This window comes from Streptococcus infantis (genome assembly GCF_964243025.1).
Classification (GTDB): domain Bacteria; phylum Bacillota; class Bacilli; order Lactobacillales; family Streptococcaceae; genus Streptococcus; species Streptococcus infantis_N.
Genome location: NZ_CAXTDJ010000004.1, coordinates 114143 through 171813 on the forward strand (window position 1 = coordinate 114143; position 57671 = coordinate 171813).

Below are 57671 nucleotides of genomic sequence, written 5' to 3' on the forward strand. Positions count from 1 at the left end.
TTGTCAATCTGACGGGCCTTGTCTGTACCACCAACATAGTTCACAACACGAATCTCAACATCTGAATGAGCTGCGATCTGACGAGCAGCTTGGTAAATCTGTGTTGCTAACTCACGACTTGGAGCTGTAATAACCGCCTGCACACTGTCACTCTCTTCATCCAACTGTTGGAAAATTGGAAGCAAGAAAGTATGAGTCTTACCTGAACCTGTTTTAGATTCACCAACCAAGTCACGACCTGCCAAGACAATGGGAATTAACTTTTCCTGAACCTCGGTAGGAGTCGTAAACTTCAACTCCTCCAATGCTTCTTCTATATATTTTTTAAATTTAAATTTTGTAAATGACATAATTTCCTCGATTCTATCTATCTACTCATTATACCATAATTTAGTCTATTACAGGGGATGGATTTCCGTCAAGAATAATACCATGAACATTTTAACAACCAAGCATACATAAGAAACACTCCTAGTTACGATGAACAAGGAGTGTTATAAGGTTACTTAAGCTTCCATTCGTCTCTCAGCCAATCACAAAAATAGTGGTAACGTTCCTTAAGAGCTTCATGATGCCCATAAGCATCAAATGTGCAATAAGTCGAAGGGACTTTCTCTGAAATCAGTTTATGTATTTCCTTTGCATAAACGGGAGCCTTAGACAGACGATTGGAATGATTGGCACCTTCTGTCTGACCATTTTGCAAATAAATCAGGCTTTGATTCTGTATCAAGTCATGTTCCCCACAATATTCTGTAAAATCAGGATACCAGAAGGAGCCACAGATAGAAAAGATACAGGTCGCAGGAAGATAACTACTATAAAGACTATAGACAGCAGCAAGACCACCCAGTGAATAGCCGCCATATGCAATTCGACTTTCATCAATCAAGTAGTCTTTCTTTAGAATTTTTAAAATTCCTTGAAATAGCTTTTGATGGTATTGGTCTACCTTCCCACCAAAATCTGGTGCCCCTTCTTTCAAAGCACTAGCTTGCCAAGGTGTAAAGTCGTCCAAACGATTTTCTGGAATCAAACCCACCAAAATCACTGATTGGGATAGGTCTGACAAATAGTCCAATTGTCCATCATTTAAAAGAATCATTGGGTAGGCTTGTTGAGGATCATAGTTTGAAGGAATACTGACCCTAACTCGAATCCCTTCCCAGTTAAACTCCTTATTTCTTGATAAAGTCATTGATTTTTTCAAGGGAATCAATCACTGCAGGACCGTAATCCATCAACTCATCGTAAGAGATAGTCATGATTTTTTGATTCTTGATTGCTGGGACATTCTCCAAAACAGCATTTGCCTTCATCAAATCCACTGCTTTTTCATCTAACTTTTGATTACGATCGCTAGTTACATAGATAATCAACTCTGGATCCATTGATACTAGATTTTCCAAGGTCAAGCCAGAAGTTCCTGTTGCGACATTGGTATAACCAAGTTGGTTAAGCAAACTTTCTTGAAGGGCTGACTTGTAGGCACCAAAGGTTTCGTCATTGTAGGCCACCATAATCAGAGCTTTTTTCTTTTCACCCTGTGTTTCTGGGTTGGCTTTTTTAACCGCATCGATTTTAGCTTGTAATTGCTCTGCATATTGGTTAGCCTTGTCTTGGACATTGAAAATGGTACCAAGATTCTTCACATCTTCTACGATATTTCCTAAATCTTGTTGGATAGTTGAAAGTGAAGCTTTTTGCGTATAAACAGGGATTTTGTTTTCATTCCAAGCACTGATAGTTCCCATTGACTTTTCAGAAAACATCATGTTACGTCCCATCAAGGCATCTGGTTCATAAGAAAGAACTGTTTCTTGTGAGACAGATTTTTTATCACCAATGTGAGGGATGGCTTCAATAGCGTCCTTGTATTTACCAGTTACAGCATTATCAGGATTGAGCATACCAGCAATTTTATCTTGCAAACCGAGTTCAAGTAGGATTTCAGTTGTTGAGAGGTTGTTGGTGATGACCTTTTCAGGTGCCTTTTCAAAGACTTGTTCGACTTCGTTTCCTTTAGCATCATAGGTTTTGATAGTTACAGGGTAGCTGGTTTCTGTATTAGCTTTTTGACTAGCTTCTGTTGTAGCCGGTGCCGTTGCTGTTTCTTTAGATGCGTTACCACAAGCTACCAAAGATAAGGTAGCTACTGTTACAAGTAAAATACTAAGTGTTTTTTTCATGTTTTTATTTTCCTTTTTTATTTTTATAAATAGTGAATCATGGCTTGCTGATCTTCTGTCCAAGTTACCTTACTTTGAACGCCATAGACAGCCTGCAATGACTCGGGTGTGATGGTCTCTTTTGGAGTACCTTGGTAAACAATCTCCCCTTCTTTCATTAGGTAGAGATAGTCTGAATAGCGACAAGCTAGCTGAATATCATGCAAGACAGCTAGCACATTTATCTGAAGATTTTTGACAATGGTCAATAAGTCTAGCTGATACTTGATATCCAAATGATTGGTCGGTTCATCTAAGAGCAAGAGGGTCGGCTCTTGGACCAAGGCGCGTGCTAACAGAACCCGCTGCTTCTCTCCTCCTGATAAAGAAGAGTAGAGTCGATTTCTCTTTTCGAGCATATCTACCTTGACCAAAGCATCCTCAACCAAAGCAAAGTCTTTGTCTTTTTCCTTTTGCAAGAAAGAGAGATGAGGAGTTCTGCCCAGCATGACAATCTCCTCAACCGTACAATCAAACTGAAGTTGATTAAACTGCGTGATAACTGCCATCTGCTTTGCCGTTTCTTTGACGCTCATTTGGTCTAGAGGCTTCCCATCTAAAGAAATCAAGCCCTGATCCGGCTTTTCCTGTCGATAAAAGAGTTTCAGCAAACTGGTCTTTCCACTTCCATTTGGTCCCAAAATAGTATGAAATTGGTTTCCCTCAAGTTTAAGTGAGACTCCTTTGAGAATCTTTTTTTCTCCGATTCCAAAGTGAATATCCTGGCACATTAAGTCCATATCAGACTCTCACCTCCCTTCGTCTACTTGCAACCATGTAGATAAAGAAAGGTGCACCTACTAGGGCTGTGAAAATTCCAATCGGTAGTTCAGCATTTTGAATCAAAACGCGAGCAAAGACATCTGCCCAGACGACAAAGAGGGCGCCTAGTAAGGTTGCAATTGGAAAAAGCCTTCTATAATTTGTACCAACCAAACTTCGGGCCAAATGTGGTGTAATCAAACCGACAAAACCGATGATTCCACAAGTCGAAACTAGGACTGCCGTCATCACAGCTACAATCGTCACATAGAGATACCAATAAAAACGCAAGGGAATTCCCAAAGTCAAAGCCGCCTCATCTCCCATCATCATGGCATTGAAAACACGGTATTGGGAAGAGAAAAATAAAAAGGCGATTCCCACGATTATAGTTGGTAAGGTTAAGTGAGCCCATGAGGTCCCCGCTAAAGAACCCATGGTCCAAAACTTGATAGTCATAACGCTATCAGCATTGGCCCCAATAGAGATAATAAAGTTTGAAAAAGCCAAAAATAAGGCATTCACTACCGTACCCGATAAGATTAAGCTAGAAGTTGTCATCCTACCCTGCATAGATGCAATGAGAAGAACTGCAACTGTTGCTAAAATCGCTCCGAGGAAAGATCCTAGACCAATCATAACTTTAAATCCAAGAATAATACTCAAAGTTGCTCCAAAGGTTGCCCCGGCTGAAATTCCTAATACATAGGGCTCTGCTATTGGATTGTTGACAGTTGACTGCATGACACTACCACACATGGAAAGGCCTGCACCCACAATCAAAGCAAGAAAAACCCGTGGCAATCTCATATTCCAAACAATAGCAAGCGTAGACTTTGAGATATCTCCTATATCAAAAGGAGCCCCTAACTGACTCAAAATTATCCTATAGGTATCACTCAAGCTAATCTGAACAGAACCCATAGAAACTGCCAGAAACAGAGAAATCCCCAAATTTCCTACCAGAATAGCTAGTAAAAAACAATATCTCAGGTTTTGATGACTTCCAGAAAATTTGGAAAGCATGAAACCCTCCCTTTATCAAAAATTAAAAATTTAGACAATTTTCATAATTAGTATACCACATTTCTAAATCAGGAACAAGACTAGAAAAAAGCACACAAAAAAGCCCTCTGAAGTCAGAGAGCTAATTTGAGCTCGGGCTAAAATCCTAGTGAAAAAGATGAAACTCCTTGTGTTCATCGAACACTGTGTCCTTTCCCTATTTTCATACGGATTTTTAACGCCCTTAGCTTCATGATTCTTGCTGGATAAAACGTTTATAGACTAGGCGACAAGCCGAAGATTGTACAAAAATGTTAGTGAAACAAAAAATCTCCCCGAAGGGAGATCATTCTGGTTTATTTTACCTTACAGTGCTAGGAACCGTAACCGAAGATTATACTTGAGTATATCGAGGTAAGGTGACAAAAATAAAAAAAAAGCTACTCAACTAGAGTGGCCTTATTTTCAAGTTATGTTCAATTGAACACGGCCTAAGCACTTGGCAAAAAGTAAAAAGCTCTCTGAAGTCAGAGAGCTTGATTCTTGCTGGATAAAACGTTTGTAGACTAGGCGGCAAGCCGAAGATTGTACTGATGGTACATCGAGGCGAAGCCAACGAAGTATAGAAACGTTTTAGACGCAAGATTAGCGACGAAGTCCAAGAGAGTTGATCAACTCACGGTAACGGTTAACGTCGTTTTTACGCAAGTATGCAAGCAAGTTACGACGGCGACCGATTTTCTTCATCAATCCACGGTAAGTAGCGTGGTCTTTTTTGTGTTGTTTGATGTGTTCGTTAAGGTGGTTGATTTCCCAAGTAAGGACAGCAACTTGAACCTCTACTGAACCTGTATCACCTTCGTGACGTGCATATTGTGCAATGATTTCATTTTTTTTCTCTTTTGAGATTGCCATGATGTTTCTCCTTTTTATTTGGCTTCATCCGAGTGACAGGTTGGCATGCCTGTAACCAAGAAGAAGTTATTTGTCTTTACGACATTTCTTATTCTACCAAGAACTAAGTTCTTTGTCAACTGATTTACTATTCTTACCGCAAAAGTGCTATAATAGTTATAGGAAGGATATCTAAGTTGACATCTTGAAAAGAGAGGTGATTACCATGCGTAAATTCTCGCAATATCTCCCCTACTATCTGGTCATATTTTTCTTTTATTGGCCACTTTATGAGTTGTTATTATGGACTATTTCTGTCAACTCTACCTTAAAGGAGCTCACCATCGGCAACGTTATTATCTTCTCTCCACTGGTGACTTTCATAGTATCACTATGCTACTCTTATCGTTTCAAGTTCTCAGTTTGGTGGTTAATTGGAGTTGGCTTGCTCTTTTGCTTTACTATCATTACTTTCGGAGAATTTATCCTTCTCTACTTCCTAGCCTATGAAATCTTTGCCCTTGCGGGTATGTCTTCTGGTCTTGGAATCAAGTATCTGCTACAAAAAAGAAAAAACAAAAAACTTTCACAAAATCCTTGAAAAATCTCGCAATCATGCTATAATAATGCATAGAGACAAATCGCTTAGAATCTTTCTTTTAGAGAGTGCGTGGTTGCTGAAAACGCATAGGAAGTCTAAACTGATACTACTCTACTGACTTTTATGCAAACATAAAACGGTGGCCACGTTAGAGCCAATCAGAGGTGTCCCTCTTTTTTGAGGAACATAAATGAAGGTGGAACCACGTTGCGACGTCCTTTTGAGGAGGTCGCTTTTTTGTTTGGAGGATAGTCAATCGCAAAAAGTGAAGATGGAGATTGATATGAAGAAAACATTGTTCTGGGTGATTGCCTGTATCTACTTTATAGTCTATGTATGGCTAATGAAAACTCTTAGTCTATGGGGTTCAACGTACATTGTTTTCTTTGCATTTATGGCATTTATCCCTCTTATACCATTTCTTGCTCCTTTTCTCGGTATCTTAATGTTTTTTAAGAAAAAGGAACTCGTGATAGCAGGATATCTTTTAAGTCTTACTGCTGGTATTTATCTATTCAATGCACTAAGAAGCTATCCGATAAGGATATACATGGGTAGTAAAATAATGACTGATGAGCAATATATGTCTTTAATCCTTTCCTTGGTAAGTTATTTACTTATTTCAACTGTTTGTTTTATTTATAGGATGAAAATGTTAAAGCATCATTCAGTTAGATAAACAAATATAATTGTTCTTTATAACTAACCCTTTGCTATTTCTTCAAGCCTCAATTTTAAAATACGATAAATTTTTAAGGAGAAAACCATGATTAAGATTACATTCCCAGATGGCGCTGTTCGTGAATTCGAATCTGGCGTTACAACTTTTGAAATTGCTCAATCCATCAGCAATTCTCTAGCTAAAAAAGCTCTTGCTGGTAAATTCAACGGCAAACTCATCGACACTACTCGTGCGATCACTGAAGATGGAAGCATTGAAATCGTGACACCTGATCACGAAGATGCATTGGATATCTTGCGTCACTCAGCGGCACACTTGTTTGCCCAAGCAGCTCGTCGTCTCTTCCCAGACATTCACTTGGGTGTTGGTCCAGCTATCGAAGATGGTTTCTACTACGATACTGATAATCAAGCTGGTCAAATCTCTAACGAAGATCTTCCTCGTATCGAAGAAGAAATGCAAAAAATCGTTAAAGAAAACTTCCCATCTATTCGTGAAGAAGTGACAAAAGATGAAGCCCGTGAAATCTTCAAAGACGACCCTTACAAGTTGGAATTGATCGAGGAACACTCAGAAGACGAGGGTGGTTTGACTATCTACCGTCAGGGTGAATATGTTGACCTCTGCCGTGGACCTCACGTCCCTTCAACAGGCCGCATCCAAATCTTCCACCTTCTCCATGTAGCTGGTGCATACTGGCGCGGAAATAGTGACAATGCGATGATGCAACGTATTTACGGTACAGCTTGGTTCGACAAGAAAGACTTGAAAAACTACCTTCAAATGCGTGAAGAAGCCAAAGAACGTGACCACCGTAAACTTGGTAAAGAGCTTGATCTCTTCATGATTTCTCAAGAAGTTGGTCAAGGTCTACCATTCTGGTTGCCAAATGGTGCGACAATCCGTCGTGAGTTAGAACGCTACATCGTCGATAAAGAGTTGGCTTCTGGCTATCAACACGTTTACACTCCACCACTTGCTTCTGTAGAGCTTTACAAGACTTCTGGTCACTGGGATCATTACCAAGAAGACATGTTCCCAACTATGGATATGGGAGATGGGGAAGAATTCGTCCTTCGCCCAATGAACTGTCCACACCACATCCAAGTCTTTAAACACCATGTTCACTCATACCGTGAATTGCCAATCCGTATCGCTGAAATCGGGATGATGCACCGCTATGAAAAATCTGGTGCCCTCACTGGTCTTCAACGTGTGCGTGAAATGTCTCTCAACGACGGTCACCTCTTTGTGACTCCAGAACAAATCCAAGAAGAATTCCAACGTGCTCTTCAGTTGATTATCGATGTTTATGAAGATTTCAACTTGAATGAATACCGTTTCCGCCTCTCTCTTCGTGACCCTCAAGATACTCACAAGTACTTTGATAACGATGAAATGTGGGAAAATGCCCAAACCATGCTTCGTGCTGCACTTGATGAAATGAGCGTTGACTACTTTGAAGCTGAAGGGGAAGCAGCCTTCTACGGACCAAAATTGGATATCCAGGTTAAGACTGCCCTTGGAAAAGAAGAAACTCTTTCTACGATCCAGCTTGACTTCTTGCTTCCAGAACGCTTCGACCTCAAATACATCGGAGCTGATGGTGAAGAACACCGTCCAGTTATGATTCACCGTGGTGTTATCTCAACCATGGAACGCTTTACAGCTATCTTGATTGAAAACTACAAAGGTGCCTTCCCAACATGGCTTGCACCACACCAAGTAACTCTCATCCCAGTATCTAACGAGAAACACGTTGACTACGCTTGGGAAGTGGCTAAGAAGCTCCGTGACCGTGGTGTCCGTGCTGATGTGGATGAACGTAATGAAAAAATGCAATTCAAGATCCGTGCATCACAAACTAGCAAGATCCCTTACCAATTGATCGTTGGTGACAAGGAAATGGAAGACGGAACTGTCAACGTTCGTCGCTATGGACAAAAAGAAACGAACACTGTGTCAGTAGAAGAGTTTGTAGCAGCTATCCTAGCTGATATCGCCAACAAATCTCGTGTTGAGAAATAAAACGATCACAGTCTGAGAAACATTTTTCAGTAAGAAAAAGCAACAACTGAAATAGTTGTTGCTTTTTTATATTTTGATTAAGCTGAGCTAGTAGTGATTGGTCAAACCACCACAAATGATATTCTCATCAACAATCCTTTCTATCCATTAACTTTTGGATATAGGATATCCTCCCAAGATTTGCTTCCATGAGTTAGATAAGTTGACTATCCTTAGTCCTTGTCTGCCTCAATTTCTTTTACGATGTCATCTTGTGAATCTTTTTCAGAGAGTTTTTGATCGATATACTTGTCAATGTTTTCGTAAAATTCCTTAATCGTCTCACTATCTAATTTTGCTGAATTATGGAATTGCTTGACTTTCAATTGAACAGATTGAATACCGTAAGAGGCTTGTTTTTGGTGGAGTGTTTCTAATTCTTCTTCTGAAATCGGATCTCCAACAACCGTCAAGACCAATTCATTGTTACTTGACTTGTAGACTTGATTAATAACCGTATAATTGGCGAACTCTTTTCCTACAAACTGTTTGATCCCTTCTTTGCGCGCTTGTTCTATTGTCAGAGTAACTGCCGAATAGCTAGCTGGAAGAATCAACAATACAATCAAAGAAATCAAGCCAATTCTCATTTTAATGCTCAGCTCTTTAAATGAAGTTAAAGGAGATTTTCTCATCAAAATTCTTGTTCCAACAATGTTGGCTAGCATGATAAAGACACAGTTGATCAAGAAAAGATAGAGAGCCCCCAATAAAAATCGTACATTCCCATTAGCTAAACCATAGCCAGCAGTACAGATAGGCGGCATCAAAGCTGTAGCAATGGCTACTCCTGGCACGATATTGTTTGCTTCTTTTTTCCTTGAACCGATCACACCAGCAATCCCACCAGCAATAGCAATGAGAACATCCCAAATGGTTGGAGAGGTTCGTGCGATCAACTCGCTACTTGCATAAGACAAGGGAGAAATCCAGAAATACAGAGTCGAGACAAGCAAACTGACCAACACTTGAGTCAATAAAACCTCTAGAGATTGCTTGATTAAACGCGTATCAAAAATAGCTAAACCGAATCCCAGTCCAACAATCGGTGTCATGAGAGGTGAAATTAACATGGCTCCAATAATAACAGCTGTTGAATTCATATTTAGACCGATAGAGGCAATAAAAATTGCACACATCAAAATCGCTGTATCTCTCAATCGAACATGAAGGTCATCGTATAATTTCTCACGGTATTCCCGTGTTGAATAATTGGCAGTCATTTGTCCTCTCCTCTTTCCTTATTTAAATCGGTATAATAATTAATAATAACAGCTGATAAACAGCCAAAAAATATGAGCCCATAAATCGTCAAGAAGACACTGGTAATCCTTCCAATCAAGGTCACAGCTAGGAGATCCCCGTAGCCGACAGTCGTCGAAGTCACAAAAGCATACCAAAGACCGTCTCCGTAATTTGTGATAGCAGGTTCAACTAGGAAAAGCACGCCTCCTGACCCAAAAACAAAGGTCACAAAACTCAGAGCAAACCGAGTAAAACCCGTAACCTGTATAATATGCCATAACATTTTTAAACGTCTCATTTGTTCTCCTTATTCATACTAGCTCCTGACCGAGCCGTTTTTTCCAATAATCAAAGTGAAGATAGGACATGATCTCCATCAGAGAAAGATAGACAAACTGATAGATCTGATTTAAGCTGATTATCAACTGATATTGTTTGAAAAATGACTGGAAGAAAGACCAGATATGACTGTCTTGAATCAGTCCCTTCTTAACATTATATCAAAAATTTTACAGTCTTTCTCTGAAGAAATCAATTAATTTAAAAGATAGAGAAAGGAAGAAATTTTTGTATCCTTATCCGAAGAAGAAAAACGATATCTCCTCTGAAAGTAGATACCGTTTTAATGTTTAAACATGATGAGTTTGTAGCAGCAATTCTAGCTGATATCGCCAACAAATCACGTGTTGAGAAATAAGAGATAAAACCTGGGACAAAATCCCAGCTACTAAAAAAGAGGCTGGGACAAAAGTCCTAGCCTCTCAATTGTCTTTGGATTGTCGAGCAAGACGCAGTGGTTGAGTGGGCTCTACTACGCTGATTTCATCAGATTTTACAGTCCTACTCAACTGTGCGGAGGTGGGACAACGAAATCGAATTCTAACGAATTAACGATTTCTGTCCCACTCTCTTTTTTGATGTTTCTGTTTTTACATTTGAACAATTCTACGATAGCTTCTTGAAGTAATCATAAAGATAAGTACGTAGATGAGGGCAAAGATACCACAAATAGAAAGTGTTACACTTAACATCATAGCTGTATCTACTACCCCAATGACCTTAAGAATCAAACTTAACATATGATAGGCAAAAGCCAAGTGTAGGAAAGCAAAGATTACAGGGAGGAAGAAAACAGTCAAGACCTGCTTGTTAATGGTTTGTTTGATTTGTTTTTGATCCAAGCCCACTTTTTGTAGGATGACAAAGCGTTCACGATCCTCATAACCTTCTGAGATTTGTTTATAGTAGATAACGAGTACAGTTCCAATCATAAAGATGATAGAGAGGAAAATACCAATAAAGAGAACTCCTCCAAAGAGAGCATTCATTTGGGCAATTGCGTCACTTGCAGTGCCTCCACCATAAACCATGCCGTCTTCATTTTTGAGATTATGACTAAAATTATTTACAAACTCCTCAAAATCATCAGATAGCTTTAACTGTTCCTCTAGACTAGCTGTTACATCCATACCACCGTAGAGCTGTGTGTATACAGCTGAATCCTGGTACTGTTCCAAAAAACTTTGAATATCAGCTACTACAAGATAGTTATAATCCGATACCAATAGTACATAGGGATTAGAAACATGATTGGCAATAAAATCCTGCTGGATTGCTTCCTTGATCGTATAGTTCTGATTGTTCAGACTAAATGCTTTCTGTCCTTTAAGTTGGTCGTTTCGAGCCCAAAGTCCTACTTCGTTACCAGTAAGGTTTAGCTTTTGTTCAGTCATTTTTTCATAATCTTTTTGATCAAAAACCAGGAAGACTGTCTTAGGCATGACATTGTTTTGCCCTTTTTCAAAGATGGTTAATTTGGTCCCCTCTTGACTCGAAAGACCGAAACTTGCATAATTGAGGACGTCCTTATTGCTGACGGTTAGGTTCTTTTCGCTAGCGTATTGAGTCAAAAGCTTGTCTAAATCTTCAACTTCTACATGTTGTCCCTTAACATCAAAATCGTGAGGATACATGAGTTTTTTCATATTCTCAGATCCGTTGTAGATACTAGTAGCTGCAGACATAGTGATTAAAACCATGGTTGAAAGGATGGCAATGGTTGCTAATCCGACCGCATTTTTCTTCATACGAAAGATAAGGTTAGAAACAGAGATGAGGTTATTGGGTTGGTAGTAATATCTCTTATTTTTCTTGAGCAACTGTAAGAAAACTGTAATACCAGCATTGAATAAGAGATAGGTCCCTACAATAACTAACATAACCGCAATAAAGAAAGTAGCGACAGCTTTGAAAGCATCTGTTACGCTTAGTGCTAGGTAGTAGCCACTTCCTAGAGCTATTAGCCCTACAAGTGTCTGAAGAACTAGGAAACGCCCCTTCTTCTCACCCTTCGCTTTTTCTCTAGAAAGCTGGAGAGCATCCATACGGATAATGCGTACAGCGTTCAGGAAAACGATGACTAAAAAGATAAAACCGAATACCAGAAGGATTGAAAGCACTACGGACCATTGGAAAGTTGCAACTAACTCTACCTTCATCTTTGCAAGTTTAAGTAGCAAAGCGAAAATCAAATTATCAAAGAGGGCACCAATTCCAATCCCAGCAGTGACTGTTACTAGCCCAAATATCAAGAGTTCCTTAAAAGTCATACCAATTAAATGGCGTTTTTCTAATCCCAACATGCCATATACACCCAGTTCTTTTGAGCGATTTTTCATGACAAAACTGTTGGCATAAAGAACAATAATGGCAGATGCAAGTGTCACAACGACAAGCCCTAGTTGTAGGGTAAATTGTATAGCAGACGCACCACGCAAATCCACAATTTTAGGATTAAAGGCTAGGGAATAAAAGAGATAGCTAATTGTGACTGCCAAAATGACAGACAGAGCAAAAGGATAATAGAGTTTGCGGTTTTTGATTAAGTTGGATATGGCCAACTTATTGGTTAATCGAAACATACTAGTTCACCTCACTTGCCATAACAGTCAAGGTGTCAGAGATTTCTTGGAACATCTGACGATCCGTCTTTTCACCACGGTAGATTTGATTATAGAGAATACCGTCCTTGATGAAAAGAACACGTTTTGCACGACTTGCTGCAGCTGTTGAGTGGGTCACCATGAGAATGGTTTGCCCTTGCTCGTTGATCTGATCAAAGATATCAAGGAGGGCTGCAGATGATTTAGAGTCTAGGGCACCTGTTGGCTCATCCGCAAGAAGAATTTCTGGTTCTGTGATGATAGCCCGTGCAACTGCTACCCTTTGTTTTTGCCCTCCAGAGATTTCATAAGGGTACTTCTCCTGCAATTGATTGATGCCAAGATTTTCGGCCGTCACGACCAATTTTTTCATCATTTCTGTAATAGGCTTTCTAGACAATACCAAAGGGAGTAAGATATTGTCTTTAACAGAAAGCGTATCTAACAAATTGAAGTCTTGGAATACAAAGCCTAACTTTTCACGACGGAAGCTTGATGCTTCAGAATTTTTAATGGTAGCTGTGTCAGTTCCGTTTAGGAAGACCTGCCCACGCGTTGGCTTGTCAAGCATAGCCAGAATATTGAGTAGAGTAGATTTACCAGATCCAGACTCACCCATGATAGCGACGTAGTCGCCTTTTTCAACGGTAAAGTGAATATCTTTCAGAGCTTCTACTTGGTTGCCTTGAAAGCGAGTTTTATAAATCTTTTGAACGTGTTTTACATCTAATAGTGTCATTTTTACTTCTCCTTTTTAATATCCCATTAATTGAAACTGAGCTTGCATCATTTCGATGCCGATTTGAACTCGCTCGATATCCTTCGGACTTGGCTTACTTGTTTGTTTCTTTTGTAAAATTGTTTTCATGGTTCCTCTCCTTTTTCTTTATGCTCTAAGTTTACTCCAAAAAAAGAGGACTTGCCATAACATAACCTTACAAAAGAGGACTTTAATCTTACATTTTTGTAAGATTAAACTATTTTATACTCAATGAAAATCAAAGAGCAAACTAGGAAGCTAGCCGCAGGCTGTACTTGAGTACGGCAAGGCGAAGCTGACGTGGTTTGAATTTGATTTTCGAAGAGTATTATCTGATTGGAGCCTTTTTTCTCACCATATCAAGGTCTAAAGAAGAGCTTGAAAGGTTTCTTCCAAGCTCTTCACAATTCTTTTCATTCAATCAGTAAATTCACTTCAGAGAACTTAATCCTCACAGTTGTTCCTTGCCCAAGTTCGGATTCTATTTGAATCTGATGTCCTAATTCTTGGCTGATTTTCTGGGTTAGATAGAGCCCAAGTCCAGATGACTGCTGGGTCATTCGACCATTATATCCTGAAAATCCACGTTCAAAGACTCGCAACCGATCACTGTTTTTGATACCAATCCCAGTATCTTTGATGCAAAGGTCTGAACCTTCCATGTAGATTTCAACCCCACCTTCATTTGTGTACTTGAGGCTATTTGATAGGATTTGTTCAATGACTACCAACAGCCATTTTTTATCCGTCACAATCCTTCTGTCCAAGTCATGCAAATTAATACTTAGATCTTTCTGGATAAAGAAAAAAGCATATTTGCGAATGACTTCCTTGACCAGATCTTCTATATTTTCTTTCTTCAACACCAAATCATCATGGAAGCTTTCTAAGCGTAGATATTGGAGAACGAGGTTGGTATAGGAATCAATCTTAAAAATTTCCTGCTCCATCTGTTGCTTCAGTTGGCGATCCGCCACCTCGCTCACTAGGAGTTTACTGGCTGCAATTGGTGTTTTTATCTGATGAACCCAGAGTGTATAGTAGTCCACCAAATCATTATAGCGGTTTTCTGCATCTGATTTCTTTTGATAGAGTTCAGATTCGCTTTTCTCTAATTTTTCAGTTAGAAGGACTTCCATTGGTGACTTAGCTTTTCTTTCGCCATAGAGCAATTCCTTACGATAACGTTGCAATTCTATCAAGAAATCAAATACCAAAAACAAAAATGTCAAAAATGTAGATAGAAAGAAGAAATAGTTAAAGTAGGGCCCTTGCTTATCAAACAAGATTTCAAAGAGAAAAAGCAAACCTGTAAGCGATAGAATAAAAGCAAAAAAACGGCTACGCGAACGGATATAAGCTAGAAAAAAACTTTTTATATCAAGCATATTTCAATCCATACCCTATCCCTTTCTTGGTTTCGATAAAACCAATCAAACCTTCTTCCTCCAGTTTCTTGCGCAAGCGAGCGACATTAACAGACAAGGTATTGTCGTCAATAAAAAAGTCACTGTTCCAGAGTTCCCGCATCAAATCATCACGCGCTACGATATTTCCAGCATGCTCAAATAAAACTCGTAAAATCTGAAATTCATTCTTTGTTAAACTGATAGTTTTTCCATTGACATGTACATCCATAGACTTGGTATTGAGGATAACTCCTGCATATTCTAGGAGACTCTCATCTCGTCCAAATTCATAGGAGCGGCGCAATAATCCTTGTACCTTAGCTAAAAGGACCTGCTGGTCAAAAGGCTTAGTCACAAAATCATCTGCCCCCATATTGATAGCCATCACGATATCCATAGCCTGGTCTCTCGAAGACAGAAACATAATGGGAACTTTAGAAATCTTACGGATTTCCTGACACCAATGATAACCATTAAAGAGAGGCAATCCAATATCCATCAGGACCAGATGAGGTTCAGACTGAACAAATAGCGTCAGAACTTCCATAAAGTCTTCTACCATAACTACTTCAAAACCCCATTCGGAGAGCATTTTCCCAACTTGCTGACGGATTACTGGATCATCTTCTACTAGTAAAATCTTATGCATCTGCTCCTCCTTTTTCTATATTATAGCAAAATTCTTCTGACTACTAGCGAAATTGATGCAAATCTGATATGATAAAAGTTAAGAAAGGAATTCTCATGGCCAATATTTTTGACTATCTAACTGATGTTCAATACGATTCTTTTTATGATGTTCCCTTAAATGAACTGGATGTACTTGCTTTGACAGAGCTGACTTATCTTCCTTTTGATAACTTATTAGACCAATCCGTCAATCGTTTAAGCGATGTCGCAACACGTGTCCCACGAGAAAGCACCATGTTGACCAATAAAGAACGTCTACAACTCTTAGACCAACTCTCCCAACACAAGCGTTTTAAAAATAGCAAGCTTTCTAACTTTGTTAATGATATTGATGTAGAACTCCAAAAACAATTCGCTGCTATGACTTATCGTCTGAATCTAGATACCTATCTCATTGTCTTTCGTGGCACAGACGACAGTATTATTGGCTGGAAGGAAGATTTCCATATGACCTATATGAAGGAAATCCCTGCCCAAAAACATGCTCTTGAATACTTGGAGGATTTCTTTACCCAACATCCAAAACAAAAAGTCATGGTTGCTGGACATTCTAAAGGTGGAAATCTAGCCGTCTATGCTGCAAGTCAAATCCAACCTGAATTGCAAGAAAAAATATCTGCAGTTTATACTTACGATGCCCCTGGCTTGCAGGCTCATCTGACTGAAACCACTGGTTATCAAGATGTTATTCCAAAAATTCGCCGCTATGTCCCACAGGGATCTGTCATTGGCATGATGCTAGAAGTCCCTGATACTCCTATTGTTGTGCGCAGTCTGGCCTTAGGTGGTATCGCTCAACACAATACTTTCAGCTGGCTAACTGAAGGACACCACTTTGTCCAACTAGAGGCCATCAGTAGCGAAAGTCTCCAAATCAAAGACACTCTTAAAGAATGGGTGGATAGTGTTCCCGATGAGGAATTAGAACTCTACTTTGATCTCTTCTTTGGAACCATCCTAGAGTCTGGAATTAGCTCCATTAATGAACTATCTTCAAAAAACGCGATCGAACATGTTCGACAACTTGTTTCCCAGGCACAAACTCTAGAGCCCGAGCAAGTTGAAATCTTAAAAAATCTGACACAACTCCTACTGGATGCCCGCTTCCAAGCCTGGAAAAATCATTTTTAATGAATTAAAAAGTCCCTTCTTTTATGGAGGGACTTTCTTATTGATCGATTCCTTATTTTGTGCTTCTGTGTTATACTAGAAATTGTAAATTCTTTGAAAGAGGAAATCCTATGAAAATCCATAAAACCGTAAATCCTGTTGCCTATGAAAATACTTATTATCTCGAAGGAGACCAACACCTGATCGTGGTTGATCCTGGTAGCAACTGGGAGGCTATTCGCAAGACTATCGAGAACATCAATAAACAAGTCTGTGCCATTCTTCTAACCCACACCCACTACGACCATATTATGAGTCTGGACTTGGTCAGAGATACTTTTGGAAATCCTCCGGTTTATGTGGCTGAGAGTGAAGCTTCTTGGCTCTATACTCCTGTCGACAACCTCTCAGGCCTTCCTCGTCATGACGATATGGCAGATGTCCTATGTAGACCAGCTGAACATACCTTTGTTCTTCATGAAGAATACCAAATCGAGGAATTCCGCTTTATTGCATTACCAACTCCAGGCCACTCTATTGGTGGCGTTTCACTCGTTTTCCCAGACGGACACTTGGTCTTAACGGGAGATGCCCTTTTCCGAGAAACCATTGGTCGAACAGACTTACCAACTGGTAGTATGGAACAACTCCTTCATAGTATCCAAACCCAGCTCTTTACCCTTCCTAACTACGATGTCTATCCTGGACATGGTCCGGCTACGACCATCGCTCACGAAAAAACCTTTAATCCATTTTTCTAAAACATAAAAAGAGGTTGGGACAAAAGATCCCGACCTCACTTTTTATTAGTAATCAAACTTTGACGCGGTAGCTGATTGAACTTTTTGTTCGTCTTTTAGACTCCAAAAATCTCCTAATCATCCTCGCGGGGCTGGGACTACGAAATCGAGACTTTGTCTATCGATTTCTGTCCCACCGCCTTTTTGATTACCAAATAATCACACGGTCTTCTGGTGCACGCCACATTCCGTCGCCTTCTTTGACATCATAGGTTGTAAAGAAGTCATCAAAGTTTGGCACTTGGACGTTAACACGGAGTTTAGCTGGGGCGTGCACATCAACGCTGGCCATGAGTTTCATCAACTCTGGGCGACCTTTCATACGCCAGATACGAGCAAAGTTATGGAAGAACTCTTCAGCTGAGAAATCTGGCTCTCTCTTAGCTGCTTCAAGGGCAGCAGCGATTCCTCCAAGGTCGGCAACGTTTTCGGATACAGTTAATTTCCCATTGATTTTTGCACCGTAAGATTCTTGGCCATCAAACTGGTCGATAACTTTCTGCGTTTTTTCTTTAAAGGCAGCATAGTCGTTCTCTGTCCACCAATCCTTGAGACTACCATTTTCATCAAAGGAAGCACCATTTGTGTCAAAAGCATGAGAAATCTCGTGGGCAATAACCGCACCAATACCACCGTAGTTGGCAGAAGACGACTGATGCAAGTCATAGAATGGAGCCTGTAAAATAGCAGCTGGGAAGACAATCAAGTTCTTTTGTGGATTGTAGTAGGCATTCACCATATGAGCAGGCATTCCCCACTCCTTATAGTCAACTGGCTGGTTCCACTTGCTCCAGCTGTGCTTGATTTCAACACGCGCAAAGGCTAGAGCATTCTCAAAGAGACTAGCAGATTCATCCACTACCTTGTCCTTGTAACGAGCTGGCAGTTCTTCTGGGTAACCAATATAAGGTTTGATAACGTTGAGTTTGACGATAGCTTTTTCTCGTGTTTCAGGTGTCAGCCAGTCATTCTTAGCCAAACGTTCCTTATAAACATCAATCATGGTTGCCACTTTTTTCTCTACATCCGCCTTGGCTTCTGGAGAGAATTTTTCGTGGGCGTACCAAAGACCGAGCGCTTGTTTGAATGGTCCTTGGGCTAAGTGGTAAGCAGCCTTGCGCTTGTCTTGGGCTTCTGGAACTCCTGAAAGGGCACGGCCATAAGCACCTGACAAAATGCGAATCTCATCTGTCAAATAGCTCGTTGAAAGGTTGACCACACTCAAGATCAAGCTTGCCTTGAGCAAAGGCCAAGCTTCTTCACTATAGAATTGCTCTGCCGCTTGCCAGAAACGTTCCTCATCTACGATAACCTTATCTGGAGTTTGACCAATCACTGCTTGGAAGAAGTCATCTAGAGGTAAGGCAGGCGCAAACTTTTTGAAATCTTCATAAGCATATGGATGATAGAGTTTGGCATATTCTGAACTTTCTTCGTTAGAAAGCACCACAGCTGCGATGCGACTGTCCAATTCCAATCGTTTCTCTAGCAAATCTTCGATTTCTTCATCTGAGAAGTTATAGGCTTTGAGGAGATTAGCAGTACTTTCTTTCCAAAGATTCAATAATTCCTCACGCTGTGGATGGTCTTCCGCATAGTAGGTCGTATCTGGCAAGATTGTTCCTGGAGCACTAGCCCAAAGAACATTGGTTCTAGCATCCATAAAGTCTGGTGATACACCAAATGGAAGGAAGTTTGGTTTACCAGCTAATTCAAACTCTGCTAGCTTTCTTGTAAAGTCCGCGAAGCTCTCCAAATCTTGGTATTCCTTAAGCATAGGAAGGACTGGCTTGATGCCATCAGCTTCTCGCTTGTCGAAATCTCTGACCATACGATGGTATTTGACAAAGTTTGCTAGGATGGGATCTTCAGGAACATCTTCTCCAGCCAACCACTTGTCAGTTGTTGTTAGCATCAAGTCTTCGATTTCTTCATCAAGGTCGATAAAACCACCTGTTCGCGATTTGTCAGCTGGAATGACCGCAGTCTTTTCCCACTCACCATTTATAGCATCATAAAAATCATCTTGATATCGTGTCATCTTGTTCTCGCTTTCATTTTTCACTTATTCTTAGCTTAGCAAAAATCCCTGGGGAATGCAATTAAAAATGCCGTCTCTTACTGATCGATTTCATCATTAATATTTTAAATTTTTACCAAAATTAACTTGACTTAAAAATAAAATTAAGGTATATTAAAATCCAGGAGGAATACAACTGTATGATACGTATCGAAAACCTCAGTGTCTCCTACAAAGAGACGTTGGCACTTAAGGATATTTCACTAGTGCTCCAAGGACCAACGATTACCGGAATTATTGGTCCAAACGGCGCCGGGAAATCAACATTATTAAAAGGTATGCTGGGCATTATCCCACATGAAGGACATGCTTTTATCGAAGATAAAGAAATGAAAAAATCTCTTAAGAAAGTTGCCTATGTCGAGCAAAAAATTCATATCGACTACAACTTCCCTATCAAGGTAAAAGAATGTGTCTCTCTGGGACTCTATCCATCCATTCCACTCTTTCACACTTTAAAAGCAAACCACTGGCAAAAGGTGGCTGAAGCACTAGAAATTGTTGGACTTTCTGACTACGCAGATCGTCAGATTAGTCAACTCTCTGGTGGCCAATTCCAGCGTGTCTTGATTGCCCGTTGTCTAGTTCAAGATGCTGATTATATTCTCTTAGACGAGCCCTTTGTGGGGATTGACTCTGTCAGTGAAGAGATCATCATGAACACGCTGAGAGAACTTAAAAAAGCTGGCAAGACTGTCCTTATCGTTCACCATGACCTCGGCAAGGTTGCCCATTATTTTGACCAGGTACTCCTTCTCAACAAGGAGCTAATTGCCTTTGGTCCAACAAAGGAGACCTTCACCCAAGCCAATCTCAAACAAGCTTATGGTGACCGACTCTTTTTCAATGGAGGTGACCTATGATTGCAGAATTTATAGATGGATTGCAGAACTTCCACTTTCTCCAAAATGCCTTGATTACAGCTGTTGTGATTGGTATTGTTGCTGGAGCGGTCGGATGCTTTATCATTCTCCGTGGTATGTCCCTTATGGGAGATGCTATCTCGCACGCTGTCTTACCTGGTGTAGCTCTTTCTTTTATTTTAGGAATTGACTTCTTTATTGGTGCTATCATCTTTGGACTGCTTGCCTCTGTCATCATCACCTACATCAAGGGGAACTCTATTATCAAGAGTGACACTGCCATTGGGATTACCTTTTCATCTTTATTGGCTCTGGGCATTATCTTGATTAGTGTGGCTAAAAGCTCGACTGACCTCTTCCATATTCTCTTTGGGAATATCTTAGCTGTGCAAGACATAGACATGTATATTACCATCGGTATGGGAGCTCTCATTCTATTGATTATCGGGATTTTCTTCAAGCAACTCTTGATTACATCCTTTGATGAACTCCTAGCCAAAGCTATGGGCATGCCAGTTAATTTCTACCACTATCTACTCATGATACTCTTGACTTTGGTGTCAGTGACTGCTATGCAAAGTGTCGGAACCATCCTTATCGTAGCCATGCTGATTACTCCAGCCGCGACAGCTTATCTTTACGCCAATAGTCTAAAGACCATGATTTTTCTTTCATCAGGCTTGGGAGCTCTAGCTTCTGTCTTGGGACTTTTTATCGGTTATAGCTTTAACCTGGCTGCAGGTTCAAGTATCGTGCTGACATCTGCAAGTTTCTTTCTCATCAGTTTCTTTATCGCACCAAAACAACGTTATCTGAAGCTGAAAAATAAAAAAATCAAACAATAATGAGGGAGCCCCTCTGGAGGAATATAATGAAAAAATTAGGTACATTGCTTGTTCTTTTTCTTGCTATCATTGGATTAGCTGCCTGTGCTAGCGGAAAAAAAGACACAGCATCTACAAACCAAAAACTAAAGGTTGTAGCAACTAACTCTATCATCGCTGATATTACTAAAAATATCGCAGGAGACAAGATTGATCTTCATAGTATCGTGCCTGTAGGACAAGATCCACACGAGTACGAGCCTCTTCCTGAAGACGTCAAGAAAACTTCGCAAGCCGACTTAATTTTCTACAATGGTATCAACCTTGAAACAGGTGGAAATGCCTGGTTTACAAAATTAGTTGAGAATGCTAAGAAAACTGAAAACAAAGACTACTTTGCAGTTAGTGAAGGCGTTGATGTCATCTACCTAGAAGGGGAAAATGAAAAAGGGAAAGAAGACCCACACGCTTGGCTCAATCTTGAAAATGGGATCATCTATGCTCAAAATATTGCTAAGCAACTCATCGCCAAAGACCCTAGCAACAAGGAATTCTACGAAAAGAATCTCAAAGAATACACTGAAAAACTAGACAAGCTTGACAAGGAAGCCAAAGAGAAATTTAACGCTATTGATGCGGACAAGAAACTCATCGTAACCAGCGAAGGATGCTTCAAATACTTCTCTAAAGCTTACGGTGTCCCAAGTGCTTACATCTGGGAAATCAATACTGAAGAAGAAGGAACACCTGACCAAATCAAGACTTTGGTTGAAAAACTTCGCCAAATGAAAGTTCCATCACTATTTGTTGAATCCAGTGTCGATGATCGTCCAATGAAGACTGTTTCACAAGACACAAACATCCCAATCTATGCTCAAATCTTTACGGACTCAATCGCTGAAGAAGGTAAAGAAGGCGACAGCTACTACAACATGATGAAATACAATCTTGACAAGATTTCTGAAGGTTTAGCTAAATAATCATTTTAAAAACGTCAGTCACCATGAATTGGCGTTTTTAAAATGATTCAAAATCCGGTCAAATTATTGGAAAACTCTGAACATTTAATGTAGAATGAAAGAAAAAAGATTGGAGTAGCTTATGACTACATTCCTTGGAAACCCTGTTACGTTTACAGGAAAACAACTACAAGTAGGAGACAAGGCACTTGATTTCTCTCTCACAACGACTGACCTCTCTAAAAAAACACTGTCTGATTTTGAATGCAAGAAAAAGATTTTGAGTGTCATTCCTTCTATCGACACTGGTATCTGCTCACTTCAGACTCGTCGCTTTAACCAAGAATTGGCTAGCTTAGACAACACTGTTGTCTTAACGGTGTCTATGGACCTCCCCTTCGCTCAAAAGCGCTGGTGTGGTGCTGAAGGAATTGAGAATGCCATCATGCTCTCAGACTACTTCGACCACTCCTTTGGACGCGATTATGCCCTCTTAATCAATGAATGGCATCTGCTTGCACGCGCAGTTTTTGTTCTCGATACCGATAATACCATCCGCTACGTCGAATACGTAGACAATATCAACAGCGAGCCAGACTTTGAAGCCGCTATTGCAGCTGCAAAAGAACTCAACTAAGTCAAGCTCTTGTAGCAAGAAGCTAGAGAAATCTAGCTTTTTTTGGTATACTAGATGGAGATAATAAACAAGGAAATGCGAATGACACCAAATAAAGAAGACTACTTAAAATGTATTTATGAGATTGGCATGGATGTTCCTAAGATTACAAATAAGGAAATTGCTGCTCGGATGCAGGTATCTCCTCCAGCTGTAACTGAAATGATTAAACGCATGCAGTCTGAAAATCTCATCTTAAAAGATAAGAAAAAAGGATACTTGCTAACCGATATTGGGCTAACACTTGTATCAGAACTTTATCGTAAACATCGTCTGATTGAGGTTTTTCTGGTCCACCATCTAGACTATACCAGTGACCAAATTCATGAGGAAGCTGAAGTATTAGAACATACCGTTTCAGACTTTTTTGTAGAGAGATTAGAAAGAATGCTAGGTTTCCCAAAGACCTGCCCTCATGGTGGTACCATTCCTGCTAAAGGAGAGCTTTTGGTTGAAATCAACAATCTACCACTATCAGAAACCAAAGAAGCTGGAACCTATCTCCTAACTCGGGTTCACGATAGCTTTGATCTCCTAAAATATCTGGAAAAACATGCCATCAATATCGGAGACAAACTCCAAGTTCAACAGTTTGATGATTTCTCTAATACCTTTACTTTGATTCACAACAATGAAGAACTCTTGGTAAGTCTAGAAATCGCCAAACAGCTCTATGTTGAAAAAATGAACTAAATACGTCACAAAAAAACCAAGCTAACAAGCTTGGTTTTTCTTATCTATTATTTGTATCAAGGATAATGGTTACCGGCCCATCATTGACCAGTTCTACCTGCATATCTGCTCCAAAGACACCTGTTTCAACAGGAACCTCTTTGGCTAGTTCCTGGTTAAAATCTTGATAGAAGGCCTCAGCCATATCTGGTTTAGCGGCGCCTGTAAAGGCTGGACGATTGCCTTTTTTGGTATCGGCAAACAGAGTGAATTGAGAGATGGAAAGGATTTCTCCTTGGATATCCTTGACAGATAGGTTCATCTTGCCTTCGTCATCTGAAAAGATCCGCATATTGACAAGCTTTCTGACTGCATACTCCAAATCCTCTTTTTGATCCTCAGGTCCAACACCCACTAAGAGCAAGAGTCCTTGTTTGATTTGACCATGAATCTGCCCCTCAATAGAAACCTGAGCCTCCTTGACTCGCTGAACGATGATTTTCATAGAAATCCTTTCTGACTATATCGATCATACTTAACCATTGGTCCGTTTGACTGAGTAGACTTCTGGTACACTCTTAATCTTATCAACCACAGTTGTCAACATTGAAAGGTTAGAAATTCCAAAGGATACATGGATATTGGCAAATTTCATATCCTTGGTCGGTTGGGCATTAACCGAAGAGATATTCTTAGTCGTGTTTGATAGGACTTGCAAGATATCATTCAAAAGGCCAGAACGGTTGAGTCCATAGATATCGATATGAGCCATATATTCCTTGGTTGAGAATTGGTCTTCCCATTCAACATCTAGCAGACGCTGCTCGTAGTTTTCCTGTGAACGAAGGTTCATACAGTCCACACGGTGGATGGCAACTCCGCGACCCTTGGTAATATAACCAACGATATCATCTCCTGGAACAGGGTTACAACATTTGGCAATCCGGACCAAGAGCCCAGAAGCACCTTGGATGACAACTCCACCCTCATGCTTCACCTTAAGCGTGTCCTTGTTCTCTACTTTGACTTCGCCACCCTTGACCAGTTCTTCAGCTTCTGCCTTAGCCTTGGCACGTTCTTCTTCACGACGTTCTTTTTCCGTCAAACGGTTAAAGACAGTGATGGCTCCTATTTCTCCAAAACCAATGGCTGCAAAAAGGGCTTCTTCAGTCTTGTAGCTTGTTTTTTGAAGGACTTCATCCATGTGGCGCTTATCCATAAATTTATTGGCCACATAGCCGTTTTCTTGGAGCTGACTAATCAGCATTTCACGGCCTTTATTGATGGACAATTCTTTATCCTGGTTTTTAAAGAACTGACGAATTTTGTTACGGGCCTTACTGGTCTTAACCATATTGAGCCAGTCACGGCTTGGTCCAAATGAATTTGGATTGGTGATGATTTCAACCTGGTCACCCGTTTTCAACTTGGTAGTCAAAGGTACCATACGACCATTGACCTTGGCACCAGTTGCTTTTTCCCCGATCTTGGTATGAATCTCATAGGCAAAGTCAATCGGTCCAGAATCCTTTGGAAGAGAACGAACCGCCCCATCTGGAGTAAAGACGTAAATCTCCTCAGCCAGATAGTTTTCTTTGACCGTATCTACAAATTCCTTGGCATCATCCGCCTGATCTTGGAGTTCCATCATCTCCTTGATCCAGTTCATCCCAATGGCAGATTCTTTACTATTAACTTGGCCTTTCATTCCTTTTTTGTAGGCCCAGTGAGCCGCAACCCCGTACTCAGCAACCTCGTGCATTTCCTTGGTACGGATCTGGAACTCAATCGGTCCTTTTGGTCCATAAACAGTTGTATGGATAGACTGGTAACCATTGGCCTTACGATTAGCAATGTAGTCCTTGAAACGTCCTGGCATTGGTTTCCATAGCTCATGAACGTAACCCAACATGGCATAGACATCACTCTGAGTATCTAGGATACAGCGAATGGCAATCAGGTCATAGATCTCCTCAAAGCGTTTTTTCTTGTCCTGCATCTTACGGTAAATAGAGTAGATATGCTTAGGACGGCCATAGATTTTTCCTGTAAGATTACGCTCAGATGAATACTCCTCAAGCTTCGTCACAACTTCATCGACCAAGGCTTCACGTTCTTGACGTTTCTCCTTCATCATGTGAGTTATCTTGTAAAACTCTGTCGGATTGAGATAACGGAAGGAAAGATCCTCTAGTTCCCACTTAACACTTGAAATCCCCAGACGGTGAGCAAGTGGTGCGTAGATTTCCATGGTTTCTCGGGAAATACGTTCCTGCTTGTCCTTACGAAGATGAGTAAGGGTACGCATATTGTGCAGGCGGTCAGAGAGCTTAACCAAAATAACGCGGATATCCTCTGACATAGCCATAAGCATCTTGCGGTGATTCTCAGCCAACTGCTCTTCTATAGACTTGTATTCGACCTTACCAAGCTTGGTAACACCGTCTACAATCACTCGAACATCATGACCAAACTCGCGCTCTAAGTCATCCAAAGTAGCATCTGTGTCTTCTACCACGTCATGCAAAAAACCACAGGCAACAGTGACAGCGTCCAACTTGAGCTTAGCCAATATACCTGCTACCTGGATAGGGTGGATAATGTAAGGCTCACCTGATTTACGATATTGGCCACTGTGGCACTCTACAGCATAAACCAAGGCCTTATGGACAAAAGCCACATCTTCTTTCGATAAATATTTTTGCGTTAAAGCGACGACTTCATCGCCAGAATAAATTACTTCTTTTGGCATGCATACTCTCCAGTTCTTCCTACCATTTTAACACTTTTTAGTGAATAAGAAAACTAGTAAAGTCTCCTTCTATCCGAGTTTCTAAACATTATAAAAAACACTACTAGAAAAACTCTAGTAGTGTTGTTTTAATTCAAATCTATCTTAGTAAACTGTCTTTTCAGTTTCTACATCGAAGAAGTGAGCTTTGTTCAAGTCAAATCCAAGTTCCACAGTTGCACCAGCTTGCAAGTAGTCACGTGCGTCAACCTTAGCAACGAATTCATCTTTACCAACTTGGCAGTATAGGTGAGATTCTGAACCAAGCAATTCTGATACAGAGATAGTTGCTTTCACAACTGATTCTGGGAATGTTTCAAGGAAAGCAGGTTCTGCGTTCACGTCTTCTGGACGGATACCGAAGATCAATTCTTTACCTTCGTAACCTTTATCGCGAAGAACTTTCAAAGCACCTTCTGGAACTTTCAAGTTAAAGGCGTCACCAACGATGTGGTCACCGATCAATTTTACGTTGATGAAGTTCATAGCTGGGCTTCCGATGAATCCTGCTACGAATTTGTTAACTGGGTTTTTGTAAACTTCTTGAGGAGTACCGATTTGTTCAACACGTCCGATAGTACCAGTACCAGCAGGGTTTTTAGTTGCTGACATGATAACGATACGGTCTGCAAGTGTCATCGCTTCTGTTTGGTCGTGAGTTACGTAGATAGTTGTAGCTCCGATACGACGGTGGATTTTAGCGATTTCAGCACGCATGGATACACGAAGTTTCGCATCCAAGTTTGACAAAGGTTCGTCCATCAAGAACACTTTAGCGTCACGGACAATGGCACGTCCCATGGCAACACGTTGACGTTGACCACCTGAAAGGTCAGCTGGTTTACGATCCAAGAATTCTTTCAAACCAAGAATTTCTGCTGCTTCTTGTACACGTTTGTCGATGTCGTCTTTGCTGTATTTACGCAATTTCAAACCGAAAGCCATGTTATCGTATACAGTCATGTGTGGGTAAAGAGCGTAGTTTTGGAATACCATGGCGATGTCACGGTCTTTTGGAGCTACGTCATTGACAACAACGCCGTCGATAGATGCAGTACCTTCTGTGATGTCTTCAAGACCTGCAATCATACGGAGAGTAGTTGATTTACCACATCCTGAAGGTCCTACGAAAACGATAAATTCTTTGTCTTTGATGTCCAAGTTGAAGTCTTCAACTGAATAGTGCTCGCTGTTTGGATATTTTTTGTAAATGTTTTTAAGATTTAATTCTACCATTTCGGTGAACTCCTTTAATTTTTGATAGTTTTATTATAAATGAAAACGCTTTACATTTCTATGGCAAGGTGACCAAAAAAATAAAAAAGTTCTGTGCAACTTGCACAAAACTTTAAATAATATCTGGTAAAATCAATTGATAACACAAGGTCAAATCTGTCAATTCTTTCAACTGAAGCCCTGTCAACTCTTCCCATTTATCAATCTTGTATTGGAGAGAATTGCGGTGCAAATACAGTTGTTGTGCTGTTTTAGTTAGGACTGCACTATTTTCCCATAAGGAGAGAATGATTTCCTGAATTTGATCCTGATCCAAAATCATCTGGTGGAGATAATCTTTTATCAAGCCAAGATCCACCATTTGTTCACCCATACTCCAAAGGTAAAGTTGAGAAAACGTATGGAATCCTTGGTGGCCTTGACGCCACCAGTTTTTAAATAAGTCACGTTCTGCTTTGATGAGATCTGTCAAACTCTGATTTCCTGTTTGCGACCAGACCTGCCCCAGCATGATGGACAGACGAACCCCGAAGTCATACTCTACGGCTTCCAAGGTATCCATCAAGATTGAGCGAACAGAAGTATATTTGGCCTGTTGGAGAACAAATAGGTAATCCTGAGCTCCCACCTGAAGCACTGTCTCGCAATTAGGAAAGAGGGTTCTCATCATATCCAACCAAGAAGTTAGGTTTTCCTGTTGGTAATAAGAAAGGTGACAATAGACAACTTGTAGCTTTTTAAAACTTTGCGGTGCTTGTCCCTTGCCCTCAATCAAATAGCTATACCAGGGATTGAGCGAGATCGTTTGCTCCTGCTGGGTTAAGAGAGCCACCAACTGTTTCTCACGTTCACTTAGTCCAACTTCCTCTAGTAAAATCCACTGTTGCGAGGAAACTGGTAGCGTAAGAAAACCTTCCTTATCAATTGGCTGGTCTACGATTTGAGCTTGTGGAAACCAATCTAGTAATTCTTTTGCAATCATTCCTAGCCCTCCACTTTTTGGATACACCAAGAAATCAAGGCTTCTAGGCGCTCCACATTTTCGGTCATATGAAGATAACCCATGACCGCTTCAAAACCTGTAGACATACGGTAGGTCACTACATCTGCGTTCTTTGCCTTGGTATGACTATTTGTATTGCGACCACGTTTATAGATTTCTTCTTCCTTTTCCGTTAGGACTTCTTCTTCCAGCATGAGGGAAATCAAGCGTGCCTGAGCCTTGGCCGATACATACTTGGTTGCCTCTTGGTGGAGTTTATTGGGCTTGGTCATGCCTTTTAGGATGAGGTGACGGCGAATATACATAGAATACACCGCATCTCCTTCAAAGGCTAGCGCAATCCCGTTAATGAGATTGACATCAATCACGTGTCCACCTCACTCCATCCTTGGTATCCAGTAGCTTAATTCCTTGAGCAGCCAGTTGGTCACGGATTTGGTCAGCTGTCGCAAAATCACGATTGGCACGCGCTTCTTGGCGTTTTTGAATCAAGGCTTCGATCTCTTCATCCAAAACTTCCTCGACAAAGACAATACCAAAGACCTCTAACATAGCCGTAAGAGCTTCCTTAACCGTTGCATCATAGTTGCCTGAGTTGATCCACTTGGCCATTTCAAAGACGACTGTGATACCATTTGCTGTATTGAAATCCTCATCCATAGCCGTTACAAACTTATCTTTAAAAGCTTGCAACTCCCCCGCATCTACAGTTCCAGTAAATGGTTGCTCATAAGTGTTCTTCAGATACTTGAGATTGGTCTCAGCATCACGCACAGCCTTTTCCGTAAAGTTGATAGGTTTGCGGTAATGCTGAGTCGCAAAGAAGAAACGAAGCACTTGGCCATCAATGGTCTTGAGGGCATCATGTACTGTGATGAAATTCCCCAAGGACTTAGACATCTTGACATTGTCGATATTGACAAAGCCATTGTGCATCCAGTAGTTAGCAAAGGTCTTACCTGTCTTGGCTTCTGACTGGGCAATTTCGTTGGTGTGGTGTGGAAACTCAAGGTCAGCTCCACCACCGTGAATATCGATAGTATCACCCAAAATCTCCGTTGACATAACCGAACACTCGATATGCCAACCTGGACGTCCAGGTCCCCAAGGACTTTCCCAAGAAATCTCACCTGGTTTGGCTGCTTTCCAAAGGGCAAAATCTACCGGATTTTCCTTGCGAGCTGTTTCTTCGTCTGTCCGACCTGAAGCACCTAATTCCAAGTCCTCTAGGGTTTTATTGGCTAACTTAGCATAGTTATGGGATTTTTCCACACGAAAATAGACATCCCCTTGACTCTCATAGGCATAGCCTTTTTCAATCAGGTCAGAGACAAAGCGGATGATATCATCCATAAACTCGACTACACGAGGATGACGAGTCGCAGGCTTAACACCAAGAGCCGTCACGTCTTCACGGAAGGCAGCGATGTACTTATCCGCTACTTCTTGAGGCGTGATACCTTCTTCCTTGGCACGGTTGATAATCTTATCATCCACATCCGTAAAGTTAGAAATATAGGCAACCTCATATCCACGGTACTCAAAGTAACGTCGAATGGTATCAAAAGCTACCGTCGAACGGGCATTCCCCACGTGGATATAGTTATACACGGTTGGGCCACAAACATACATCTTGACCATGCCGTCCTCGATTGGGACAAAATCTCGCAAATCACGAGACATAGTGTCATAGATTTTAATCATAATTACTCCTATATCCTACTATCTATAGAAATTTCAGCAATATATCAAAAAGTGTAGCAGCTGCACTCGCTACTTCAATAGTTCTTAAGATCGGCTCATACTTCTCTACAAAATATTCCAATTTTTGTTTATCCTGCGGAGAAGTAATGATACTGTTAATTTCGCTATCTTTGATACCATGTTGAATCAATTCTGTTTTGTAATCATTTAGCACTGACATAATCTCATTATAATAAACACTATATCTATTATCTTGATAATTATTCCCGACATAATTATTTTGAACAGGGGCATTATGGATTATACTTGTTGAATAGTTACTATATTCCTCTCTGGGTTTAATCGTAAAAACTATATAAAGAGGAGCTAATATTTCTTTGTGATTTCTCTTATACTCTAGGTCTATTCTATCTAAGATAACATACTCCAGTTTTGGATCAGCTTCATTTGTTCTCGGATCAATTGCAAAGACACTTCGCCCAGGAAAAAAATTATCAAGAATATAATCATACTTTCGTGGTTGATACTTTGTATACTCAAACAATAAACACAATTTCCCATCAATCACTTCTTTTTGACCTATAATATCGCTATAATCTGCCTCCATATCCATTTTCATTTCTTTTCGTTTAGAGTATATGTAAAAACAAATAAATAAAAAGAAAACTAAAATAATCAAAAAAATATCCATTCCGACCACTTCCCTTACTTATATAACTGTTCTCTACAACCCCGACGACCTGTGGCTGGCTTCTCTAGCATGCTCAAGTTTATTGACGTAATATTCACGTTTTTCTTCGACTTCGTGAATGGTTGGTTCATCCTTTTGCCCGTGAACACGAACAATCTTAGCAGGAATACCGACAACCGTCACATCACTAGGAACATCTGCCACAACGACCGCAGCGGCACCGACTTTGGCATTTTCACCGATTTCTACAGGTCCGATGACTTGGGCATGAGCAGAGATGAGAGCTCCTTTACGAACGGTCGGATGGCGTTTGCCACTATCCTTACCTGTCCCACCAAGAGTAACCCCATGGTAGAGAAGAACACCTTTTTCAACGATAGCTGTTTCCCCAATCACAAGTCCTGCTCCATGGTCAATAAAGACACCTGATTCGATCTGAGCACCAGGGTGAATCTCTATCTGCGTCCAAAAACGCCAAAACTGGCTGTGCATACGAGCTAAAAGCTTAAAGCCATGTTTCCAGAGAAAATGAGAGAGACGGTGGGCAGCCAAGGCTTTGACACCCGGATAGGTCAGCAAGACTTCCAAGGTAGTACGAGCCGCTGGATCATTTTCTTTTACGATATCAATGGTTTCACGCCACCATCCCATACATTTCTCCTTTCTTATTCTGAGTCTTTTGGTGTTTCTGTAGTTTCTTTCTTAGGTTTGTGGTCCTTGTGGTGGTGACGAGGACGATCGCCATGACGATGACCTTTATCCCCTTTTTCTTCTGAACGTTCAGGTTTTGGCGGACGTGGCAAGAGTGCCTTCATAGAAGCATCTACACGACCTTTTTCATCGATCTTAATAACCTTCACATCGACAAAATCACCAATTTGAACTAAATCTTCTACATTATTAGTACGAGTCCAAGCCATTTCAGAGATGTGTACGAGGGCATCTGTCTTATCAAAGAGGTTGACAAAGGCACCAAATTTCTCGATACGAACAACTTTGGCATGGTAGACTTCGTCCACTTTGGCTTCACGAACCAAACCAGCAATGATTTCTTTAGCACGGTTAATGGCAGCTTGGTCGCTAGAGTAGATAGATACATTTCCTTCTTCGTCGATGTCAATCTTAACGCCTGTTTCAGCGATGATCTTATCGATGGTTTCTCCACCTTTACCGATGACAATCTTGATCTTATCCACATCAATCTTGATGGTATCAATTTTCGGAGCAGTTGGCGCTAATTCTGGACGCACTTCTGGAATAGTAGCTTCGATCACATCAAGGATTTCAAAACGAGCTTTCTTGGCTTGAGCAAGAGCTTCCGTCAAGATTTCAGCAGTAATCCCTTGGATCTTGATATCCATCTGAAGGGCTGTAATCCCATCACGAGTACCTGCAACCTTAAAGTCCATGTCTCCAAAGTGGTCTTCCAAACCTTGGATATCTGTCAATACTGTATAGTTGTTTCCATCTGAGATGAGACCCATAGCAATACCAGCTACTGGCGCCTTGATTGGCACACCACCAGCCATAAGGGCAAGAGTTCCGGCACAGATAGAGGCTTGAGATGAAGAACCGTTTGATTCCAAGACTTCTGCTACTAGGCGGATAGCGTATGGGAATTCTTCCAAGCTTGGCAAGACTTGAGCAAGAGCACGCTCACCAAGAGCACCGTGACCAATTTCACGACGACCTGGTGCACCGTAACGTCCAGTTTCCCCTACAGAGTATTGTGGGAAGTTATAGTGGTGCATAAAGCGTTTCTTGTACTCTGGATCCAAACCATCGATGATTTGAGTTTCACCCATTGGCGCCAAAGTCAAGATAGAAAGAGCCTGAGTTTGTCCACGAGTAAAGAGACCTGAACCGTGCACACGGGGAACGAACTCAACAACCGCATCCAAAGGACGGATTTCATCGACCTTACGACCGTCAGGACGTACCTTGTCTTCTGTGATCAAACGGCGCACTTCAGCGTGTTCCATTTGTTCCAAGATTTCAGCCACATCACGCATGATACGGTCACATTCTTCGTGGTCTGCATATTTTTCTTCATAAACAGCAGTCACTTGGTCTTTAATTGCTTGAGTTGCAGCTTCACGCGCCAATTTTTCTTCAACTTGAACAGCTTTTTGGAGGTCACTGTTGTAGGCTGCGATGATTTCAGCTTGCAAGTCAGCATCTACATGAAGCAATTCAACTTCTGCTTTTTCTTTACCAACTGCCGCAACGATTTCTTCCTGGAAGGCAATCAATTCTTTGACAGCTTCGTGTCCTTTGAGAAGAGCTTCCAACATGATTTCTTCTGACAATTCTTTGGCACCAGACTCTACCATGTTGATAGCGTGCTTAGTACCTGCTACTGTCAATTCAAGAAGCGATTGCTCTGCTTGTTCTTGAGTCGGATTGATGATGATTTGGCCATCGACGTAACCCACTTGTACCCCAGCGATTGGTCCGTCAAATGGAATATCTGAGATAGACAAGGCCAATGACGAACCAAACATGGCTGCCATTGGTGCAGATGCATTTTCATCGTAAGAAAGAACAGTATTGATGACTTGCACTTCATTACGGAAACCTTCCGCAAACATTGGACGGATTGGACGGTCGATCAAACGCGCTGTCAAAGTCGCATCTGTTGAAGGACGTCCTTCACGTTTCATAAAGCCACCAGGAAACTTCCCAGCCGCATACATTTTTTCTTCGTAGTTGACTTGAAGTGGGAAGAAATCCCCAGTTGCCATCTTCTTAGACATAACGGCAGCAGTCAAGACAGTTGACTCACCGTAACGTACCACAACAGAGCCATTTGCTTGCTTAGCAACCTGACCAGTCTCTACGATCAACTCACGACCCGCAAAAGTCGTTTGAAACACATGTTTTGTCATTTTAATCCCCTTTGGATTGATAAAATTATACGCCTTGCCTACAAAAATCAGGATACAAAGGGCGTTAAGAATCCCGTATGAAAATAGGAGATTGACGCAGTGTGCGATGCACATCAGGAAATCTATCTTTTTCACTAGGGATTTAGCCCGTGTTCAACTCCGAAAATACTTTAGGTCTGATTCTTTACCTTACATATCTTTGATATAAGATTAAGACTGCTTAAACATCGTTTATACCCTCATCTTTGTATCAAGTACGTACAGAGTCTATTTTATCATATTTTTCTTAAAAAGTACGGTCTTTTCTATAAAAAAGGAACCATTCTGCTATGAAAAGAAGAATGGTTTGCTTTTTATTATTTTAAGGTTGGTGATTGAACAAGGCATGGGTTGCTTGGTGGATGTACTGAGCAGTGTCTGCGTTGTTCATGGTGTAGAGATGCACGCCTGCTACGTCTTGCGTTACCAAGTCCACGATTTGGTCTACGGCATAGGCAAGTCCTGCTGCTCTGAGTGACTCAGGGTCATTCTCATACTTGTCCAAGATAGCCTTAAATTTACGTGGGAGATGGATATTCTCACAAGTCTTCAAGAGACGAAGAGCTTGGTTACGATTGAGGATTGGCATGATCCCTGCATGAATAGGAACATCAATCCCTGCCAAGGTACACTTGTCTTGGAAATCGTAGAATCGCTCATTGTCAAAGAATAGCTGAGTGACAAGACTTGAACAGCCTGCATCCACTTTTTTCTTGAGATTTTGAATATCTGAGATTTGGTTTGGCGAATCCGGGTGCCCTTCTGGGTAACAAGCTCCAATAATATCAAAATGCGGTGCCTGTTCATTGATAAACTCAATCAAGTCTGTGGCGTAACGGAAATCCTTCTGTGGCTCAACACCTGGAATGATATCCCCACGCAAAGCCAAGATTTTCTGAACACCAACTTTATCCAAATCCGCAATGGTCTCAGCCACCTTATCCTTAGTCAAATAGATAGCTGGCAAGTGAGCAATGGTTGGGATCTCCAAATCATTTTGGATATAGTCTGCCAAACGAACCGTCGTCTCTTTGATATTAAATTTATTATTACTAGCAGTCACACTGATGAAGTGTGGTGCCAAGCCCTGCATGTCTTTCAGGGCTGTAATAATTTTGTCATTGCCTACTGCTGGGTTTGGAGGGAAAACTTCAAATGAGAGTGACGGTGTTTGACGCGACATATGTAATAACCTTTTTCTAGTTGATTTCTTACTGATCAACCGTGTAGAGAGAACTGTCTTTTCTTACAATTTCTCACGCGCAGCTTTAGCAGCTTCTACAAGGCGGATCAAGCTTTCTTTCGTTTCTGGGATACCACGTGTTTTCAAACCACAGTCAGGGTTGATCCAAACTTTCTTGCTAGGTACTTTCGCAAGGATAGCTTCGATAGTGTGGTCGATTTCGCCTTCGTTAGGCACACGAGGTGAGTGGATATCGTAAACCCCAGGTCCAACTTCTGTTTGGAAGTTTTTCGCTTTGAGTTCGTCCAAGATTTCAAGGTTTGAACGGCTAGCTTCAAATGAGATAACGTCTGCATCCATGTTATCGATAGCTGGGATGATATCTGTAAATTCTGAGTAACACATGTGAGTGTGGATTTGTGTGTCTGGCGCTACTGTTGAGTGTACCAAGCGGAAGGCTGGAATAGCCCAGTCAAGGTAGTCTTCGTACCAGTCGCTACGACGGAGTGGCAATTTTTCACGAAGAGCAGCCTCGTCGATTTGGATGATTTTCACGCCTGCAGCTTCAAGGTCAAGAACTTCATCCTTGATAGCAAGAGCGATTTGAAGAGTAGAATCCTTGATAGAGATGTCTTCACGTGGGAATGACCAGTTAAGAATTGTAACAGGTCCAGTCAACATACCTTTAACAGGTTTGTCCGTACGGCTTTGTGCGTAGCTAGACCATTTCACAGTGATAGGGTTGAGACGAGTCACATCACCCCAGATGATTGGTGGTTTAACCCCACGCATACCGTATGATTGTACCCAACCATTCTTAGAGAAGAGGTAACCTGACAAGTTTTGACCGAAGTACTCAACCATGTCATTACGCTCGAATTCACCGTGTACAAGCACGTCAAATCCAACTTCTTCTTGCCATTTGATCCATTCGTCGATGGTTTCAGCAAGGAAAGCATCGTATTCTTCTTGAGACAATTCACCCTTACGGAAGGCCAAACGTTTAGCTCGAACTTCTTTCGTTTGAGGGAATGAACCGATGGTTGTTGTTGGAAGAGCTGGAAGTTTGAAGGCATCTTCTTGGATAGCTTCACGTTCAGCAAAGGCTGGCAAACGAGTGTAGTCTGCATCTGTCAATCCAGCGATACGAGCACGAAGTTCCGCATTTTCACCAACACGTTCAGTCGCAAAGAGTTCTTTGTTGGCTGCAAGAGCTTCTGCACCTTGACCGTTGCGGATAGCATCCAAGTCACGGATCTCATCCAATTTTTCAACTGCAAATGCAAAGTGGTTCAAGATAGCTGGTTCGAATTCTTCGTTAGCTGTTGTAAATGGCACATGAAGAAGTGAGCATGAGCTAGTCAAAACGATATTTTCAGCTGGGATTTGCTCAAGAATAGCCAAGCTCTTTTCATAGTTGTTGCGCCAGATGTTCTTACCATTGACAATACCTGCATAAAGAGTCTTGTCAGCTGGGAATCCACCTTTAACGAGTTCAAGAGTTTTCTTCCCTTCAACGAAGTCAAGACCGATCGCATCTACTGGCAATTTCACAAGGTCAGCGTAAACATCACGAACGTCACCGAAGTAAGTTTGAAGCAAGACTTCAAGACCTTTTTTATCAGCCAAGAGTTTGTTGTAGATGTTCAAGAAAAGTGCTTTTTCTTCTTCTGTCAAGTCTTTGACAAGAGCAGCTTCGTCGAGTTGGATACGAGATGCACCAAGTTCAGACAATTTTGCAAAAACATCTTGGTAAGCAACTACTAAGCTATCTACGAAGTCTTCTGTTTTCACTCCTTCTTCAAAGTCTGATAATTGAAGGAAAGTGAATGGACCTACAAGAACAGGACGAGTGTTAAGTCCAAGCTCTTTAGCTTCTTGGAACTCATCGAAAATCTTGTGACCAGCCAATTTAACTTGAGTGTCTTTTTCAAATTTAGGCACGATGTAGTGGTAGTTTGTGTTAAACCATTTCTTCATTGGAAGAGCACGAACATCCCCTTTTTCTCCTTGGTAACCACGTCCCAAAGCAAAGTAACGCTCAAGGTCAGACAAGTCCAAGTTTTGAACTGAAGCAGGTACCACGTTGAAAAGGAAAGCTGCATCTAGGAAGTTGTCATAGTGAGAAAAGTCATTTGATGGGATTTCAGTGATGCCTTTTTCTTTGACAATGTTCCAGTGTTTAGCACGCAAGTCTTTTGCGGCTGCAAGTAGTTCTTCTTCTGAGATTTCTTTTCTAAAGTATTTTTCAGTTGTAAATTTTAATTCGCGGAATTCACCCAAACGAGGGAAACCGATAATTGTAGTTGACATGTTTTGTCCTCCAAAAATTGTTGTTGAAACTATCTTAACAGAAAAGAAAGCGTCTGTATAATTGTAAAAAATTAGGCTTTGATATAGTTTGAAACTATATCGTTTTTCAAAGAACAAAAAAAGATTTGGAGAAGATTCCCCAAATCCTTTGATAGACAATGATTAACAGATTTTCAAGATAGCCCTGTTCATAGTCAAACTTGAGTAAACAGATAGTTGACTATGGTTTGGTATTAGAAAAGACTATAGGTCTATTTTTATTTTTGTATTTTGATATTTCCCTTAGAAAGTGCGGACGGGAGCAAATTACTTCGTAATTTCATCCCTAATTTTTGAGCCAGAGTGTCTCAAAAATCCCGTTCTAGATAATAAAAAATTATTATCTAGAATACCACTATAGCGGGAAATATCCACTAAAAGCTCACTTCGTTCGCCCTTGTCCTTTAAATAGAATACAAAACTTATTAAAAGTAAATCCAAATACTTATAAAAGAAGACCTTAGAATCATTCTAAAGGTCTCATTTTAATTATTCGAAAAAATTACGAAAAGAGTTATAAAGTGGAGCTAATCCTGACTCTTACTCCAGCTCTATCCCCTTCTCTCGGAGATTAGCCAGACACTCCTCATAGTAGGCAGCGTCATGCTCGCTATAGATAGGACTTTTCAACTTCTCCTCTGCTAAGTCTTCATAGGAAGGACAGGTCTTGCCACGGTAGTTCTTGTCTAGCCACTCTGGACTGACATTGTAGCCACGGTCAGCCATCTCCTCCATGATCAAGCGATGATAGGCATAGAGACGATAGGGCGAGTGGGTAAAGACATAGTCAACCGTCGCATGCTTTCTGCCCCAGCCATTGCCACGCAGAGCGCAACACTCTCGATGTTGCCCCAAGAGCTGCGGACGTGGAAGTTGTGGAATCAAAGCCTCATGCCAAAGTCTCATGGGAGTCTCCTTTCAGCAGGGTAGAATCTTGCAGATAAGCATTTGGGTAACGCTCAAGCAAGTCTCGAGTCCTAGCAATCAAGTCTTCCTTGGAAGCTTGACCAAAGCGATAGCGATCCAGTAAGAGCATATAGTCCTTGCGCTCATCAGGACTGGCTTGCTTTTTAAAATAGCCCCAAATATGCTGAAAGGCATTGCAAACCTGACCTCTGTGTTCTGGAATCTGGCAGGCACGGTCAATCATCTCCTGAACCTGACTTAGCTCAACCACTTCTTGCTTGAGATACTGGCGAATATCCTTGTAAATATTGCTGGAATGGCTCAAAACAAGGTATTTATTTTCCGCCCAGAGTTGCTGACAAAGGGCACGTTGGTTGTTATTTTCCATATTTCTCCTAACTTTCTACTAGTTCCCAGGAAATACGGAAACAAAGTTGTATTTTTAAAAAGAGCGAATTAATGACTTCACATGACTGACTGTATGAATCTTTTTTCTTCTTCTAAAATTTCCTGACACTTAGGAAACAAAGTAATAATTCTCTTTTAGTTCTCGGAAACGGTCAAAACCTAGAATCCCCTCATTTTGTAATCTGCCTAAAACAACGCTAGGATGAATATCGATTTCCTCCGCAAAACATATGATATCCGTCTTATCAAAGTTTCCTTTTCCTACAAAAGCTTGATAATCTTCTGGTCTAATCAAGAAATCTTTTGCAAACTGGTCTGCCTGTTCCTCAGAACAAAGATAGGACTCACTGTTTCCTTCATCAGATGAAAAATCATTCTCCAGAATGTGCCCAATCTCATGAAAGAGTGAGAACCAGAAAATGTCTGACGCTTTGTTTCGATCCGTCAGTAAAAGCAAGGCACTACCATTACTGAACTTTTTAGTAGCTCCATTCAAATTGGCATTTGGCAAAGCAGGTAGACCGACTAAAACAACACCACAGTCTAATAAGATATCGTACAAGCGTTGAGGAAAGGCTTCTGGGTCCTGTCTGGTCAACTCTCTCAAAGCAGGTAAACATCTCTCTAGCTTTCTACGATTGAGTTTGGTAGTTGTTACATCACGCGCTTTTTTAGATGCCAACTCCAGCATGATATTAGAGTTCACGATACTCTTATCCGTAAAATCTTTGGTATTGCGATAACTCACTAGATGGTTAAAGTTCAAGAGCTTTTCTAAACTAGAAATCCCTAGAATCTTGCGAAGCTCGATAATCTTTTCCTTTAAACTATATCGTTTGTTTGGAACATAGCCTTCTGCCTTAAAATACTTGAAATCAATCATCTCGCAGATTTCTTTCTCACTACCTTCTTCTAACTCTTTTTGTTCTACAATCTCAGCCACTTTTACATCGTAAGCATTTTGAAGATTGAGCCAAGTTTGCATGGAAACTCCGCTTAGCTTAGCTAACTTATGAGCCGTATCTTTACTAATGGACTCCTCAGCATTGACCAACTTGCTGACAGTCTTTGCTGAAACTCCTAAGCGCTCCGCAAACTCTTTCTGCGTTACGTTATAATCTTCAATCAACTCTTCAACATACTGACCTGGATGAAAAGCAATCAGGTCTTTGTATTCAACAATTTTATTACTCATAGTGATTGCTGACCTCCTCTATTTTTAAGATTTCGATTTCAACAGGACTAGAAAAGACCTTTTCTTGATCCTCTTCACTAAAACCGACAATCAAACGATAGGAACTCTTTCGACCATCTATATCTAAAGCAAACTGTCCCTGTCTCTTTCCCTTGAGTTGGTGAAAGTGATATTTAGGAAAAGCTGTCACACTGGCCAAAGAATCTGCTGCTTCCAAAAAAGTAATCAACTGATGCAACTTTACAGCAACCTTATCCGAGAAATCCTTTTTCGCCTGTCTCAGCTCTGTGCACTGCTTTTCAACAGTTTTGTTTGTATAGATAAGCTTCATAAATCCCTTTCTATTAAATTAAATTACCTTTTAGGTAATTTAATTATACCATCTTTAGAAAACAAAAACCAGCCAAAAGTTGTTTTGGCTGGAATTTATTAATCAGAAATTTTTGTTTTTAACTTAAATTTATTCAACCCTTCCTCTTGAAACAGTTGACGCCACTGAAATTGCACCTTTAATTGATCTAGATTGTCTTTCTCCAAATGTTATTATCTCATCCAACATACTTTTAAATTCTTCTTTTTGTATATTTTTTGGCACCTTTAACTTAATTTTTATTGCAGTACCTGGGAAGATAAGTGAGTTTGGCAAGTAATTTACTTTCTTTTTAGTAGCTATTGCTCCTTTAGAAATTATTGCAAATTCTCCTTGTAACTTTTTACACAATTCTGTAACTATGTATAGTCCATATCCTGAGTTCAAATAGTCCTTTTCTTCATTTTCTCTTAAATGAGATGTTTCTGTAATACCACTAGTTACACCTGGTTTCAAAGCTAATTTTAACGCTTCAATATCGTCTTTGATATCTCTTTCACCCTTAAAATTCAAACTTTCTTTAAACCCTATACCATAATCAATAAGTGCGAATTCTGCTTCAATGTACTCACCATGATCCCAACGTTGGGAACAATGCCAAGCATCAAAACTGTGAGAATGCTCTGGAATATTTCTAATCATTTCAGAAATAATGTAAAAGAAAACTGACTCAACATTGTCATGACCACATGAAAGAACTTGAGATATTTTTCTAGATATGTTTTCGACAATATTATCTGAACCTCGATAATAATCAATTAAATAAGAGTTAAATATCGGAGTATAATTTCCACTATAATTAATATTTCTATCGTCAAAATTAGTATTATGCTCAGCAAAATAAAAGAAATTATTATTTTTAGCATATCCTAATGATTTTTTTCCATTATCACGAATTTCACTAACTACTGTATACTCATGTTTATAAAGAAATGACGAAATCAATAATCCTATAAATGGGGTTAAAAATTTCAAATCATATATCATCCGAACATCCTTTATATTCATATCTAAAGATAGTAGATCTACAATATAATCCTTATATTTAAAATCTGGTTTATTAATATTCAAATCCTGCATTTATACTCTCCCAATTATTTTCATTTATCTACTCCACCTTCACCTGTCCATTCATCAGCATGGGCAAAAGCCAATCACGCAGTTGGGTGAGTTCTTGGTTTTCAAAAATATTGTTCTTAATCTTTTCGTAAATAACATTTGCTTGTGTTTCAAATTTTGACGATACTTCTTTATCAGGAACTATAACAGTTTTCTCTTTTAGAAATTTGAAATGTCTAGCATATCCATAATTTGATAAATCAAAATCTTCAATCATGTGATAAAGTAATACATTTGAAATATTCTCATTATTTGAAATTAAGACTTGAGTGCCATCAGCTCCTCTAGCATAATCAAAATTTATATATTTTACTACTCTAGTGTGATCACCAAATATTACATGCCCATCTTGAGGTTGTAGCAAGGCTTTTTCATTATTCGTAAAACCTGCTATATATTTTTGACTCTGATCGATAACAGGTATTTCCCCAATAAATTCAATCGAATTATTTTCAATCTTTTCAGCTTTAGTAACTTTATCTAATAAGTTACCAACACTCTCCACTCCCCACCCCTCTGGGATTTCGCGTTTGAGTTCTGGGTGATAGACCATCTTTCCACCTGATGATTTGTAGGGTTTGCCATTCTGGTCTGGGAAATCAAACTGCACAAACCAGTAATCATAGAGAGTCTTAGCCATAGCTTCCAACTCTTGGTTGATTTGGTTGTTGATTTGGATTTTTTGGTCAATACTCTTAAGTAATTTACCAATTTTTATTTGTTCATCAATTTCTAAATTTGGGATAACAAAATCCATGATTTGGCTCTTATCTCCACGAGGCATTTTTGTGCCTTTCGAGCCCTTCATTACATATTCAAAGAATGAATCTTGAGTCAAAGCATAGTATAAAAAATTATTGTCAATCACATCATTAGGACGAACTACTAAAACATCAGATGATGCCCCTCCATCAATGTCAGCTTGCCAAATTTTCTTTAAATAAGGACGTATATTTGCTATCAAAATATCATTTTTTTTGAATCTTGTTACTTTTTGAGTGGGTAACTTTTCTGCTATTACTCTTCCTTTTTTATTTTGTAATAAATTATCTGTTGTAATATATTCCGAAATATCAATACTATCAACAGAAATCTTTTCCGTTACATAACATGATACATTAGATAACTTACTCATACTTCAACCCCTTCATTTGCTCTTTAATCTCCTGCTCCAATGCATGTGATTGCTGGAAGAGGTCTGAGAGTTTGTCTTGAAAGGCGGTCATCTTGGCTTCAAACTCTTCTACTGTGATATCTACATAGTCAATCTTGATGTCAAAGTATTGACCAGCGCTGAGAGAATAGTTTTTCTCCTTGATGTCCTCATAAGAGACAGTGACTGAAAAGTCCTCGACGGCTTCTTTCTTGATAAATGTCTCGACAATCTTCTGCTCTTCCTCAGGAGACAGCACAGTCTTTTGGTTCTTGCCTTCCTTGACCTTGGTTCCGAGGTTTGAGGCATCAATGAGGACGACATCGCCCTTATTCTTCTTATCGATAAAGAGGATAGAAACACTTGTGGGAGTATTCGCAAAGATATTGGACGGCATGGAAACGACACCAGCCAGCATTTGATTATCCACCAAGTGTTGGCGGATAGTCTTATCGATCCCTGACTGGGCCGTGATAAATCCTGTCGGTAAGACAACAGCCGCTTGACCATCTGGTTTCAAGGAGTAGATGATATGCTGAACAAAGAGCTCGTAAATCGCCATCTTGTCCTTAGACTTGGCCGGAACCTTTGGAACTCCCGCAAAGAAACGCTCGCTAGCTTCTGGCAAGGTCTCCACTTGGTCACGCCACTCTGAAAAGTCCAGCTTGAAAGGAGGGTTAGACACAATATAGTCCATCTTTTCAGGATGACGGTTAGCTATGATGGTATTCCCCTGTACGATATTATGGATGGAGTGTTGCAGTCCATTCAAGATCAGATTGAGACGGAGAAGGTTGGATGATTTTTGCGAGATATCCTGACTATAGACAGTGGTCTTGTCCACGCCAATACGACTAGCCAGGTTCATAAGCAAGGTGCCCGAACCAGCTGACGGGTCATAGATGCGCACGTTTTGAGGTTTATCATCCCCCACCAAGATATCTGCGATAATCTTAGCAACAGAGTGAGGCGTGTAATACTCGGCATACTTGCCACCACCGTCTTTGTTGTAGTCCTTGATCATGTACTCAAAGAGAGTTGAAAAAAAGTCAAAGCCTTGTGAAAAGATAGTTTCATCAAACTTAACTCGTGCAAGGAGATTGATGATAGCCTTTGCGACCTCGTTCCGTTTACTGCTATCTGAGATAGTATCAGTAATCAAACGTTCATCAAAGAGACGAATAGCCGTATCTCCATCCGTATGTACTGAGAAGATATCGTTATTATCAATAGCAATTTGGTTGAGAGTATTCTCAAAAATCTCATAGAAAGTCGCTTCATTTTGCTGACGGTGAAGGGTTTCGATCAACTGGTCTGGCTTGAGCCAAGCCGTACTGGTACCGATGAATTTTAGAAGCCAAGTATAATCCTCTTCGCTCATATCCATTAGTTTTTCATAATTATTTGATCCGTCAATAGCTTTTGCCTGATATAAAAAGTTATCGTTTAAAAACTTATAGAGGAAAGATTGGGTAAGAAGTTTATATTCAGCTGCGTCTCCACCTAATCCAACATGCGTAAAAACAGCCTTCAAATCATCTACTAAGTCTTTAATTTGAGATTTAAATGTTTCACTCATAAAAGTTAATACTCCCGTTCATATTCTTCAAACAATGATTCAACCACACGATCAACATCTTGCATTGATAATCTTTTATCAGATTGACTATCCAAGACTCCATGTGTGATTTCTTCTTCAATCAATCTTTTTAAATATCCTTCATTTTCTAATATTCCTTGGTTTTGACCTATTTTATGATCTAGTCTGACTTTAGAATCTTTGATGACATAGTAAATTGCAAGAAACTCACTGACCGTCGTTGAGTTGGTCACGTGCTTGTAGGAACGAGCTGCCATTTCATCTCCGTTAAAGTTCATGGTTAGACGTCTCATACGAGTATGATAGTTTTCCACGGACTTAAAGAGTTCCTCATAGTCTTTTTGGGTTTCTTTGATGTTCTCCATAGAATAGCCTTCTTGAGCATAAATTACGTGTTTTTGCATGATGCGCTTGAATTCTTCATAGAGAGAAACCCACTCAGGATCCTTTTCATCTATCTGTTTATTAATCTCGCCACTAACACGACGTCTCCAATCTTCTAGATCGTTGGCTGCTAGACGGAGTTCTTCTTCTGCAATCTTGACAAAGCTAAAGCTAGTCTCAGACATAGCTAAATTCAAGATTATCTGACTAGAAAAGTCATCTGTTTTATCTATCAGAGACAATGTCAGCATCCGTCTAGAGAGGATATTGAGCAAGGTAGTAATCTGGGCGATGTCAATCTGCTGGAAAAGGTGTTCGTAACCAAGAAGACGAGCAACATTGTAGTATCGCTTGGCGGACTCCAAGGCTTTTCGTAGATCAATCAACTGCTTCCTATCCTTGATATCGTTGATGGCTTGTGAGAAGTACTCTAGATTGTCCGTTGGATAGTCGATGAGGATATGCTCAATCTTTCTCAACTCCTGAGAAATTTCATCTGCTGATACAAAGAGCGAACCAAAAATATCCTCACCATTTTCGCCTGTCAGGGTCGAATCATACTCTTGATTGAGCTCTTCCAGATAGGCACGATTGGTCTTGTCAAACTCCTCGGAAATATCCGCAAAATCGATGACATAGCCAAAGAGGTAATCCTTGTAGGGACGATTGACACGGGTTAGTGTTTGTAAAAGGTTGTGAGCCTTGATCTTGCGCCCTAGATAAAGGCGCTTGAGCCGAGGTGCATCAAAACCTGTCAAGAGCATGGAGTAGACGATAATCAGGTCAATCTTTCCTTCCTTGTAGGCGTCTACCTTGTCCTTCTTCTCTTCCTTGTCTCCCTCATCATGGAGGATGAGAGCTGAGGTCAACTTGGTTGAGCCAGCTTGACGACGTTCTTCCAATTGCTTTTCAAGCTCACGCGCTTGCTTGGACGAGTCACAAACGATCATGCCACCTATGGTCTGGTCATCAAATACCAAATCACGCGCACGATTGAAGTCCTCGATGATAAAGTCTAGCATAGGCTCCACATAGTGAGGATGGGCAAAGATATCTTCCTTAGACAGGTCACCTCGTTGGATTTCTTCGTTGATGGATCTGAGATTGTCCTTATAGGAGGTCTCGATGTCCTCTCGCATCAGGCGTAGGGTAAAGCCGTCATCGATAGACTGGTTGTAGTAATATTTGTGGATATAGTCCCCAAAGATATCACGCGTGGTCGCATGACTTTCCTTGGTCTTGCCATCTTTCTTGTATGTGATCAAGGGGGTTCCAGTCAAGGCAATCTTAATGGCCATGGTATCTGCCTGATAAAGATTTGGCAGGTAGGAACCTCGTTCATTGTAAGAACGGTGGGCTTCATCGATAAAGTAGATATTTTGACGATTGAGATCATATCCAGAGCGGTCTGTCAGATTTGAATCATCCTTAAACTTCTGGATATTGACCACAGCGACATCATAGCCGTCTTGTTTTTGATTGAGCTCTTGAGGGTTGTTGATGCGTTTAACCTTGAGACCTCGTTTGGTAAATTCCTTAAAGGCTTGGTCTGCCAAGTCCAGACGATCGACGACAAAGTAAAACTGAGGAACGATTCCCTCTTTTGAGAAATAGTTGGTTAGATAGCGCATATTGAAGAAAGCCAAGGCAGTCTTACCTGAACCTTGGGTATGCCAGATAACCCCTTTCTTGACACCTTTTGCAATTGTTTCTTCGATAGCACGTGTCGCAAAATACTGAGGATAGCGCATGACGTGCTTCTGCAACTGCATCTGACCGTCCTTACTCTCTTCTTCTACATAGACAAGACCAAAACGAAGCATAAAGAGCAAGCGTGCCTTCTGGTACAAAGAAGACAGGAAGGCATTGCAAGGTGTATCAGGGTTTAGATTTGTTGTAAACTCTGGCTGAGATTTGAGGGCAAAGCGCTTCATGTCTTCTAGGACAAAGTCGATTTGGTCCTCGGTTAGAGGGGAAAGGGAATGAAGGAAATCTTCTACTCTTTCTTCCTTGAAGGCATTAAATTTAGTTTTTGAATAGGCGTTTGAACCGTAATAAGAACCCTGTTTTTGCTGACCTTGTCCACTGATATACGCTAAGTTATCAGATAAGGATATCAACTGGGTGATATTGTTAAAACGACGGAACTTACGGTTTTCAAAACGGTATCTGGTTCTGTCCTGCTCTGACTGAATTCCAGTCTTGCCATCACGAATCGCATTGGGCTGTTTGACTTCGATATAAGAAAGAGGCAGACCATTGACAAAAATAACGATATCCGGACGAAATTCATCCTGACCATTTTGGCAAGTAACTTCAAGTGCCAGATGGAAGGTATTGACTTCAGGATGTTCCCAGTCAATATAAATGGCATCTTCCTGACCTTGCAAGCGTCTATAGAAAGAACGTCCCAAATCGTTTTGATCTAGTTCCAACTTGATATTGGCTAGTTCTCTTTCAAAGTCATCTTCTGTCAAGTAGTTGTTAAATTTTAAAAATTGCTCCTTAAAAACAGATACAAGGATGTTGGTATCTGGATCTCTTTCTGCAATCTCCTTCCCATTTCGAGGAAGATAGGTATAGCCCATACGCATGAGATGCAGAGCTGCTGGGATTTGTACCCTGGTTAGTTCAGAAAAATCTTTTCTCTTTGCCATAAAACTTCCTTTTGCTAGTCAGAACTGTCTATTTTTACTAACAATATCTTTCAGACTATCTCTCCAATTTATCGAATTCTTAATTATCTATTATTATATCATATTCCTAGAAGAAAACGCTCACTTCCTTCTATTTCAAAGCACTTTTGACCTTTTTCTTGGTGATGATGCGGTCGTTTTTGTTGGCTAGGGATTTGAGTCTGGCTTCGAGTAGGATTTTTCGGCCTGCTTCGTTGCGGGTGTAGACGAGTTGGTAATTGCCAATGTGTGGTGCGACGGCATTTAGGAAGAGCTGGGCATCTTCCTTGCGTTTTTCAAAGAGGCTAGGCACTACGAAATACTTGGACTGACCGGCTGGTGCTTTTTTAGCGACTAAGAGGTAGCGTTGATTGTCCACTGGCGCAAAGAATTCTCCTAAGGCCTTGGAAAAAAGTTCCTTGTCTCGCATACTGCCACCTTTTAGATAGGCAAAGACATGAAAGCTGTCCTTGTCCTCATCGACCTGCACGCGCGACTGGTCATCAGACAAATTCCCGGCAGTCACCATGGCTTTGCGAATAGCTTCACCGATCTGGCGCAAGCGTTTATAAGGACTCTTGTAGCTGTAGTAGCGAAAGGCTGTGATAGCTAGGAAGAGGACACAAAGAGCTGTCAACCATGGCAAGGCAAATAAGGTTAGTCTAAAGACATAGGTCAGGAGACTAATGGCAAATACCATCAGAGCATAGCGAAGCCACTTTTCAGCATCCGCTAGAGCAAGCAGAGGGATTCGTTTACTGTCGGTCGCAACTTCATTGACAATCTCAATCTTGTCAGCAACAATGAGAGATTCCTGCCATTTTTTACGAAGGGAGGCACGATCCTTGGATAGTTCCATGATCTTCTCGTTGTACTCTTCGAGTTTCTTTTTCTTAAATGGGAACTCAGGAAAGTTTAAGCGGTCCAGACCTGTTTCGATGGTATCTTCCTTATAGGACAAGCCAAGGAAATGGTCCATACGGCGGGCAAGGGTCTGCAGGTCCTGATATGGATTGAGGTCTAGTTCCTCTTGATCCTCCTTAGAAAAGGTTGGATTTTTATACGGTTTGATGGCTACTAGGTGCCAGATATTACTAGTCTTATCTGGATGTCCTGGCCAGATACGGATGGCACGGCCCCGCATTTGATTACTCAGCATAAAGCTTCCGACAAAACTTCCGAGGATGAGAGAGTTGACGCAAGGGGCATCCCATCCTTCTCCCAAGAGAGACTTGGTTCCGACCAAGACCTGGATAGAACCACGTTGGAAGAGCTCGGTCACAGCTGCGACCATCCCCTTAAAGCTGGATGGAAAGCCTACTTGGAGATAGGACTCTTGGTCGAGTTTTCCAATGACAGAGAAGCTTAAGCTAGTGTTTGGAATGAGTGCTTGAAGTTCTGCCTTGACACTGGCAGGTATGATCACGACACTACCAGAAAGGACTGCTATAGGGACAGACAAGCCTTGCTTCTGCGCACTTCTGCGAATGGTTTCAAAGTATGGGAGGACGCCTAATTGCGTGATTGGTGCTTGGTCATCTCCCAGATAACTGGCAAAATCCTTACGGATATAGTCCGCTAAGACCAACTGTCTCAAGCCCTGACCTAGACTGGCATATTCGGTCTCAAAGATAGATGCAATCCCAGCTAGTTTTCCTAGAGATTGGTTGAGAATTTGGTCATTGGCCTTGGATTTGACCAAGAAAACCTGACGTTTTTCAATCAGTCCTCTCGATTTCAGTTCTGCTTCTATTCTTTTCTTTGTCTCCTGCGGATCCTCATACCAGTCAGGAGTCTGATAGAGAAGGCCTTGCAAGAGAACTTCTAACCAATAGTAATTAAGGGCAGGCAAGCCTTCAGCTCCTAGTAAATCTCGTAGATACTTGGGAATTTCCAGCTTTTGAGCTTGTAGATAAATGAGGAGCGCTGAGAGATACTTAGGATCTTCGAGGAGCATATCCGCAGAAATTTCCCCTTTTAGAACCTTGGAACTCCGAATCAACTCTTGGAAGTCAGGATCAACGACTAGTTGGCTGACATACTGCCACTTGGTATCCTCAAACTCTTCCAAGCGCTTGTCCTCTTCCTTAGTCGGAAAACAGATATAGACAAAGTCCTGATGAGGGCAAAGAGTGTCTTCCTTGACCAGTTCTGGCACCGTGATTTCTTGGTCAATCTCGCCACACATCTGGAGATAGCGATCCCAGAGTTCTGGCTCACTGTCATAAGGCGGTGTCGCAGTGAGAGAGATGACTTGCAGTTGCGGATAGTTTTTACGGAAATCTTCTAGACTTTTCCACCATTCATTTCTCAAGTGATGGCATTCGTCCAGGCAGAGGGTTTCGACACCTTTTTCCTTGAGTTTGGCAAGCAGGTCAAAGCCTACAAAATCCTCAACCTCGCCGTTATCTTCTTGAGATTGTACCTGTTGCATAGCGCTGTGAAAGGCTTGATAGGTGGCAATGGTGATTTGCTTCATGTCCTTGAGATTTTGAGAAACGAGACTTGCGACCTGGTCCTCATCCTCTAAAAAAGCCTGACGAATCCTGTCCACCCATTGTTCCCGAATGGTAACAGTCGGTACCAAAACCAGGGCTGGTTTATCAAAACGGGCAATCAACTCGATACCAATGGTTGTTTTCCCAGAACCTGGTGCTGCCACCAAGTGGACATGCCCATCTGCTTGGTATTCCTGAAAGTTGTCCAAGACCTGTTTTTGGTAGTTGCGCCAAGTGCCATTAAACTTCAATCTTAACATGATTTCCCTCATTCTAAGCTGTCATTTTCTTATTCCCATTTTACCATACTTGAGGCAAAGTCACACGAAGCATCCCATATAGTCTTTCTCCTCAAAATATGATATAGTAGAATCATACTACACAAGAGGAGTTTACATGTCACACGATAAAGAAATGAAAGCTGTTTCTCCCCTTCTACAGCAAGCAATCAATATTTCATCCATCATCGGTGGAGTTGGTACTTTAATATTCTGTATCTGGGCCTATCAAGCTGGTATCTTGCACTCCAAGGAAACCCTATCTGCCTTTATCCAACAGGCGGGTATCTGGGGGCCACCACTCTTTATTTTTTTACAGATTTTGCAGACAGTTGTTCCTATCATTCCAGGTGCTCTTACCTCCGTTGCAGGTGTCTTTATCTATGGGCATATCGTGGGGACTATTTATAACTACATCGGCATTGTCATTGGTTGTGCCATTATCTTTTACCTGGTGCGTCTCTACGGAGCACCCTTTGTCCAATCAGTCGTCAGCAAACGAACCTATGATAAGTATATCGGTTGGTTAGACAAGGGCAATCGCTTTGATCGATTCTTTATCTTTATGATGATTTGGCCAGTTAGTCCAGCTGACTTTCTCTGTATGTTGGCAGCTCTGACCAAGATGAGCTTCAAGCGTTATATGACTATTATCATCCTGACCAAACCCTTTACACTGGTCGTTTACACTTATGGCTTGACCTACATTATCGATTACTTTTGGCAAATGGTTGGCTGATAGACAAAAAACTCAAGGATGAATCCTTGAGTTTTTCTTTGTTAGGCTTCTTTTTTCAATAAAAGGGAAATAATGATTGATGTGCCAATCATCCATGCTCCTAGAATGATAAAGGTCATTCGACCATCTGTAGTCACCAAGCCAATCCCTGAAAGAACGAAGGGTGTTAATGATGCTCCAAAAGAACATCCCAATACAGCAAACGAGGTTGCTTTATTGAGGAGTTTTGCTGGGATTCGCTCAGATATCAACTGAAAGACTGTCGTCAGAGCGATGCTGTAGGCAAATCCTCCTAAAATAGAACCTGCAACGACAACCCAGAGTGATGGTGCTAAGGCAATGATGATTTGTCCGATTCCAAAGGTAACTCCTGCGACCAATAGAAGTTTTTCCTTGAAGGCCGAGATGAGGAATGAAAAGCTGATTCCTGCTAAAATACCGATCAACTGCATGGCACTAAGGACCAGACTAGACAACTGAGCATCTCCAAAACCTGCCTCAATCATGAGGCTAGGAATACGGAAAGTAATGGCAGTATTTGTACACACGACGACAGCAGCACCAATGGCAAGGAAGAAAATCAGCTGTAGCATGGAGCGAGTTAGTTTGGCTGCTTCTTCTGTCTGATGCTTGGACTCATGAGTTTCTGCTTTTCCATAAGGGACAAAGAGAAGGAAGAGTACGAGAACTACTAGACCTGCTGCATAGGCTAGGAAGGTTGCGGTCCAGCCAAAGGCTAAGAGCTGACCGACTGCCAGCGTCAAGATAGAGGCTCCTACTACCTCAGCTGAGCCACGAAAACCAAGCATCTGGATACGAGTTTTTCCGTGGTAACGTTCACTGATGATCGAGATGGCCTTGGCATTGAGCATTCCTACTCCAAGCCCAAATAGCAAGCGTGTCGCAAAGACAAAGTAATAACCCTGATACCAGAAAGGTGCTGTTCCGCTGATTGACAAGATTAAGAGTCCCAGAGTCAATTGGAGACGTTCAGGGAAAATACGCTCAAGAACACCATTCAATAAAAGCATAGCCATAATTCCAAATGATGGAAGGCTGACCAAGAGCTCGACCTGACCAGTCGAATAGCCCTGATAATAGTCAAACATGGCAGGTAGGGCACTAGAAATTGAAAACGATGTGATCAGTACTAACGATAGGGAGAGTATGCTCACTTTTTCCAAAAATTGTTTCATCTTTTCCTCATTCATTGTTCATTTTTCATATTAGTAAAAAGGTCCTTTCCTATCATACACTCTTTACCCAAAATTGGCAAGCGACTGAGCACCAAGACCAAAAGAAAAAGCGGGGCATCAAGCTCTGTGAAGTCTTGATGACATCCCACTTTTTTATGTGTTTTATCCAGTAATGTGACTTAGATTTTCAAGAATCGACGCATTGAGATTCCTGAACCAAGTGAACCGATACAGATTCCGATGAGGAACAAGAGACCGATCATCATTGGAATAAAGGTATTCGGTGTAATCAAGGATAGGTTTTGACCAACCAAGGATGGGTTGACAGATTGGAACACTCGGTTATAGATAAAGTAAACCAATGCTGATGGAAGAGCTGCTCCCAACAATCCGATAAAGGCACCTTCTAGCAAGAATGGGCCACGGATATAACCGTTCTTGGCACCAACCAAACGCATGATTTGGATTTCACGGCTACGTGAAATGATAGTAATACGGATGGTATTTGAAATCAAGAAGACTGCGATGAAGATCAAGAGTCCTGCGATGACCAATCCCCATACACGAATGAAGGAAGCCAACTTGAAGAGACGTTCGGTATTGGCACCACCGTCTTGAACTTCAGAGACACCTTCAATTTTCTTAGCTTCTTCAGCTACAGGTTTTACATCACTTGGTGAATTGGTATCTACGATGTAGGCATCATGAAGAGGGTTTGCATCTCCTTCAAATACCTTCCACTCGTCACCCATAGTTTCAGTTAGCTTTTGGTACTGCTCTTCTTTACTTGAGAAGGTTACATTTTTTACAGCTGGTAGAGCTTTAAGGGCGTTGTAGACCTTGTGGTAGTCATTGTTCGTGACTGTTTGGCCTTCTTTTACAATGGTTTCACTGTTGTCTTCAACGTCTTTACGAACATAAACCATGACGCGGACATTGTTTTCAATATCAGTTGCTAATTTCGCAGTATTGAAGATAACTGAAGCAAAGATAGCAACCAAGGTCAAGGTAATCATTACTGAACTGACAGCAGCAATGGTCATCCATCCATTACGCTTTAAACTTTTTAAAGCTTCGAACAGATGGCGGAAAAATCTACTAATCATCGTATCCGTACTCTCCTTTCGCTTCATCACGTACCACGCGACCATTCTCGATGGCAATAACGCGGTGGCGCAAGGTATTTACGATTTGGCTGTTGTGGGTCGCCATCAAAACAGTTGTCCCTTGAAGATTGATACGTTCCAAGAGGTTCATGATTTCCCATGAGTTATCTGGGTCCAAGTTTCCTGTTGGTTCGTCGGCAATCAAAACCTTAGGATTGTTTACGATAGCACGCGCAATGGCGATACGTTGTTGCTCACCACCTGAAAGTTCATTCGGGAATGAACGAACCTTGTGCTTCAAACCGACAAGGTCCAAGACTTCCATAACACGTTTTTTGATGTTACGACGACTTTCACCAACAACCTCCATGGCGTAAGCAATGTTCTCATAAACGGTTTTCTTTGGCAAAAGTTTGTAATCCTGAAAGACTACTCCAACGTTTCTACGCAAGAACGGAATATCTTTCTTTTTAATCTTAACGAGGTTATAACCTGCAACTTGCAAGCTTCCTTTGTCGATTTTGACCTCACGATACAAGGCACGGATAAAAGTTGATTTACCAGCACCTGAAGGTCCTACGATGTAGGCAAATTCTCCTGCATCGATATTTACAGTGATGCCACGTAGGGCTGTTGTCCCGTTGTCGTATTTTTTGACAACATCTCTCATTTCAATGATTGACATGTGACTTCCTTTCTTTTAACTGATACGCCATTTCAGATAAGCATCGATGAAACCATCTAGGTCTCCATCCATTACCTTATCTACTTGCGCTACTTCAAAGTTTGTACGATGGTCTTTTACCATTGTATAAGGCGTAAATACATAGGAGCGGATTTGGCTTCCCCATGTAATTTCCTTTTTCTCACCCTTGAGCGAGTCTACCTCAGCAGCTTTCTTTTCCTGCTCCATCTGGTAGAGTTTTGCCTGAAGCATCTTCATAGCACGGTCACGGTTTCCGTACTGAGTACGGTCGACGGTTGATGCTACGACGATTCCTGTCGGAATGTGAGTCAAGCGGACACCTGTTGAAACCTTGTTGACGTTTTGTCCACCTGCTCCACCTGAACGGAAGGTATCCATCTTGATATCATCCTCACGGATGTCAACTTCGATGGTATCATCCAACTCTGGCATAACTTCTACAGAAGTAAATGAGGTGTGGCGACGTTTAGCAGAGTCAAATGGTGAGATACGGACCAAACGGTGAACTCCCATCTCTGACTTGAGAAGACCATAAGCATTTGGTCCTTCAAAAGACAAGGTTACTGACTTGATTCCTGCCTCATCACCTGCTTGGTAGTCTAAGACCTCAACCTTGAAGCCTTTGGCATTTCCATAGCGAGTATACATACGAAGGAGCATATCGCCCCAGTCTTGAGCCTCTGTCCCCCCAGAACCTGGATGGATTTCAAGGATGGCATTGTTGTGATCGTAGGGTTCTGACAAGAGAAGGGTCATTTCGTAGCTAGTCATCATCTGATCTAACTCAGAGAGTTTCTCAACCAGCTCATCCTTAACGGATTCATCCTCTGCCAAAAAGTCCAGTAAAATCTCAACTTCATCCTGCAACTCATCCATCTTGTGGAAGGTATTATAGGTATTTTTGAGTTCGTTTAATTCTTGCGACGTTTTTTGGGCCGCAATATTATCGTTCCAAAAATCAGGTTCTGTCATTTTGTTTTCCAAAATGGCAATTTCTTCCTCTAAACCTTCGAGGTCAAAGAGACCCCCTGAAAGAAGCTAATTTTTCACGATTTGCGTCAATTTTTTGACGAATTTCTGAAATGTCCATACATACTCCTTTTTTTGCATCTTATTATTATACCACAATTTTTTTTTTTTATCTAATAGGTGTTTCTCTAATTTAGTATCAATATATTTCTGCAAGAGGTCTACTGACCTTATTTCTAGCAAAATTTTAAAAACCTCACAAGAAATTTTCTATGAGATTTCGTAAATTTATACTACTTTTTACAAGTTAACAGTCAACACTTGACCGTCTTTTACGACTTGCTCACCAGCTATATAGACATCATTAACATCACTAGATTTGACGGCATAAACGAGGTGAGATAGCATGTTTTCTTGAGGTTGGAGGTGGATTTTCCCTTGAGGTTGGATGACTAGGAAATCAGCTTGCTTGCCGACTTCTAGACTACCAATCTCATCTTCCATTCCTAACACCTTAGCACCCTCGATTGTCAAGGCCTTGAGGGCAGTTTCGATTGGAAATTGGCTAGCATCACCACTCTTCATCTTCTGTAAGAGTGCTGCAGTCCGTCCTTCCTCAAACATATCCAGGTTATTGTTAGAAGCAACTGAATCCGTCGCAATACCAACTGCTACTCCTGCCTGTTGAAGTTGAACGACTGGTGCAATCCCTGATGCTAATTTGAGGTTGCTGATAGGATTGTGGGCTATAGCTACTTGTGAATCTGCCAGGCGCTCAATTTCTCCTTCATGTAACTCCACACCATGGGCAAAGACAGCTTTATGGTCTAAATAGCCAAGATCATCTAGAAAGGCTAATGGGCGTTTGCCATAACGTTTCAGGATAATGCCTGACTCCTCCTGTGTTTCTGCAACATGGATATGAAGAGGAATGTTTTCTTCTTTTGCTAGCTCAAGACTTGCCTCCAGCAAATCTCGACTACAACTGTAGGGCGAATGAGGAGCCACCATCACCTTGAAATTTGGGTCTTGGTAGCCTTTGATTGTCTCAATTATAGCTCGAGTTCTAGCGATAGTCTCCTTCGTAGTCTCAGCTTCTGAAGAAAAAAGGGTTGGAGAAAAATAGCAACGCATCTTGGATGCCTTGACTGCCACATAAATCTCAACTATATCCACTCCATTAGGATTGTACATGTCGTTGAAGGTTGTTGTTCCAGACTGGATCATTTCTGTCAGCGCCTCTTTGACAGCCTTTGTAGTCATCTCTGGTGTGAATTCTGCTTCTGCTGGCCAGATATAGTCCTCTAGCCATTCGTGGAGATTGCTATCATCACGAATACCTCTCAAGCCTGTCATGGCAGAATGAGTATGGCAGTTAACCAAGCCAGGCATAATCCAGGCACCCTGATAGTCTATGATTTGATCTGCTTGTTTAAGAATCTCTTGATTTTCCTGACCGACATAGACGATTTGGGATTCTTTAATAGCCAAAATCCCATCTAGATAGACATGGAAATTTTGGTCACAAGTCACGATATTTACATGCTGAAAGACTTTCATCACTAGGCTCCTTTTCTATATAAGTATTCATACTGGATAATTTTTCTAGCTATTGTAACAAAAAAGTCACCCGAAGGCAACTTTTCTTGTTGTTTATGGGGTTTAAAGTAAGAAAGTAAGTATTTCATGTGTCCCGTCTATTTCAACATGAAGAGAGTGTGACAAAAGCCCTAGCCTCTCAATTGTCTTTGGATTGTCGAGAAAGACGCAGTGGTTGAGTGGGCTCTACTACGCTGATTTCATCAGCTTTTACAGCCCTACTCAACTGTGCGGAGGTGGGACGACGAAATCGAATTCTAACGAATTAACGATTTCTGTCCCACTCTCTCTTTTTACTTGTTCAAATATGGAAGCAGGTAGCCATAGCCGGCTTCCTCCATTTCACCCTTAGCGATAAATCGTAAGGATGCAGAATTGATACAATAGCGTAAACCACCTAGTTCCTGAGGTCCATCTGTAAAGACATGTCCCAAGTGAGCATTTCCTGAACGTGAACGGACTTCGATTCGCTCCATACCGTGGCTTAGGTCTTGATAGTAATGGATAAGTTCTTTCGAAATTGGTCGGCTAAAACTTGGCCAACCACAGCCTGAGGCAAACTTATCCTTAGCAAAGAAGAGAGGCTCACCAGTCGTGATATCGACATAAATTCCTTCCTCAAAAGTTTGGTCATAAGCATTGCTAAAAGGAGCTTCCGTCGCAGCCTCTTGGGTAACTCGGTAGGACTCTTCTGATAAACTTTCTCGTAAAACTGCCTGACTCGGTTTTTCATAGTTGGCGGCATCTATCAGTGGTTTCTCAGCATCCCTCACATCGATATGGCAATAGCCTCCAGGATTTTTCTTGAGGTAGTCTTGGTGATAGTCTTCAGCCAAGATGTAGTGACGTAGTTTCTCCACTTCCACTGCAATTTTACGACCGATGAGGAGTTCTTGTTCACGAACCACTGTATTGATAGTCGGTAAATCCTCTTCATCTTTGTAATAAATCCCTGTGCGGTATTGACGACCACGGTCATTCCCTTGTTGGTTGACAGAAAGGGGATCGATAACTCGGAAATAATAGAGTAAAATCTCACGGAGCGAGACCACCTTTTCGTCGTAGACGACTTGCACAGTCTCTGCGTGATCTGTTTCTTTGATTAATTGATAATTGGTAGTTTCAACTTGACCATTGGCATAACCAACACTGGTTTGCAGCACTCCAGAAATACGTGAAAAGTATTCTTCCAAGCCCCAAAAACAACCGCCTGCTAGATATATTTCTGCCATTTCAAATCCTCCTTGACCGTCTGTCGGACGCTAAACACGGGAATCATTTCATATCCCATGTTTCATTTTCAAAAAAAGGACAGGAAGCCTCTAATAGAGAGTTTCCCCATCCCATTGTTCTGTTTATTTTGCTTCGACGCGAACGCCTTCTGTATCTACTTGCAACTCATGAAGTTTGCCTTTGAACGGTTGCTTTTCAAGCTCAGCCTTAATCTTAGGCATCTTATCAGGCTCAGCCAAGACCATAACAGTTGGGCCAGCACCAGACAAGTAGGTCGCATAAGCACCATTTCTCTTAGCAACTTTCTTGATCGTCGCAAATTCTCTCACCAGTTCTTGACGGTAACGCTCATGGAAAAGGTCACTCTCAATAGCCTGGCCT

51 protein-coding genes and 1 pseudogene (2 of these 52 running past the window's edge) are annotated in these 57671 nt (G+C 41.1%); 12 read left to right on the forward strand and 40 right to left on the reverse strand.

Annotated features, from left to right (window positions below; all coding sequences use genetic code 11):
* The 6 genes from ACESNQ_RS05860 to rpsO form a co-directional block, all read right to left on the reverse strand.
* Window positions 1-350, reverse strand: partial view of a DEAD/DEAH box helicase gene (locus ACESNQ_RS05860; RefSeq protein WP_373075734.1) — the beginning only. 994 nt of this gene lie to the left of the window's left edge; the window shows 350 of its 1344 coding nt (coding positions 1-350); its start codon is at window positions 348-350; the stop codon falls past the left edge of the window.
* 152 nt (window positions 351-502) lie between these two features.
* Window positions 503-1198: an alpha/beta hydrolase-fold protein gene (locus ACESNQ_RS05865; protein ID WP_373075736.1), complete on the reverse strand. Its 696-nt coding sequence runs from the start codon at window positions 1196-1198 to the stop codon at window positions 503-505.
* Complete coding sequence (locus tag ACESNQ_RS05870) at window positions 1179-2189, reverse strand: ABC transporter substrate-binding protein (protein ID WP_373075737.1); 1011 nt, start codon at window positions 2187-2189, stop codon at window positions 1179-1181. The genes ACESNQ_RS05865 and ACESNQ_RS05870 overlap by 20 nt, the downstream gene beginning before the upstream one ends.
* Window positions 2190-2212: 23 nt before the next feature.
* Window positions 2213-2968 carry an ABC transporter ATP-binding protein gene (locus tag ACESNQ_RS05875; RefSeq protein ID WP_371500600.1) on the reverse strand — a complete coding sequence of 252 codons (756 nt, stop codon included), beginning with the start codon at window positions 2966-2968 and terminating at the stop codon, window positions 2213-2215.
* A gap of 1 nt (window position 2969) precedes the next feature.
* The gene (locus ACESNQ_RS05880; protein WP_373075738.1) at window positions 2970-4016 is read right to left on the reverse strand and encodes a FecCD family ABC transporter permease; all 1047 of its coding nucleotides are present in this window, start codon (window positions 4014-4016) and stop codon (window positions 2970-2972) included.
* A 624-nt stretch (window positions 4017-4640) separates the two neighbouring features.
* Window positions 4641-4910 carry a 30S ribosomal protein S15 gene (gene rpsO, locus ACESNQ_RS05885; protein ID WP_001018251.1) on the reverse strand — a complete coding sequence of 90 codons (270 nt, stop codon included), beginning with the start codon at window positions 4908-4910 and terminating at the stop codon, window positions 4641-4643.
* Window positions 4911-5115: 205 nt separating this feature from the next.
* Between rpsO and ACESNQ_RS05890 the strand changes: the two genes are divergently transcribed.
* The 4 genes and pseudogenes from ACESNQ_RS05890 (at window position 5116) to thrS (ending at window position 8200) form a co-directional block, all read left to right on the forward strand.
* Window positions 5116-5490: a hypothetical protein gene (locus tag ACESNQ_RS05890; protein WP_373075748.1), complete on the forward strand. Its 375-nt coding sequence runs from the start codon at window positions 5116-5118 to the stop codon at window positions 5488-5490.
* 121 nt (window positions 5491-5611) lie between these two features.
* A pseudogene (locus ACESNQ_RS05895) lies at window positions 5612-5742 on the forward strand (AAA family ATPase); the annotation flags it as partial.
* Between the two features lie 31 nt (window positions 5743-5773).
* Window positions 5774-6169: a hypothetical protein gene (locus tag ACESNQ_RS05900; RefSeq protein ID WP_281137815.1), complete on the forward strand. Its 396-nt coding sequence runs from the start codon at window positions 5774-5776 to the stop codon at window positions 6167-6169.
* A gap of 87 nt (window positions 6170-6256) precedes the next feature.
* Entirely contained in the window at window positions 6257-8200 is a 1944-nt protein-coding gene (gene thrS, locus ACESNQ_RS05905; protein WP_281137816.1) for a threonine--tRNA ligase, read from the forward strand.
* A gap of 212 nt (window positions 8201-8412) precedes the next feature.
* Here the strand turns inward: thrS and ACESNQ_RS05910 are convergent, their stop codons facing one another.
* The 6 genes from ACESNQ_RS05910 to ACESNQ_RS05935 form a co-directional block, all read right to left on the reverse strand.
* Window positions 8413-9462: a DUF389 domain-containing protein gene (locus ACESNQ_RS05910; RefSeq protein ID WP_129299087.1), complete on the reverse strand. Its 1050-nt coding sequence runs from the start codon at window positions 9460-9462 to the stop codon at window positions 8413-8415.
* On the reverse strand, window positions 9459-9782 hold the full coding sequence (locus ACESNQ_RS05915; RefSeq protein ID WP_001253404.1) for a potassium channel family protein: 324 nt from the start codon (window positions 9780-9782) through the stop codon (window positions 9459-9461). Before ACESNQ_RS05915 ends, ACESNQ_RS05910 begins: the two co-directional genes overlap by 4 nt.
* 631 nt (window positions 9783-10413) lie before the next feature.
* The gene (locus ACESNQ_RS05920) at window positions 10414-12405 is read right to left on the reverse strand and encodes an ABC transporter permease (protein WP_247912967.1); all 1992 of its coding nucleotides are present in this window, start codon (window positions 12403-12405) and stop codon (window positions 10414-10416) included.
* A gap of 1 nt (window position 12406) precedes the next feature.
* The gene (locus tag ACESNQ_RS05925) at window positions 12407-13165 is read right to left on the reverse strand and encodes an ABC transporter ATP-binding protein (protein ID WP_006152604.1); all 759 of its coding nucleotides are present in this window, start codon (window positions 13163-13165) and stop codon (window positions 12407-12409) included.
* Between the two features lie 434 nt (window positions 13166-13599).
* Window positions 13600-14574: a sensor histidine kinase gene (locus ACESNQ_RS05930; RefSeq protein WP_373075752.1), complete on the reverse strand. Its 975-nt coding sequence runs from the start codon at window positions 14572-14574 to the stop codon at window positions 13600-13602.
* Entirely contained in the window at window positions 14567-15244 is a 678-nt protein-coding gene (locus ACESNQ_RS05935; RefSeq protein WP_373075754.1) for a response regulator transcription factor, read from the reverse strand. Before ACESNQ_RS05935 ends, ACESNQ_RS05930 begins: the two co-directional genes overlap by 8 nt.
* Window positions 15245-15339: 95 nt before the next feature.
* On the opposite strand from ACESNQ_RS05935, the gene ACESNQ_RS05940 reads away from it, so the two are divergent.
* Complete coding sequence (locus tag ACESNQ_RS05940) at window positions 15340-16416, forward strand: DUF2974 domain-containing protein (protein WP_373075756.1); 1077 nt, start codon at window positions 15340-15342, stop codon at window positions 16414-16416.
* Window positions 16417-16526: 110 nt separating this feature from the next.
* Complete coding sequence (locus ACESNQ_RS05945) at window positions 16527-17156, forward strand: MBL fold metallo-hydrolase (protein WP_373075758.1); 630 nt, start codon at window positions 16527-16529, stop codon at window positions 17154-17156.
* A 187-nt stretch (window positions 17157-17343) separates the two neighbouring features.
* On the opposite strand, the gene ACESNQ_RS05950 is transcribed toward ACESNQ_RS05945, so the two are convergent.
* Entirely contained in the window at window positions 17344-19236 is a 1893-nt protein-coding gene (locus ACESNQ_RS05950; RefSeq protein WP_373075759.1) for a M13 family metallopeptidase, read from the reverse strand.
* Window positions 19237-19415: 179 nt separating this feature from the next.
* On the opposite strand from ACESNQ_RS05950, the gene ACESNQ_RS05955 reads away from it, so the two are divergent.
* The 5 genes from ACESNQ_RS05955 to ACESNQ_RS05975 all read left to right on the forward strand — a co-directional run bounded on the left by ACESNQ_RS05955 (window position 19416) and on the right by ACESNQ_RS05975 (window position 23290).
* Complete coding sequence (locus ACESNQ_RS05955; RefSeq protein WP_006152594.1) at window positions 19416-20138, forward strand: metal ABC transporter ATP-binding protein; 723 nt, start codon at window positions 19416-19418, stop codon at window positions 20136-20138.
* Window positions 20135-20983, forward strand: coding sequence for a metal ABC transporter permease (locus ACESNQ_RS05960; RefSeq protein ID WP_004251242.1), 849 nt, complete (start codon window positions 20135-20137; stop codon window positions 20981-20983). Before ACESNQ_RS05955 ends, ACESNQ_RS05960 begins: the two co-directional genes overlap by 4 nt.
* Window positions 20984-21009: 26 nt before the next feature.
* Window positions 21010-21942, forward strand: coding sequence for a metal ABC transporter substrate-binding lipoprotein (locus ACESNQ_RS05965; protein WP_373075760.1), 933 nt, complete (start codon window positions 21010-21012; stop codon window positions 21940-21942).
* Window positions 21943-22063: 121 nt separating this feature from the next.
* Window positions 22064-22558 carry a thiol peroxidase gene (tpx, locus tag ACESNQ_RS05970; RefSeq protein WP_371500577.1) on the forward strand — a complete coding sequence of 165 codons (495 nt, stop codon included), beginning with the start codon at window positions 22064-22066 and terminating at the stop codon, window positions 22556-22558.
* A gap of 81 nt (window positions 22559-22639) precedes the next feature.
* Window positions 22640-23290 (forward strand): metal-dependent transcriptional regulator, encoded by a 651-nt coding sequence (locus ACESNQ_RS05975; RefSeq protein WP_373075761.1) that lies wholly within the window; start codon window positions 22640-22642, stop codon window positions 23288-23290.
* A gap of 40 nt (window positions 23291-23330) precedes the next feature.
* Here the strand turns inward: ACESNQ_RS05975 and dtd are convergent, their stop codons facing one another.
* The 20 genes from dtd to ACESNQ_RS06075 form a co-directional block, all read right to left on the reverse strand.
* The gene (gene dtd / locus ACESNQ_RS05980) at window positions 23331-23774 is read right to left on the reverse strand and encodes a D-aminoacyl-tRNA deacylase (protein WP_373075762.1); all 444 of its coding nucleotides are present in this window, start codon (window positions 23772-23774) and stop codon (window positions 23331-23333) included.
* 30 nt (window positions 23775-23804) lie between these two features.
* Complete coding sequence (locus tag ACESNQ_RS05985) at window positions 23805-26021, reverse strand: RelA/SpoT family protein (RefSeq protein WP_004251252.1); 2217 nt, start codon at window positions 26019-26021, stop codon at window positions 23805-23807.
* A gap of 144 nt (window positions 26022-26165) precedes the next feature.
* On the reverse strand, window positions 26166-27296 hold the full coding sequence (locus ACESNQ_RS05990) for an ABC transporter ATP-binding protein (RefSeq protein WP_074324849.1): 1131 nt from the start codon (window positions 27294-27296) through the stop codon (window positions 26166-26168).
* 112 nt (window positions 27297-27408) lie between these two features.
* A complete protein-coding gene (locus ACESNQ_RS05995; RefSeq protein WP_371500570.1) occupies window positions 27409-28278 on the reverse strand; it encodes a PucR family transcriptional regulator in 870 nt (289 codons plus the stop codon).
* A 2-nt stretch (window positions 28279-28280) separates the two neighbouring features.
* The gene (locus ACESNQ_RS06000) at window positions 28281-28667 is read right to left on the reverse strand and encodes a Mini-ribonuclease 3 (RefSeq protein WP_373075763.1); all 387 of its coding nucleotides are present in this window, start codon (window positions 28665-28667) and stop codon (window positions 28281-28283) included.
* Complete coding sequence (cysS, locus tag ACESNQ_RS06005; protein ID WP_373075764.1) at window positions 28660-30003, reverse strand: cysteine--tRNA ligase; 1344 nt, start codon at window positions 30001-30003, stop codon at window positions 28660-28662. Before cysS ends, ACESNQ_RS06000 begins: the two co-directional genes overlap by 8 nt.
* Window positions 30004-30025: 22 nt before the next feature.
* The gene (locus ACESNQ_RS06010) at window positions 30026-30694 is read right to left on the reverse strand and encodes a hypothetical protein (protein WP_373075765.1); all 669 of its coding nucleotides are present in this window, start codon (window positions 30692-30694) and stop codon (window positions 30026-30028) included.
* Window positions 30695-30727: 33 nt separating this feature from the next.
* Entirely contained in the window at window positions 30728-31345 is a 618-nt protein-coding gene (gene cysE, locus ACESNQ_RS06015; RefSeq protein WP_004251281.1) for a serine O-acetyltransferase, read from the reverse strand.
* 14 nt (window positions 31346-31359) lie between these two features.
* The gene (gene pnp, locus ACESNQ_RS06020; protein ID WP_373075766.1) at window positions 31360-33582 is read right to left on the reverse strand and encodes a polyribonucleotide nucleotidyltransferase; all 2223 of its coding nucleotides are present in this window, start codon (window positions 33580-33582) and stop codon (window positions 31360-31362) included.
* A 361-nt stretch (window positions 33583-33943) separates the two neighbouring features.
* Window positions 33944-34804: a methylenetetrahydrofolate reductase [NAD(P)H] gene (metF, locus tag ACESNQ_RS06025; protein ID WP_373075767.1), complete on the reverse strand. Its 861-nt coding sequence runs from the start codon at window positions 34802-34804 to the stop codon at window positions 33944-33946.
* Window positions 34805-34867: 63 nt separating this feature from the next.
* Window positions 34868-37117 (reverse strand): 5-methyltetrahydropteroyltriglutamate--homocysteine S-methyltransferase, encoded by a 2250-nt coding sequence (gene metE / locus ACESNQ_RS06030; protein WP_373075768.1) that lies wholly within the window; start codon window positions 37115-37117, stop codon window positions 34868-34870.
* Window positions 37118-37696: 579 nt separating this feature from the next.
* Window positions 37697-38062: a TIGR02328 family protein gene (locus ACESNQ_RS06035; RefSeq protein ID WP_373075769.1), complete on the reverse strand. Its 366-nt coding sequence runs from the start codon at window positions 38060-38062 to the stop codon at window positions 37697-37699.
* On the reverse strand, window positions 38046-38450 hold the full coding sequence (locus ACESNQ_RS06040; RefSeq protein WP_373075770.1) for a YbgA family protein: 405 nt from the start codon (window positions 38448-38450) through the stop codon (window positions 38046-38048). Before ACESNQ_RS06040 ends, ACESNQ_RS06035 begins: the two co-directional genes overlap by 17 nt.
* A 129-nt stretch (window positions 38451-38579) precedes the next feature.
* Window positions 38580-39665: a HigA family addiction module antitoxin gene (locus ACESNQ_RS06045; RefSeq protein WP_373075771.1), complete on the reverse strand. Its 1086-nt coding sequence runs from the start codon at window positions 39663-39665 to the stop codon at window positions 38580-38582.
* Window positions 39658-39996, reverse strand: a complete 339-nt coding sequence (locus ACESNQ_RS06050; protein WP_373075772.1) for an addiction module toxin RelE — start codon at window positions 39994-39996, stop codon at window positions 39658-39660. Before ACESNQ_RS06050 ends, ACESNQ_RS06045 begins: the two co-directional genes overlap by 8 nt.
* 129 nt (window positions 39997-40125) lie before the next feature.
* On the reverse strand, window positions 40126-41115 hold the full coding sequence (locus ACESNQ_RS06055; RefSeq protein WP_373075773.1) for a hypothetical protein: 990 nt from the start codon (window positions 41113-41115) through the stop codon (window positions 40126-40128).
* A 28-nt stretch (window positions 41116-41143) separates the two neighbouring features.
* A complete protein-coding gene (locus ACESNQ_RS06060) occupies window positions 41144-42289 on the reverse strand; it encodes a restriction endonuclease subunit S (RefSeq protein WP_373075774.1) in 1146 nt (381 codons plus the stop codon).
* Complete coding sequence (locus tag ACESNQ_RS06065) at window positions 42282-43886, reverse strand: HsdM family class I SAM-dependent methyltransferase (RefSeq protein WP_373075775.1); 1605 nt, start codon at window positions 43884-43886, stop codon at window positions 42282-42284. Before ACESNQ_RS06065 ends, ACESNQ_RS06060 begins: the two co-directional genes overlap by 8 nt.
* 5 nt (window positions 43887-43891) lie before the next feature.
* Window positions 43892-46948: a type I restriction endonuclease gene (locus tag ACESNQ_RS06070; RefSeq protein ID WP_373075776.1), complete on the reverse strand. Its 3057-nt coding sequence runs from the start codon at window positions 46946-46948 to the stop codon at window positions 43892-43894.
* A gap of 130 nt (window positions 46949-47078) precedes the next feature.
* Window positions 47079-49724, reverse strand: a complete 2646-nt coding sequence (locus ACESNQ_RS06075) for a DEAD/DEAH box helicase family protein (protein ID WP_373075777.1) — start codon at window positions 49722-49724, stop codon at window positions 47079-47081.
* Between the two features lie 136 nt (window positions 49725-49860).
* On the opposite strand from ACESNQ_RS06075, the gene ACESNQ_RS06080 reads away from it, so the two are divergent.
* A complete protein-coding gene (locus ACESNQ_RS06080) occupies window positions 49861-50481 on the forward strand; it encodes a TVP38/TMEM64 family protein (RefSeq protein WP_368909913.1) in 621 nt (206 codons plus the stop codon).
* Window positions 50482-50522: 41 nt separating this feature from the next.
* Here the strand turns inward: ACESNQ_RS06080 and ACESNQ_RS06085 are convergent, their stop codons facing one another.
* The 7 genes from ACESNQ_RS06085 to thrB form a co-directional block, all read right to left on the reverse strand.
* Entirely contained in the window at window positions 50523-51677 is a 1155-nt protein-coding gene (locus ACESNQ_RS06085; RefSeq protein ID WP_373075778.1) for an MFS transporter, read from the reverse strand.
* A 179-nt stretch (window positions 51678-51856) separates the two neighbouring features.
* Window positions 51857-52783 (reverse strand): permease-like cell division protein FtsX, encoded by a 927-nt coding sequence (gene ftsX, locus ACESNQ_RS06090; RefSeq protein WP_225750097.1) that lies wholly within the window; start codon window positions 52781-52783, stop codon window positions 51857-51859.
* The gene (gene ftsE / locus ACESNQ_RS06095; protein WP_004251332.1) at window positions 52776-53468 is read right to left on the reverse strand and encodes a cell division ATP-binding protein FtsE; all 693 of its coding nucleotides are present in this window, start codon (window positions 53466-53468) and stop codon (window positions 52776-52778) included. Before ftsE ends, ftsX begins: the two co-directional genes overlap by 8 nt.
* 15 nt (window positions 53469-53483) lie before the next feature.
* Window positions 53484-54579, reverse strand: a protein-coding gene (prfB, locus tag ACESNQ_RS06100; RefSeq protein WP_115253954.1) for a peptide chain release factor 2 whose coding sequence is annotated in 2 segments (ribosomal slippage) — window positions 53484-54506 and window positions 54508-54579 — 1095 coding nt in all. Because the reading frame shifts where the segments join, the coding sequence is not laid out codon by codon here.
* Between the two features lie 179 nt (window positions 54580-54758).
* The gene (locus ACESNQ_RS06105) at window positions 54759-56018 is read right to left on the reverse strand and encodes a TRZ/ATZ family protein (protein WP_373075779.1); all 1260 of its coding nucleotides are present in this window, start codon (window positions 56016-56018) and stop codon (window positions 54759-54761) included.
* A gap of 332 nt (window positions 56019-56350) precedes the next feature.
* Window positions 56351-57289: a peptide-methionine (R)-S-oxide reductase MsrB gene (msrB, locus tag ACESNQ_RS06110; RefSeq protein WP_368909905.1), complete on the reverse strand. Its 939-nt coding sequence runs from the start codon at window positions 57287-57289 to the stop codon at window positions 56351-56353.
* A gap of 123 nt (window positions 57290-57412) precedes the next feature.
* Window positions 57413-57671, reverse strand: partial view of a homoserine kinase gene (gene thrB / locus ACESNQ_RS06115; RefSeq protein ID WP_373075780.1) — the end only. Its footprint extends 611 nt past the window's final position; 259 of the gene's 870 nt are visible here — the last part of the coding sequence; the start codon falls outside the window, past its right edge — the gene reads right to left on this strand; it ends in the stop codon at window positions 57413-57415.

Bases quoted from the DNA above. Each gene is read 5' to 3' on its own strand.
- ACESNQ_RS06050 (WP_373075772.1), bottom strand. From the start codon at position 39,996: ATGAAGCTTATCTATACAAACAAAACTGTTGAAAAGCAGTGCACAGAG.
- ACESNQ_RS05955 (WP_006152594.1), top strand. From the start codon at position 19,416: ATGATACGTATCGAAAACCTCAGTGTCTCCTACAAAGAGACGTTGGCA.
- ACESNQ_RS05925 (WP_006152604.1), bottom strand. From the start codon at position 13,165: ATGACACTATTAGATGTAAAACACGTTCAAAAGATTTATAAAACTCGC.
- ACESNQ_RS05950 (WP_373075759.1), bottom strand. From the start codon at position 19,236: ATGACACGATATCAAGATGATTTTTATGATGCTATAAATGGTGAGTGG.
- ftsE (WP_004251332.1), bottom strand. From the start codon at position 53,468: ATGTCAATCATTGAAATGAGAGATGTTGTCAAAAAATACGACAACGGG.
- pnp (WP_373075766.1), bottom strand. From the start codon at position 33,582: ATGACAAAACATGTGTTTCAAACGACTTTTGCGGGTCGTGAGTTGATC.
- ftsX (WP_225750097.1), bottom strand. From the start codon at position 52,783: ATGATTAGTAGATTTTTCCGCCATCTGTTCGAAGCTTTAAAAAGTTTA.
- ACESNQ_RS05995 (WP_371500570.1), bottom strand. From the start codon at position 28,278: ATGATTGCAAAAGAATTACTAGATTGGTTTCCACAAGCTCAAATCGTA.
- ACESNQ_RS05915 (WP_001253404.1), bottom strand. From the start codon at position 9,782: ATGAGACGTTTAAAAATGTTATGGCATATTATACAGGTTACGGGTTTT.
- msrB (WP_368909905.1), bottom strand. From the start codon at position 57,289: ATGGCAGAAATATATCTAGCAGGCGGTTGTTTTTGGGGCTTGGAAGAA.
- metE (WP_373075768.1), bottom strand. From the start codon at position 37,117: ATGTCAACTACAATTATCGGTTTCCCTCGTTTGGGTGAATTCCGCGAA.
- ACESNQ_RS05945 (WP_373075758.1), top strand. From the start codon at position 16,527: ATGAAAATCCATAAAACCGTAAATCCTGTTGCCTATGAAAATACTTAT.
- ACESNQ_RS06070 (WP_373075776.1), bottom strand. From the start codon at position 46,948: ATGGCAAAGAGAAAAGATTTTTCTGAACTAACCAGGGTACAAATCCCA.
- dtd (WP_373075762.1), bottom strand. From the start codon at position 23,774: ATGAAAATCATCGTTCAGCGAGTCAAGGAGGCTCAGGTTTCTATTGAG.
- ACESNQ_RS05930 (WP_373075752.1), bottom strand. From the start codon at position 14,574: ATGCTTGATATAAAAAGTTTTTTTCTAGCTTATATCCGTTCGCGTAGC.
- ACESNQ_RS05920 (WP_247912967.1), bottom strand. From the start codon at position 12,405: ATGTTTCGATTAACCAATAAGTTGGCCATATCCAACTTAATCAAAAAC.
- ACESNQ_RS06045 (WP_373075771.1), bottom strand. From the start codon at position 39,665: ATGAGTAATAAAATTGTTGAATACAAAGACCTGATTGCTTTTCATCCA.
- ACESNQ_RS06080 (WP_368909913.1), top strand. From the start codon at position 49,861: ATGTCACACGATAAAGAAATGAAAGCTGTTTCTCCCCTTCTACAGCAA.
- ACESNQ_RS06075 (WP_373075777.1), bottom strand. From the start codon at position 49,724: ATGTTAAGATTGAAGTTTAATGGCACTTGGCGCAACTACCAAAAACAG.
- ACESNQ_RS05985 (WP_004251252.1), bottom strand. From the start codon at position 26,021: ATGCCAAAAGAAGTAATTTATTCTGGCGATGAAGTCGTCGCTTTAACG.
- ACESNQ_RS05890 (WP_373075748.1), top strand. From the start codon at position 5,116: ATGCGTAAATTCTCGCAATATCTCCCCTACTATCTGGTCATATTTTTC.
- ACESNQ_RS06085 (WP_373075778.1), bottom strand. From the start codon at position 51,677: ATGAAACAATTTTTGGAAAAAGTGAGCATACTCTCCCTATCGTTAGTA.
- ACESNQ_RS06040 (WP_373075770.1), bottom strand. From the start codon at position 38,450: ATGGAAAATAACAACCAACGTGCCCTTTGTCAGCAACTCTGGGCGGAA.
- ACESNQ_RS06035 (WP_373075769.1), bottom strand. From the start codon at position 38,062: ATGAGACTTTGGCATGAGGCTTTGATTCCACAACTTCCACGTCCGCAG.
- ACESNQ_RS05965 (WP_373075760.1), top strand. From the start codon at position 21,010: ATGAAAAAATTAGGTACATTGCTTGTTCTTTTTCTTGCTATCATTGGA.
- metF (WP_373075767.1), bottom strand. From the start codon at position 34,804: ATGTCGCGTCAAACACCGTCACTCTCATTTGAAGTTTTCCCTCCAAAC.
- tpx (WP_371500577.1), top strand. From the start codon at position 22,064: ATGACTACATTCCTTGGAAACCCTGTTACGTTTACAGGAAAACAACTA.
- ACESNQ_RS06010 (WP_373075765.1), bottom strand. From the start codon at position 30,694: ATGGATATTTTTTTGATTATTTTAGTTTTCTTTTTATTTATTTGTTTT.
- rpsO (WP_001018251.1), bottom strand. From the start codon at position 4,910: ATGGCAATCTCAAAAGAGAAAAAAAATGAAATCATTGCACAATATGCA.
- ACESNQ_RS05935 (WP_373075754.1), bottom strand. From the start codon at position 15,244: ATGCATAAGATTTTACTAGTAGAAGATGATCCAGTAATCCGTCAGCAA.
- ACESNQ_RS05940 (WP_373075756.1), top strand. From the start codon at position 15,340: ATGGCCAATATTTTTGACTATCTAACTGATGTTCAATACGATTCTTTT.
- ACESNQ_RS05880 (WP_373075738.1), bottom strand. From the start codon at position 4,016: ATGCTTTCCAAATTTTCTGGAAGTCATCAAAACCTGAGATATTGTTTT.
- cysS (WP_373075764.1), bottom strand. From the start codon at position 30,003: ATGATTAAAATCTATGACACTATGTCTCGTGATTTGCGAGATTTTGTC.
- ACESNQ_RS05875 (WP_371500600.1), bottom strand. From the start codon at position 2,968: ATGGACTTAATGTGCCAGGATATTCACTTTGGAATCGGAGAAAAAAAG.
- ACESNQ_RS05900 (WP_281137815.1), top strand. From the start codon at position 5,774: ATGAAGAAAACATTGTTCTGGGTGATTGCCTGTATCTACTTTATAGTC.
- ACESNQ_RS05975 (WP_373075761.1), top strand. From the start codon at position 22,640: ATGACACCAAATAAAGAAGACTACTTAAAATGTATTTATGAGATTGGC.
- cysE (WP_004251281.1), bottom strand. From the start codon at position 31,345: ATGGGATGGTGGCGTGAAACCATTGATATCGTAAAAGAAAATGATCCA.
- ACESNQ_RS05960 (WP_004251242.1), top strand. From the start codon at position 20,135: ATGATTGCAGAATTTATAGATGGATTGCAGAACTTCCACTTTCTCCAA.
- ACESNQ_RS06060 (WP_373075774.1), bottom strand. From the start codon at position 42,289: ATGAGTAAGTTATCTAATGTATCATGTTATGTAACGGAAAAGATTTCT.
- ACESNQ_RS05870 (WP_373075737.1), bottom strand. From the start codon at position 2,189: ATGAAAAAAACACTTAGTATTTTACTTGTAACAGTAGCTACCTTATCT.
- ACESNQ_RS06105 (WP_373075779.1), bottom strand. From the start codon at position 56,018: ATGAAAGTCTTTCAGCATGTAAATATCGTGACTTGTGACCAAAATTTC.
- ACESNQ_RS06065 (WP_373075775.1), bottom strand. From the start codon at position 43,886: ATGAGTGAAACATTTAAATCTCAAATTAAAGACTTAGTAGATGATTTG.
- ACESNQ_RS05990 (WP_074324849.1), bottom strand. From the start codon at position 27,296: ATGGTAGAATTAAATCTTAAAAACATTTACAAAAAATATCCAAACAGC.
- ACESNQ_RS05910 (WP_129299087.1), bottom strand. From the start codon at position 9,462: ATGACTGCCAATTATTCAACACGGGAATACCGTGAGAAATTATACGAT.
- ACESNQ_RS06055 (WP_373075773.1), bottom strand. From the start codon at position 41,115: ATGCAGGATTTGAATATTAATAAACCAGATTTTAAATATAAGGATTAT.
- thrS (WP_281137816.1), top strand. From the start codon at position 6,257: ATGATTAAGATTACATTCCCAGATGGCGCTGTTCGTGAATTCGAATCT.
- ACESNQ_RS05865 (WP_373075736.1), bottom strand. From the start codon at position 1,198: ATGACTTTATCAAGAAATAAGGAGTTTAACTGGGAAGGGATTCGAGTT.